This window comes from Sphingobacterium sp. HJSM2_6 (genome assembly GCF_049316305.1).
Lineage (GTDB): Bacteria > Bacteroidota > Bacteroidia > Sphingobacteriales > Sphingobacteriaceae > Sphingobacterium.
This window is the reverse complement of the sequence record NZ_JBMOXB010000001.1, coordinates 57,672-115,342: the sequence shown is the minus strand read 5'-3', so window position 1 is coordinate 115,342 and position 57,671 is coordinate 57,672. Positions and strand designations below refer to the sequence as shown.

Below are 57,671 nucleotides of genomic sequence, written 5' to 3'. Positions count from 1 at the left end.
ATTGGAATGATGATCGCTACAGTTTTTATCTTTCCAATAGCATTATGGGATGGATCCTTAGCGAATTTAGATACCAACCTGCTATTTAAAGCATTGGGAGTTGCTATTTTTTCCAGTGCATTGCCTTTTTCATTGGATATGATTGCTTTAGGTAAATTACCTACCAAAACCTTTAGTATTTTAACCAGTTTACAACCGGCATTTGGCGCTTTTTCGGGATTGATCTTTTTACAAGAATACTTAACAATGACTCAGTGGATATCTGTCTTCTGTGTCGTTTTCGCTAGTATAGGTACCACTATATTTACTAAAAAAGAAACGGTGAACAATTCTTTGTAAATCGAAGCAAAGACCCCATGTAATAGAAAGTTTAATATCGCTTGATTTTACCTAAATTCGTATAATCTTATAACTCATCCATAAACAATATTCATATGGCGAACTCTTATACGTTAGAACCCCAAAGAGTAACTGAATTACTGGGAATATTAGAAAAACGCTTTGAAAAGTTCAGGTCAAGGCATTTAGGCATTAAATGGGAAGATGTTTCCGCTAAGCTAAGTGCTCAACCCAAAATGCTTTGGGTCTTAAATGAATTAGAAGAAACGGAAGGTGAGCCTGATGTAGTTGGCTACCAAAAAGAAACAAACCAATACCTCTTTTTTGACTGCTCTGCTGAAAGTCCTAAAGGAAGAAGAAGCTTTTGTTATGATCAGGCAGCATTAGACTCCAGAAAAGAACATAAGCCCATACATAGTGCGGTGGGCTATGCCGAAGAACTCGGCGTCAAGCTATTGACTGAAGAGCAGTATCAGTATCTTCAGCAATTAGGCGAATTTGATTTGAAAACCTCCAGTTGGCTACAAACGCCAGAATCATTAAGAAAACTAAAAGGGGCCATCTTTGGCGACCGGAGGTACAATCGCGTGTTTATTTACCACAATGGGGTAGAATCTTATTATGCGGGCAGAGGGTTTAGAGTTTGTCTTTTTGTATAATCCTTATTTAGTGACTTTATAGTAAAAACATTTGCTAGAATAGGTTTATGAAGTTGGATTTCTTAAAGTCGATGAACAAAAACCTGGACTTGATATCCTATTTTTTCAAATCTTCGATCTCCAACCTAACCTAGGGTAACATTTTAATCTTTTCATTGATATAGCTATAGAAATAACGAGAGTTTTTATTTTAATAGCAAAGGTTATGAAAAGATTAGTACTAACAATTAGTTTATTAATTCTGTGTTTTATTACGCTAGCACAGGAAAAAGAAATTGGAAGACTCCAGGTCGGTGCATTTGGAGGAGCTTCATTCCCACTATCGACCTACAAAACCAGCGGAGAAGCCAAAACTGGATATTTTGGAGCTGTATTTATGGATAAATACATAAGTTCCAGTAGCTTTGGATTAGGTATAGATGCGCGATTTTTAAATCATAGTCTCCAAAAACACGATTCAATAATATTCGAAAATGGATATATAGCCCATAATTACCAAGGGACTAAGTTCAAAAACTTGGCTATTTCCTTGGGCCCGACGTATAGCTTTCAATCCGGAAAACTAGAACTAGAAGCCTTTTTAAGAGCTGGAGTGTTATGGCAGCAATTTCCAGCATTTGAAACAAGCTTAAATTTGTTGCAGAGTAATAATCAATACACGCAAATTCCCATCAAAAGAACAAGTAATGATTCTACGAATCGAGCTAAAGCCTGGTTAGGATTAGCGGGATTAAGATTAAATTATCCTATAAAATCCAACTTTTCCCTATTTCTTCAAGCCGATTATATGCAGTCCATAGGAACGACATTTGGAAAAAAGACTGCTGTTTATCAACTGGAAGAAAGCATTCCGACAGGATTGCCCATCGACGAACAAACCTTTGTTAAATCTTTTTTAGATCATTATCAAGAAGGTTTAACTTCCAAACAGGCAGCTTATAAAAGTGTTAATGTCGCCCTTGGGGTTAAATATTTCTTTGGCAAAAAACAGAAAAGTACAAGACCTACTGCTTCAGCAGCTCCAGAAATTATTCCAGCTCCAATTACAGAAAAATTAACCTCAAAAAATATACAAATCGTGGTTAAGGATAAATTAACTGGATTGGCATTAAGTGGAGTAACCATAACGGTGCACTCTGATGAATTTAATACCAAAGAAACATCCAATGCCAATGGGGAAATTTCAAGAATAACCCAAGCAAAAGCCGGTACATATAAGATCGTAGGCGAGAAGAACGGAATTAAAACCGAATTAGTAAGCATTAGTCCGGCAGATTTTGTAGGCCCTGAGTCCTTAATTTTTAAAGAAATATTTCACGACGATCCTCGATTTACATTAATAGGAGAAACGGTGGATTGTGAAAAAAATCAACTATTATCAAATATTGCAACCATATTAACTCATGCAGGAGTACAAAGCAATATGACTCAAACTTCCGATCTAGCAGGTAAATTTATTTATCAATTGGCACAGCAATCTGATTATACGATTGTTGCAAATCAAGCCGGTCGATATTCCCAAACCGAATTAATCAGTACAAAAGGATTAGATCGAAGTAAAACCTTATATGTAACGTTAAAGCTTGGCGTATGCGATTTAGTTGAAGGTGCTAATTGGGTGTTAAAAAATATTCATTATGATTTTGATCAATCCAATATTCGTCCCGATGCGGCTTTAATATTAGATAATGTAGTCAATATAATGAATCAAAATCCAAGCTTACGCATCGAGCTTTCTTCCCATACCGACAGTCGTGGAAAAGATGAATATAATCTTCGTTTATCCCAACAGAGAGCCGAATCTGCTGTACAATACTTATTAAGTAAAGGTATTATTAAATCAAGATTAGTAGCGAAAGGCTATGGCGAAACTCGATTACTAAACCATTGTGAAAATAATATTGATTGTTCCGAAGCCAATCATCAAGTCAATAGAAGAACAGAAATAAAGGTGTTAAATTTAGATTAAGGAACTATGGAAATCAAAGAATCTAAGGAAGGGGATGCCAAAGAATTGTTTCCGAAGGAATTCACAATTTTTCAAATCATCAAAGGTTATCTAAAATTTTTATTTAAGATTTGTAAACCTTGATTTTAGAAACATATAGGCAATGAACATGAAGGTCATTGCGAGGATAAACCAATAACTTTTAGGTAGACCTGCACGTTCGTGTAGGTCTATTTCTATATCTGCACCAGTATAAATCATATTTGCCCAATACCAAGGGTTTTGCCCCGATAAATCTTGCTCATTTATATAGGCTCTTTTCGCTTCAGCTAAGGCTTTTATAGGTCTTTTTTCCTTCCCCAAATGATGGTAAAACTTTTCTGTCAATGTGAGCATTACGGCATCATTGGCAAACCAATGGGTAGCAATGACTCCTGGAATTCCTTTGCTTAAAAATGCACGATTTAAACTAGCTAAACCTTCTGAAGGGAGTAATTTACCTGTTGCGGTATTACAGGCAGACAATACAACCAAGGGCGTCTTGATGCCGTAGTAACGCAACTGGTCGGTAGAAATGGGTTGCTGCAAAAGTAGTTTTGCTTCTTGATTATTGTCCAAAACCGTATGCGCTGCAATGTGGATGATTGCAGGTTCACTCCAAGCATACGCCATTTTATTCGATGTTAACTGATCAGCAGGATATTTTGTGCTTTTAAAATGCTTGTTGATTTGTTCCACTTCTTTTCGGACATAAGGTAAATCATTAAATGGTGCGTCATATTGATCGCGATAAAATAAATTAATTCCTATATCCTGGATTTGCGGCTCATTGTTATGCTGAAACGCGACGAAGGAAGGTAAATACTGAATTTGATAGTTTTTTATTAGAAATTCTTTACCTAATGTTAGGGCATCAAAGGGTAATATATGCAATTCATTATCTAGGGATAATTTTAATAATTCTTTTTGATCTAAGTCGGGCAACAACAATTCCCTAAGTTGGTCGGCCTGTTTAAAATATTGAGCTGGATTATTATTGAAATGCTGTGGAGAATCATTAAAATACAGATTTTTAAATTGGCTTATTTGTGTCAATAAATCAGATTGATGACGTTTATAATAGCTGATTTTAGCATTACTCAATTTGAAAATAGAGATATCTTCAGTGCTATGCACATAGTAGGCATAGGCTGTTTCATGAGATTGAAACAGTTGTTTCCGAAATTCTTCATACGTTGGAAGCACCTTCTTTTTAGCATAAAATTGTTCTTCCAATTCAAATTCATCCGTCAAACGTTCAATTTCCTCCTGAGTCTCCTGAATATCTAAGGAATCGCTTAGCCTATCTCGTTGAGCATACAACTGCTGTAATTGTTTAGATACGTTACCTATTGGACTCGCATCTTTTTTCCAAGTTTCACTTCGATGTATCTCATTCCAGAGCAATCTACCTTTAGTCAATTCACAAAACCATAATAGTTTAATCAATTTTTCTTGGTCAAAACTTTCTACTTCTCCTAATTGATTGAAGATGTCATTCATTAAGGTTCTATTCCAAAGATTGGCAAGTAAATGACTGGAGGTACGGGTACTGTTTTGTTGAAATGCAAAATCAGCGATCATCAACTTTTCAAAGTAGTACAATGCGGAGTCAATTTGATCTTTCGCATAAAATAAGCCCAAGTTACGGTAGATATTGATTTTTGTATAATTGGAAATCTCAAGGTCTCGATTATCTTCTATTAATTTCTCAGCCGACTTAAAGTAATGTAAGGCTTGTTTTGAATTCAATTGTTGGCTATAAGTTTCTCCTAAGGTATTGTACAAGCTTGCTTTTTCTCGAATTCTTGAATTTGGAAAATAGTGATCTTGAAGATTAATCGCATCTTTTAGCAGGCTTTGAGCAATTTTATACTCGCTATCTTGCATAAACAAATACGCCTGTTGTTCTAAACTTTTTTTTCTTGCGGATGCTAATGGTTCATCCATTTGCACTTGATGGGTTAAGGTAATAGCTTGCTGATTATAGATTAAGGCAGAATCTAAATGCCCTAAAGCGACGTATGCATCACAAAGGCTATTATTTAGCAAAGCTCTTAAATAAGGTGATTTTACTTCAGTTTTTAGACCTAATATAGCATGTTCTTTCGATTTTAAGAGATTGCCTTGGTGAAAATATAAGATGGCTAAATTATTATAAAATGAAGCTTTGAGATTCGCATTTTCACTACCCTTCAGCGCATTTAGTTGAAGATTTTCGGCTTTTTCATAATCACCCATTATGGTGTAATTATTCGCCAATGGTTTATCAATGTAGGTAAGTCGATCCTCCAGACTGAGCACTTGCTGTTCGTCGTCATAAAGCAGGGCTTTTTCGTAATACTGACTACTCTTCACCATTCGGCTGTGTTCCTGAAAACCGTAGGCCATATTAATTAATATCCATAGGTAGGTTTCTTGTTGACTTTCCTCCAAATGAATAGGGCTTATCGCTTTAAGGAAATGTTCAGGCTGATCCTTAAAACTAGGGTACGATTCATAGGCTAGTTCTCCAATCGAATCCAATAGCGAATTACGAATGCTATCCTTGCCCGTTTCCAACATCTTGGAGGATGGGTTTTGGGTATTGCAAGAATATAAAATAAAGAGTACTACACTAAAAAAAAGGAATTTCAACAAATCTATAATCGCCACATTAAATAAAAATTAAAATTGTTTTTATAGGTCTTGTCGTAATGATATCGAATGCCTAAGGCTGGGCCCAAATAGACTCTACCAATATTTAAATCCAAAAGTGGAGAAAATAGCAAGGCTGATCTTTTCTCTTTTTCCAATGAATTCCTTACTTGATGGGTCATTGTAGCTCCTGAATTTCCTGGGAAATGATAGGTTAGCGTCTGATTATTGCTTGTATTGAGATTGGTTTTTACCATAGCACCAATTCCTGCTGAAATGTAGCGACTTATATTGTATCGGATTTGAATAGGGATTTGCAAGGCAATGAATTTCCGTTGGAATGCGGTATCCATACCTTGAAATTTATAGTAGGGTAGATTTCCCATTCCATCTGGAACTTGTACCTCTCCAATGGCACGATCGAAAAATTGACTACCTTTTTCTGAAAAGGTACTGGCATATAATTCTACTTGCCAATAGGGTTTTCTATAGGGTGCTATTGGCGCTAAGCCTAAACCAATAGTTAACCCATTGGTAAGCTTTCCAATCGCGTCGTCGGAATTTCTGACTGGCGCATTTAAACCAAGAAAAACCAAGGGTGATACTCCAGGCCTAAATCGTGTAACTGCTTTGTTGGTCTTAATAGGTTCATTTTTATCAAAATAAATATTCGTATAGGATGGTAAAGATTTATTTTGAAGTTTCTTATGGGTTTGTAAAGTGAACCTAATAAAGCCTTTACTACTATCCTGATCGGTCAAGATAGGTGATGCAGTGCCGGGTAGGGCAATTCCTTTAAAATTAAATATGATTTTATTTTCTCCTTCCAAATGGTAGGTATAGCAGCCTAAATCTTGAGTGGTTTTACAGGTGTCACAACCAGGATATAAATTCAAAAGCTTAAACGTCTTGGTATTTACTTGTTCTGGAAAAAACATTTCTAATCGGATATTTTTAGCATCTCCTTCACCATCATTCTGAAATTGCACCTTATAGGTCATGGTTTTCTTTTTAAATTGCAATCGATAATCGATGAGTGCAGGTCGAACCGACATTTTATTCGGATCATGAGATTTTATAATGGGAATATCCATTTTATGAACGATAGGATCCATACCTTCTGCGATATAAATTCCAGTTACAGTAACTATTGCATTGGTATCGGCTAACATTTCGGGGGTGATGTCTATATTCAATAATGAAAATTGCGTGTTTTCTTCCTCCGCAGCAATTTCATATTCCGAGACGGTATTATACTCCGCTAATAAGGAATTGAAAAATTTGCTAGCTTCTTGACCATTAAAAGTTAACTCTTCGATTACACCATAATCTGGGCTGCCGCTTTGACTAATTTTGGTACTTTTTACATTGGCCCATAATTTATGGAAATCTTCCTTATTTAGCTGCTCATTTAGTTTTTCTTGAAAATATTGGCTTTGATTTGCTAACACAAAGCCCGTAGGATTAATGGATTTTTCATTCGTTAATATGATGATTTTCCCTTTCTTAGCTTGGGGCTTGACTCCAACCACAATAGACATGTCTTCTCCTGGTAATGCATTGGCATTCTTAAAAAGTTGAAATGTGCCGTTGGATTTGAAAAACTGTTGTTCAAAGCTATTTGGTTTTGCTTTTCCGGAAGCAAGCCTGCTATCTACTTTGACTTTAGTCTTTGGTTTTTTAGGCCTAGGACCATTGTCATAATTATTGACGATGTAGAGGGAGACATCATAATCGCCCGCTTTCTCATAGTGATGTTCTGGAGATTCTACCGTACTGAAATTGCCATCTCCAAAATCCCATAAATACGTGTAATAGGCTTTTCTGCCACCAGGTATAGGTTCTAAGGGCCGAATAATGGCTGTGAATTTGACTGAACTGTCTAAGAAATTTGTTTCAATTCTGGAGGGGAAGGTGTCTCGCTTAATAAGTAAGCTGTCTTGCGCTAATATTTGCTTAATGTTTAAAATAATAATAATGACGATTAAGTATTTACGCATAATTTTAGTAATTGGTGGTTTTTTTGCAGCAAATCTATTAAAATTGCTCTTTATTATTATAAATTTACGAATTACTAACCATATTATGCACGCTGATCAAAAACTAATTGACTTCCTTTTGAATAATAATCATCAGGGAATTTCCTTGATATACAAGCGATTTGCTAAGAAAGTACAGCGAATGATTATTCATAATAATGGTTCGGAAGAAGATGGATTGGATATCTTTCAAGAGTCATTGGTTGATATTTATCATATGGCCAGGGATAAATCTTTTACCTTAAGTACTAGCTTTGAGTCTTTTGTGCTGTTGGTTTGTAAGCGTAAATGGTTAAACCAACTAAAAAAACGTGCATCTAACCAGGTAACAAATGACGAAGAAAGTTTATCTAGAATGGAAGACGATTCGCAATTGCTTTATGAAGCGCATTTGGAACAGGTAGAAAAAGAGAATGTAGTGATGGAAGTGCTTCATACGCTTGGGGAGCGTTGTCAAGAAATTATAAAACGATGTATGGAATCAAAGCATCAGGAAAAAATTGCAGCATCATTGGGGGTTTCCTATGCATACCTGCGAAAAAAGAAAAGTGAATGTATGTCCTCTTTAGGAGAAAGGGTGCGAAATCATCCTTATTTTAAAAATTTAGGCCTATGAAAACCAAAGAAGAATTAATTCAGGATTATATTGATCAAGTAATTAGTCCTGAAGACCAGTTGGAATTTGATCATTTATTGGCATCTGATGAGGATTTCAAAAAAGAATTAGCTTTTCAGTTGGAAATAAGAAATTTACTGAATAGACGTATTCCATCGAATGAAAGTGCTTTAAGAAACACATTAAATGAGCTTTCGGAAGCGTATCGATCAGCAGCACCCAGCCATGTCATTTCATGGAAAAAATGGCTTATACCTGTAGCTATTGCCGCTTGTTTTATACTGATAGGTCGTTGGTTATTTGTGCCAGATGCGCAAGTGTATGATTTGCCAGAAATGCGATCGGAAATTGTGCGAGGTGAGGTGAATACCGAATTAAGTCAATATGAAGAAGCTGTTACAGCCTATAATAAAAAAGATTATGAAACTAGCGCAGCTGTACTTAAGGAATTAGTGAATAAATTCCCTACTACTTTACAATATCACTATTACTTAGGTTTGAGTGAAGTTGGATCTGATGATTTTAAGGGTGCAGTAACGACTTTAAAACCATTGGCGGATGGAACATCTGTATTTGCTACGGATGCGAAATATTATTTAGGTATCGCTTATTTTGAATTGAAGTCTTACGATGAGGCAAAGGCTGTTTTGCAGGAAATACCTAAGGATCATGAATTATTTGCTAAAACGCAGGACATACTTTCGAAAATTGAAAATTGAATTAAAAATTAATTTTGGGATCTTTTTGAAATAGATTTAAATTCAAAGGCTACAGTACTGTAGCCTTTGTCTTTTTTTGAGCGCATCGCATTTTACAATCCTTTATTTTTTGTTTAGTAGAATTTTGAGTAATTCCATGCTATAAAGGCATACCCATGGCATTTGCACGCTCATACTTCGGATCATGTTCGGAAATTTTCAAAGCAGTATCGCTGAAAATCCGATGAATATCCGAGCAAGATCCAAAGGAGAATAGGATTTTGCCCAGGATGGACCAAGGTGTCTTGTACAGCTATTGTCATATACATGCAGCAATATATTTTATAAGAACGTTATGATTATTATTTTCCCTTTGCTCGATACTGACTTACATCTTTACAGGCATGCAGGTCTTCAAGAGCTTTCTTTGTCACTTTGTTAGGCTCCTAGAAATTTGTAGCATCAGCAAGAACGGTTTTTATAAAATTGTTTACGCTCCTGTTCTTCTTTTTTGCCAATTGCTCGATGTAGTCGTGTAGCTCCCAATCAAGACGTAATGACATTGATTTTTTTAAATGAATTGAATTCATAATGCAATCCCTTTAATGATTGAGCATGAAAGTTATCTTTTGTGGATGTATAAGTAGCACTAGGTGCTTAGCTGGATTACACCCTTGATATAAAAAAGCCAAAGGCATTTGGCGACAGCGATGGCGTAACTGTGCGAAAATTAAGATGTGGAATGCATTTAAAACACGGAAATAAATGCAATACGGACCGACTTATTATTGGGAATATGAATAGGATTTATCGGTCTAAAATAGGCAATGAATGATTATTTACAAGATAAATAGTAGAAATGTTTGTTGGAAATTTAATAAACATGCGCCCACAATTTTTAACCTTTGGTATTACGTTTTATTTTGAATATCAAATACATATATTTGATTTCTGGAAAAGGGTAAACATTTTTAGATCAAAATCTGTTTATTGAACGAATATTAAATTAATCATAAATGCTTATCACATTAATTACTATACAATCAATTTTAATATTGATTAGCTTATTGCCATTCATTCAAAATCAACATTGGATATTTAGGGTTGCTGAATTTATGAAGCTTCAAATTTTGCCTTTACAAGTTATCATCGTCATAATTTCTTTTTTTTATCTCCATGAGTATTCCCAGTTATGGTACTTTCAAATAGGACAGCTTTTATTAATAGGCTACCATATTTATATTTTGATGCGATATACGAAATTTTGGAAAACTCCAATTAAGAGACAGTCTAAAAACTCTTCCGAACAGGTAAAAATTATCTCCTGCAATATTTACCAGTATAACAATGAGTATCAGCGTTTTGTAAATTTAATCGAACAGGAAAAGCCAGATATTTTTTTAACTATGGAAAGTAACAACGATTGGGAACAGGCTATGCGTGTTTTAGAGCCGGAATATCCATTTTTTGAGAAAGTAACCTTGGAGAACACTTATGGGATGCATTTTTACACTAAATTAAAGGTCATAAGAAAACAAACCCATTTTTTTGTGGCAGATGATTTACCTAGTATAGAAGTCGAATTAGAAACGAAAGATGGTCAGCGATTTATATTCTTTGCAGCGCATCCACCTCCACCAAGTCCCACAGAGGAGCGTAATTCCAAAGAAAGGGATGGGGATTTACTAAGTATTGCAAAGAAGGTTAGGGACTATAAGTTGCCGGTGTTAGTTACGGGAGATTTTAACAATGTAGCTTGGGCAAAATCATCTATATTATTTAAGAAAACAAGTAGATTAATAGATGCCCGAATAGGGAGGGGGATTCTCTCCACCTTTCATACGAAATATTGGTTTTTTAGAGTCCCATTAGACTTGCTTTTTCACAGTGCTGATATTTTTATTGATAAGCTATTTATATATCCATCTGTAGGTTCTGATCATTTTCCGATTGGTTGTGAATGTCATATAGATCGTCAATCTGATAAGCAGGAGGAATTGGTTAAAAACCTCGAAGGGGGTGAAATGGAAGAGGTAAATGAACTTATTGAAGAAGGCAAAAAGGAAGAAAGTGACAATCGGTAAGTTACATAAAAAGGATAGGTTTACAACTAATTGTTCCTGTGCCTTCTTGCCAAAATGACTTCTTGAAACCTCTTCAGAAAATGAAAATAGATGGATTTAACCGCATTTTTCTAAGTAAAATGGCATAACTAGCAAACATTCCATAATTGTAGAAGTTATGGAATGTTTTTATTTGCTCCTAAATCCAATTGATGCTTATAGGGCATCGATTATAGCTTGTTCCAAACTTGTTGTTGGTCTTTCTATAAGCTGACTTAAATCTTTGCTGTCTGAATATAATTGTCCTTTTTCAATTTCCACATCCGTTTGCGAAAGAAATTCTGCCAATCCTTCCGGAAGGCCAAATTGAATCAACAGGTTCTTATAGTTTTCAGCAGTTAAGTTTTGAAAAGTAATTTTTTGATTCGTTACTTTGGAAATACTGTCTGAGAATTCTTGCATATTAAATGCAATATCTCCAGCTAGTTCATAGATTTTGTTTTCATGGCCTGAAGTCGTTAATACTTTTGCAGCAGCTAGTGCATAATCTTGTCGGGTAGCGGCAGCTATTTTTCCTTCGCCAGATGCGGCAAATACCTTGGAATTGGCAATTATGCTGGAAAGAGAACCTAAGAAATTCTCAGTATACCAACCATTACGCAAAATAGTATAAGTAATTCCTGAAGCTTGAAGTATTTTCTCCGTTTCAAGATGTTCGAAAGCTAATGATAAGCTGCTGGTATCAGCATGTAATAAGCTGGTATAAACAATATGTTTTACACCGGCAAGTTTTGCGGCATCAATAATATTTTTGTGTTGAGCTAAACGTTGACCAATTTCATTGCTGGAAACAATTAATAATTTGTCTATGCCTATTAATGCCTTTGCGAGCATATCTGGCTTACTGTAGTCGAATAGACGACCTTCAATTCCTAAAGATTTTACTTTTTCTAGGTCTCTTGCAAGCGCAACCAAATGGCTAGCTGCGGTTAGGGTAGTTAATTTTTCAATGACTAATTTTCCTAATTGACCTGTTGATCCTGTGATTGCTATTTTCATCGTTTTATGTTTTATTTTTATAACTTTGTATAGTACTAAAAGTATAGTAGGTCTCTTTTAGTAAGTGTAAAGTTACTTGTTTATATTTAATTATCAAGAGCTTACGTTTTGGAAAGGTACTTACTTTTTGGTTAGAAATAGTGAAATGCAATAGGTTATGCTGGTAGAAAAATTTGAAAAATTTCAACAAATAGAGTCCTGTCCCATACGCAACGTCTTGGATCGAATAGGCGATAAGTGGTCCATATTAGTGCTAACTGCCTTAAATGAATACGAGGTATTACGATTTAATGAGCTGTCTAGCTGTTTAGTAAATATTTCCCAAAAAATGCTTTCAGTTACCTTGAAAGCGTTGGAATCTGACGGACTTATTGGTCGGCAAGTTTATCCACAGATCCCTCCCAAAGTGGAATATACATTGACAGAAAGAGGGAAGAGTTTAATGCCGCACATTAGTAATTTAATACAATGGGCAGATTTGAATATGGCAGATATAATCAGTTCTAGAAATCAAGGTCGATCAAGTTAGTTCGACTTTGATGAATTAAGGGTATAATAAATATTTCTTTCTTAGTTTTTTATAAGCTTTTAATCCGGGTTCCCAAGATTTTCGAATTTCCGCTTCACTGACCTTATTTTCTATTTGTTTTTTGAAGTCAGCAACACCGACTAAATAATCGATATTACCAATTTGCCTATGTTGAGATCGGTCGAAAAACTTATCCTTGGGTTCATAATTCGCATACATTTCCTTCAGCCAAGAAATATTTATTTTTTTAGATTGCACCAATGCCTGTACATCTATTTTCTTAAGATCGATCCCATAGCAAAGTTGATCTTGGAATAATGGATCTTCTGCCATGCCTGGTTTGGAAACTGGTGTAAAAGTAAAATCATAAATTCCTTTAAACATAGGTCCTCCCAATATGGTAAAAGGTACATCCGTCCCGCGACCGTAATTTATTGCTATTCCTTCAAAAAGACAGGTAGAGGGATAAAGCAATATACTCTCATCGGTATTTAAATTGGGGGATGGTGGAACAGGTAATCGATACATCATATCATGATGATAATTTGCCACCTTAACAATTGATAAATCGCATTTTTGTTTGGTTTCCATCCATCCTTCTCCATTAATCATTAAAGCAAATTCTCCTAAAGTCAATCCATGGCTTATCGGAACTGGGAATTGTCCAATTCCAGATTTGAGCTTCATATCCAATATAGGGCCGTCGATTAAATAGCCGTTGGGATTAGGGCGATCTAATACTAGCAAGGGTTTATTATGTTCGATCATGGATTCCATGATATCCCGCAAGGTAATGTTATAAGTGTAGAATCTACAACCTACATCTTGAATATCAAATAGCACGATATCTACATCACTTAAATCTTCTTTCGTTGGTTTCTTATGTTTTCCATATAATGAGATGATGGGTATTCCAGTTGCCAGGTCAATTTCATTAGTTACTTCTGTGCCGTTACTTGCATTTCCTCGGAAACCATGTTCTGGGCCAAATACTTTGACGACTTGTACTCCTTTTTTTAGTAAGGTGTCTAATAAATGGGAATTTCCTACTATGGAGGTCTGATTGGCTACCAAAGCTACTCGTTTGTGTTGAAGTTTAGGAAGGTATAGATCAAACTGTTCTGCACCGGTTTTTATTTGATCATTTTGATAATTAATTTGAGCCAAACATAATTGGATACTCCAGCATATCAAACAAGCAATAGATAGGGAAATTTTCATAGGTTTCTGATCTTACCATCTAAGATAGGAAATAATAAAATAAATTAGATTTTAATACAGCTAGCATATGGAAATTAGCTTTTGAAATCATCATGAATTAAACGACAGGCAATAATAATTTTAGGTACAAATAATTGTATATTTAACTATATGGAAGATAAATTCTTAATTGACCAACAAACCTTAAGAGATTTACAACTTCGAGATGTAAATACCAGATCAATTTTCGATTATTTTGACCAAGGAATTACGGAAGGAGCACAACTTTTGATGTTATCTATTTTTTATGAACCTTTAATGGATGTGCAAGCGATAAAGCATAGACAGATGCTCATTAAGAGGTTAGAAAAAGTGGCTCATGTTGAGTTTCCTTTTTACCGAATAATTTTAATGGACTTAGAGAAATATATTCAATCTAGGCATTCAGGTATTAAACGATCTATCGGTATAATGGATATTGTGTATGTTAAATCGCCCATATATTATTATAAAACTCGAAATATTATTGAGTTGTCGGAATTCTTAATCAAATTGCTTTCTTTCTATAAACAAGTGGATGAAAATGATGAATATGAAGACTTAAGAGAGCAAATTGACATCATTGAGATTTGTTTAGCTCAAATATTTAAAAAGATCCCGTACGATACTGAAAAACTAAAGATAAATATTTTCAATGTCGATGATCTGGATCGATTGATACGTTTTGAATTAGGGAAATATATCAAAAAAATTATTCCATTTTTTTACGAAATTGATGCTTATCTAGCGGTTGCCAAAATTGCAAAAGCGAATGCTTATTGTTATCCTGAGGTATTTGAAAAAAATGAAACAGGAAAAGTGAAAATGCAAGGGGTGTACCATATTTACCATAAGAAGCCAGTAAAGAACGATATAGTATTAAATAATGAAAAACGGATCTGGTTTCTTACAGGTGCTAATATGGCTGGTAAATCTTCGATTATCAAATCCATTTCTACAGCTGTTTATTTAACCCATATTGGTTTTCCTGTGCCTGCGGATGCGATTCAGATGGATTTATTAGATGGTTTGTTTACGAGTATTAATTTACAGGATAATTTAGAGCTTGGGTACAGCCATTTTTATGTTGAAGCTATCCGCCTAAAAGAAATAATGGGGCATTTGAAACCACATTCCAATGCCTTAATAATCTTGGATGAATTATTTAAAGGTACAAACCACACGGATGCCTCTAAAGCAATATACGAGGTCATGAAAGAATTAGCCCAAGTAAAAGGCCCTTATTTAATTGTCTCATCTCATATAACAGAACTAGCGGATCAGCTTCAAGAAATTCCTATGGTTGACTTTTATAAAATGGAAATAGGAGCGGATTCAGCAGGTCAACCTGAATTTACGTATAAAATAGTGCCTGGAATAGCTGATGAAAAATTGGGCATGTGGCTTTTGAAAAAAAGTGGTGCTTTTGACGAAATAAATCGATTGAAGGAAGTCAATCCCTCCAATTAAGAAATACTTTGCCAATTTATTTTTTTGTGCTTGTAAGTTGAAATCGCCTTTGATAAGGAGTCGGTTTCTTGAATTAAATTCTTTAAAAAGGACAACTTTTCATTTAAAGTATCTGGACTTAAATTGAACCCTATTTTCGTCATATTGATAGAAAGTCCAAGGATAAGTGCATTAATTCGATAAGCTAAATTTTGAAAATGTGCGATATCGTTGCTTGGTGTTCTTCCTTTACTCGGCTCATTTTCTAATTGGGTCAAGGCATCGTAACATTGAGCGAGTAGGGACTGCGTATATTTACGTTGAAGCCTCAATTCATAATAATTAATATTTTTGGAATGATAACTTGCTTCAATATGTTGTACATAGCTGTTGAATTGATTTATTAATGCTTCGCTATGAAGAGCAACAGGTCTAAAATAATTAATCGGTATAGCTAAACATCCGATTACCGCTAGCAGGGATCCTAATAGGGTGAATATCAATCTGCTGCCTAATAAATCAAGTATTTCTCCTTCATACATAAATTGCCCCAATAAAATGGTAACAGTAATAAAAACGACACAAACTAAATAGTTTGGCTTATTAAATAATAGAAATAAGTATAAAGATGCTGAAGCTATGATAATGAGCACATACGTGTTTTGAATAGTCAATAGAAGGATTAAGCTTAGAATAATGCCAATAATCGAACCAACAATACGCTGATAATTTCTTTTTTGGGTGATTAATAGGGTAGGTCTTGCAACTAAGATAATTGTTAATAAGATCCAGGAGGAAAATCTAAATTCTGGTAAAAAGAAGCCTATGGATGTTCCTAACATTAAAAGAATTGCCATACGTACCGCGTATGAGAAAATTGGGGATTTGAACGTTAGATTTTTCTTTATGGCTTTATAAGTAACCTTGCTGTTAACAAAATCTTTAATATTTTTAGTTTCCACCCAAGATTGATCATTCTGAATCTTTTTGATAGGAATATTTTGCAAAACTTTAGCTATTTGTCTTAATTGGTTTGCTATGGATTGAATGAGTTCTCTTTGTTGGAAATTACCTCGAATACCTTCTAATTCAAGTTGAATCAATAAATTATTAAATTCAGCATACTGGTTTGATTTAGAATTGATTTTAGGTTGGGCAAGCTTTTCAGTTTCAAGGGATAAAATCAGCATCGCTTTTTGAATTAGGCTTAAGGAATTTCCTTTTTTTAAGATTGACCTGATGTCTTCATAGTCATTGTCTATTGCCATCAATAATTCATAAAGTTCTATTAATTGATATAATTTAGTAAGCCAGATTTTAGTAACCAGGTTTTGTTCATTTAGTAAGTTTTTATCTCTTAATATAAATGATCTTACAGCTTCCAATTGATCACTAACGCGAATATGCAAGGTGCTTAATTCTTTGAATGTATTATTTAAAGGCTTATTTTCATCATAACAATCAATTTTTAATACGATCAAATGTGATAATCCTTGAATTCCTGTAGAAACAGCATGTTTTAAGGAGCGATAAGGAAATAAATAACTAAAAATAATACTACATATAAAGAAAAAAACACTTCCTAAAGTTAGCGCTAACGTAAATTGCCATGGGTTTTCCGGCCGCAGGCCAATGGTGAAAGTAGCGACTATCAAACTTAAGTTTCCAATAATGTTATACTTGAATCCAAACAAGGCCATGAAAGTAAATAGGAAACCATATAACCCTACTGCAGGAATAATTGCCCAAAGATTAAAATAATGCAACAAGGAAATGCTTATGGCAGTAATACCAAATAATGGGATGGAAGTAATCGCGGTGTGGAATTTATCCTTTTTGATTCCGGGTAAATCTGTCAGCGAAGCGAGTAATGTGCCTACGGCAAAAGCGATCGCAACATGTGGATTAATTAGCTGGTATACGAGGAACGAGGGTATTAAAATGAGTAAGATATTTCTTAAAGCATCTTGACTAGACTCTGTTTTGAAAAATAATGAAAGCGAATGAATGTTCCTGTTTATCAAATTGATGATATAAATTGTTTTGCCACAAAAATAGGAATAATCCGTCATAGTAAAATATGATATTGTTTTGTATAAAGAATTAAATTAAAAATTTTGTATAATATCAAATTTGTGGTTAATTATTTCGTTAAAACGCTTTAATGACCCATTTTGATAAAATTATGTTTGGTGTGATTTGAACTCAATCCAGTTTGAGTTTAAAAATCGATAAATTATTAATTTAATCAGCTAAAATTGAATGCACCTATCTTAGCAATTTCATTAATCCATATCCATTTTCCTTTGTAATGCGCGAACTAGTTGGAGATGGGATGGAATCTTATAACACGGGCAGATTAAGATAATTTTTAAGGAAATTAAATCACTTGTTTACCATTTTTGATAAATTGAAATAAAATATAATGATATTTTAGTAATGTTTAGTTAATATTTATTAAATATCCATTTCCTAATCTTGCAGCGGTAAACGATTTATTAACTAAACACATTTCAGATGATTTTATTTCGACCTCAGTTTTATCTGATGGTTGCAATCTTGGTAGTTTTAACAAGTTGCGAACAAAAAGAATCGATTGTTGGTAAGGAACATGATCCCAACAAGTCCATTGTTTTAACCTCTTTTTTTCCTAGAGAAGGAGGTGCGCGGGAGAAAATTTTATTAGACGGTGAAAATTTTGGTGTCGATATTTCTAAAATTAAAGTTTTTTTTAATAAAACGCAGGCCACCCTCATTTCTTCCAATGGCGATCGTATTTATGCACTAGTCCCAAGACTTCCCGGGGCAGATCCTAAAATTTCAATTGTAGTAGGCAAAGATAGCATGAGTTATGAGAATACTTTTAATTATCGTACCCAAGCGCAAGTAAGTACGGTAACTGGAAATGGAGTAAAGAGTTTTAAACCAGGAATGTTATCGGAGGCTGAAGTATATGGTAAATATTTAGAATTAGATGCTGAAGGGAATATTTTTATGTCTTGGCGTGATGGTGGAACATTTGGCGTAGCGCGTATTAATGAGTTACAAAATATTGTTACACCATTAATTGAAGCTAATACCGCAACGGATCGAATTTTATTTGCAAATGGATTAACCGTTGACCGTTCCACTGGAATGTTAACAGCTTCGCATGAATCTGTAAAGGAGGTCATGTTCACCTTTGATCCTCGAGAAGCTTGGTATCCTAGGCAAAAGAATATGAAATATTCCAGCTCGGATCTAAATTCTATCGTAGAAGCAGATCGCTATAAAAATTTTATAACCTATTGTCCTTATAACAAGCATCTTTATACTCGGTATCGAGATGGTAAAATTGCAAAGATTAATCCAGAGACCTTACAAGCAACCATTGTGCATCAAGGACCTATCGGATCGCAATATGGTCAAGCTATTAATCCGGCAAAACCATGGTTATTGTATATCACGCTTCATTCCAATGCATCACCAATCGAGTATAGGCAAGGCATTTCAGTGCTAGATTTGCGAGATCCTAATGGTTCAGGAGGTTTCAAAAGATTAAACGCTCCTGGAGGAAGTAGCTTTAGAGATGGTCCATTGGCAGATGCACTCTTTAATTATCCTAAGGATATCAAATTTGATAATAGTGGGAACATGTTTGTTGCCGACTATGGAAATCATTGTATTCGGATGGTATCGGCAGATGATATGGTGACTACCGTAGCAGGACAGCCCGGAAAGTCAGGTTATAAGGATGGAGGTCCCGTTGAATCCTTATTTAATCAACCTTGGGGAGTTGCCGTTAATGAGCAAGGCGACATTTATATCGCCGATTGGAACAACGCTCGAATCAGAAAACTAGTTATTGAATAATCACCTTTATAATGAAATTTAAACTCTTAGTATTTTCCTTTCTATGTTGCTTTTTACTAAGTACCAGCTATGGGCAGGAAATAAAACAATTTATTATTGCTGGGAACGTGCTTGGTCCAGATCAGAAACCTCTTGCTAATGTTTCCATATATGTTAAAGACAAAGCAAACATTGGCACTTCCAGTGATAAAGACGGTAAGTTTAGTATTAAAGTAGCATATGGCGATAAAATAGTCTTTAGTTTTGTAGGTTACCAGATTTTTGAACATTTAGTGGTAGAAGAAACCAATGATTTGACGATAAATCTATTAGAAAATAATGCACAAATAGATGAAGTGATTGTTGTTGGTTTAGGAAGTGTGCAAAGGAAGATAAGTTCAGTAGGCGCAATAACGACAGTGGATGCGAAAGATTTGCAATCTCCAGCGCCTTCCATAAGCAATTTATTAGGAGGGAGAGCTGCAGGGGTGATATCTTTGCAAACAAGTGGTGAGCCAGGTCAAAACATTGCCGATTTCTGGGTTCGTGGAATTGGTACTTTTGGCTCTAATAATAAAGCTTTGGTATTGATCGATGGATTGGAAGGAGATTTAAATACCATTGATCCGGCAGATATCGAGAGTTTCTCCATTTTAAAAGATGCCTCGGCAACGGCAGTTTATGGTGTTCGTGGAGCAAATGGCGTGGTCTTAGTAACGACAAAACGTGGTTTGGTTGACCGCATTCAAATTACGGCGAGAGCAAATACTACCTTATCCTACTTAAATAGATTGCCAAAGTATTTAGAAGCTTATGATTACGCCTTATTAGCTAACGAGGCAAATATCATACGTGGTAATTCGCCGATCTATAATGAAACAGAAATGGGAATTATTCGGGATGGTTTGGATCCAGATTTATTTCCAAATGTAAATTGGCAAGAGGAAATATTAAACCAAAATTTTTGGAAAAGTAGCTATTATTTGAGTGGAAGAGGAGGTAGCGAAGTAGCTCGATATTTTTTGAGCCTTGGTACGAAAGATGAAGCTGCAGCTTATAAGGTAGATAAAAAGAGCATATACAGTTCGAACGTAGGATTTAAAACATACAATTATAGAATAAACCTGGATATTAACCTTACAAAATCTACAAAAGTGTTTTTAGGTTCGGATGGTTTTTTATCTAAGTTGGATCAACCAGGCATTGCAAATACGGATTATATTTGGGGCGCGCAATCCAGGTTGACACCTTTATCCATTCCTACCCAATATTCAAATGGATTATTACCTGGCCGGGGGAGTGAAGACCGTTCATCTCCTTACGTTATGATTAATAGAACCGGTAAAGCGTCCGATCAAGTATATCAAGGGAAGTCTACCTTAGCCTTAAATCAAGATTTATCAACATTTATTGAAGGATTGAAATTCAGAGTTCAAGGTGCTTTTGACATTAAAAGTTATTTTGATGAAAAGAGATTCATTCAACCGGCATTGTACAATGCATTAGGCAGAGCGGCCAATGGATCTTTGATTATGTTTCGCTCTGTGGAGGAAAAAAAAGCAATCTATGAACGTAACACCAGGCAGTATAGAAAGTATTTCTTAGAATCTGCATTAAATTATGACCGCAAATTTGCGGAAGATCATAGAACATCTGCTTTAATTTATTATTACATCAGTGATGAAAAGGATAGTAAAGATTCTAAAAGTAATTTAGAAGCAATACCACTTCGGTATCAAGGTGTTTCCAGTCGCTTTACATATGGTTATAAGGATACTTATTTGTTGGATGCCAATTTTGGATATACAGGTTCAGAAAATTTTCAACCTGGCAGGCAATATGGTTTTTTCCCTTCCATAGCTTTAGGTTGGGTGCCTACAGGGTATAAATTCCTTCAACAGGCGGCACCTTGGTTAAATTATGCAAAAATAAGAGCATCCTATGGTACCGTTGGGAATGACCGTATTTCGGATTATCGTTTTCCATACCTAACTAAAGTAAACCAAAACAATAACGTTGATATTTGGGGTATTACAGGGATTGAGACTATCAATGAAACAAGGATAGGTGCAGATAATCTAGCATGGGAACGAGCAATAAAATTTAATGTTGGCTTTGAAGGTCGATTGTTCAATGATAAATTGGACTTTGTATTGGATTATTTCCATGATCAGCGGAATGGGATCTTTCAACAACGTGTTCAAGTTCCTGAGTTTGTTGGGGCGGTATCCAATCCTTTTGCGAATGTTGGGCGTATGGAAAGTTCAGGAATGGATGGTAATATCAGTTATAAAACAACTATTGCTAGCGACTTGGGCTTTACTTTCCGAGGTAATTTTACGTATTCAAAAAATAAAGTTCAAAATTGGGAGCAGGCCTATTTAGAATACCCATACTTGGAATATAATGGATTTCCATTGAATTCTATCCGTGGATTCCAATCTTTAGGTTTATTCCGTAATGTGGATGATATTAACTATAGCCCTAAACAAACATTTGGAGAAGTGCTGCCTGGTGACATTAAATATAAGGATGTGAATGGAGATGGGATGATTAATAAATTGGATATGGTACCCCTGACCCATAGTAATTATCCCTTATTAATGTATGGGTTCGGCGGAGAAATAGCTTATAAAAACTTCAGTTTGGGGATTTTGTTTAAGGGGACAGGAAAAACTGCTTACTTCAATGTAGGTCAAAAAACAAAAGTTAAAGATGTGGAAAAAGTAAATGGCACAGGATTTATGCCATTTTTTGAAGGGCCTTTAGGAAACGTATTGACTCTTGCAGCTGATCCCGCAAATCGATGGATCCCTAAGGATTATGCCATAGCACATGGAATTGATGAGTCTTTAGCAGAAAATCCAAATGCTATGTTTCCCCGATTACAATATGGTAGCAACAGCAATAATAGTCAATTGTCTGATTTTTGGCAAGGAGATTCCAGGTACTTACGGCTACAGGAGATTACCCTAAATTACCACCTCAGTAAAAACCTATTGAAAAGAATTGGCGTGTCTTCCTTAGATCTTCAATTGGTTGGTAATAACCTATATATCTGGGATAAGGTAAAGATTTATGATCCTGAACAAGCGGTATGGAATGGTAGAAAATACCCTATTCCTTCTACATATTCTTTCCAAGTATACCTTAATTTTTAATTAAAGAAAAGATTGATAAGATGAAATACTATGCAATAATCATACGAATAATTCAGATTATGGTTCTAATTCCCATTTTCTATTTTACAAGTTCCTGTAAAGACTATTTAAATATCGATAATTATTTTGATGATGAATTTAATATAGATTCTGCGTTCAGTAATGCTAGGAATATGGAGGCATATATGTGGGGAGCAGCAGCCATGTTTCCTGATGAATCCAATACAATTCGTTTAGGATTTACGCCAGGACCAATGGCTACAGATGAAGCTTTGAACGGCTTAACTGGAGGTGGATCTAGCAATGTGTATTACGGGATGGATTTTGCAACAGGGCGTATTTCACCTGTATTTTATGGAGATGGTAGCCCTAATATGAATCAATGGAATAAGTTTTATAAGATCATTAGGAAGACCAATTTGGTTCTCAATAATTTGGATCGCCCACAGGATCTAACAAGTATAGACCGTCAAAAAATAGAAGGCTTTACCCGGTTTATTCGAGCTTATGCTTATTATAATTTACTGATAGATTATGGCCCTCCGATTTTGGTAGGGAATGAGGTTATCAATACAAATGAAACCATAGCCTATTACGATCGCGCTAGATCCACGTATGATGAAGCGGTAGCATATATTTGTACAGAATTTGAACAGGCGGCTCAATTTATGTCGGAGGATGTAGGCATCTTAGATTTTGGTAAACCAACTCGAGGAGCAGCCCTGGCATTAGTTGCTCGGTTACGGTTAATACATGCCAGTCCATTGTTTAATGGGGGACAAGTTGCCAAAACGTATTATTCGTCTTGGAAGCGAAAAACAGATGATCAACATTATGTTTCTCAACATTATGATGAAAAAAGATGGGCAATCGCCGCTGCAGCAGCTAAGCGTGTAATGGATATGGGTAGGTATAAATTGTATACCGTAGAATCAGATTTAAAAACAAAGCGCTTACCAACAGGAGTAACTGTTGATCCAAATTATTATGGAAGTTATCCAAGTGGGGCCATGGGAATTGATCATTTAAAATCGTATTCAAATATTTTTACGGGGGAATCGGTAGCAGCCATTAATCCAGAAATAATTTGGGGAAGAAACACAAAATATATTAATGAGTATTTAAACAAGGGATCATTTCCTCCATCATTAGGTGGATGGGGTCGGTTTTGTGTGACTCAAAAAGTTGTAGATGCCTATTTGATGGATGATGGTAGAACCAAGGATGAAGCGAAAGTAGATGGATACTATTCAGAAACTGGTTTCACTACCCAGCCCCGCAACTTTTCAGATTATCCTTTAAATGCTGGAGTTTATAATATGTATGCAAATCGGGAGATGCGGTTTTATGCTTCAATAGGTTTTAATGAAGCTGTATGGCCAGCCTTGTCTAGTGGCTCGGTAAAAAATTACACCGCTAAATATTATTACCAAGATGCTGATGGACGTGGGGGGGTCACGGCTACATCCCCGAATTATCCAATCACAGGCTATGTCATTAAAAAGTATAATCATCCTTTGGATGCCTTTCAAGGTACGGGAGCTCGGCAAATGAATAAGGCATATGTTATTATCCGATATGCGGAAATACTGTTATCCTATGCCGAAGCGCTTAATAATTTGACTGGATCTCATACGGTTCAGTTGAATGAAAAGTCATATACCATTAGTCGAGATTTAGAAGAAATCAAGAACTCTTTCAACAGTATCCGTTATCGAGCGGGATTACCAGGGTTATCAGCGAGTCAATTGGCCGACCCTGGCATCGTACAAAAACAAATAGAAAGAGAGCGAATGATTGAATTTTTATGGGAAAACAGAAGGTTTTACGACGTCCGCCGTTGGGGGATTTATGAAGAAACGGAGCGAGAGCCTATCCGTGGTATGAATCCAGATGGAGCGACTAAGGAAGCGTATTATCAACGGGTAATTCCAGGTACATCCTCGTTTTTAACAAGGGAAGTCAATCGAAAATTGATTTGGATGCCAATTCCAAGAGATGAATTGAGGAGATTGCCATCGTTAGATCAAAATCCCGGTTATTAATCAAACACTATTAGAAATATTATGAACATTCGTTTAATAAACCTACTGGCCATCGCTATGATGTGTAGTTCATGCAAGGATGGCGAAATTTTTGAGAAAGAGATGTATAAAAATGTGGTAGCATTAATCAGTAGTGAATATCATAACACTTTTCAAGAAGTAGTTCCACTGACTGGCTCAGAGGTTACTGGATATCTGGCGGCCTCTTCTGGAGGGACACATGCTACCAATAAAGATTTAGTGATTGAATTGGAGGAAAGTAAAGAGCCATTTGATAAATACAATTGGGCATTGTTTGATGCGGACGAAAGCCTCTATGCTAAATTACTTTCTAAAGACAAGTATGAAATTTCAGATTATTCCATTACGATAAAAGCAGGCGAACGGATTGGACGCACCGTTGTAAAAATTCGTCCAGAGGGTTTATCTCCAGATTCAACCTACTTTATTGCTTTGAAAGCGAAAGGTTCTGATGCTTTGGAAATAAATGAAAAGAAAAATACCATTCTATACCAAGTGCTTATCGCGAATGATTATGCTTCGCAAAATAAGAATGATTTTTATACCATGGCTGGTCTTTCCAACAATATGGTGGTGGCGGGAAATAAAAGATTTTTTCCGCTTTCAAAAAATACAGTTCGAACGATAGCTGGTACTGAAACTTTCGAAAATTCCTTGAAACATATTGAAAATACGTCCATCATCATTGAAGTCAATGCGGATAATTCTTTAACGATTAAACCTTACAAGAATTTAGAGATGAAACAAGTAAATGGAAATCCTAGGTATACGAATCATTATTATCTTGAGGAAGCTTTTGGTAGGAAATTTCATGTATTTTCATTGTCTTACGAATACAGCATTGCTAAGGTAACCCACTACATGGAAGAAGAATTAAGATTAGAAATAATTAATTGATCGTTATAAACTAAGAAAAGGATTAGGGGCCTATCGTTTGGATATGCCCCTTATTTTTTTAGAAAGCTACTTCAGATAATTCTTTGTTTATCAAGGCGCCTACTAAGTTTCCAGAAGCGACCGCATTTGCTACAGATCGCATAGGGCTTGAATTATCACCACATGCATAAACGCCTTTCACCGTAGTCATTTGGAATTGATCGACTTTTAAATAGCCAAGTTCATTGCATTCACAACCTAATTGATTTATAATAGAACTGGATTGTTCGAAGGGTAACCTTGCGTACAAGACCTCGAGTGAGATGGATGTATTATCGGAGAAAATAACTGCTTTCAAGACCCCGTTTTCTTGTGTTATTTCTTGAACTTTTTTCTCGATGATCTCAATGCCTTTAGACGATAGTTTTTGGGTTTGTTCGCTAGAAAAATTGGATGGACCGTTGGTTAGAATTCGCAAATCTTTGCTTAAGTTATATACTAACTGGGTAATATGGAAGGCTACTTCTCCATTCATTAGGATTCCCGTTTTTTGGTTCTTAGCTTCATAGCCATGACAATATGGACAATGAACTACCGAAATGCCCCAACAATTGCTGAAACCAGGAATGTCGGGCATTAAATCTTTAATTCCTGTCGCTAACACGACTTTGCTTGCCGTAAAAGTTTTAGTTGATTTTGTTTTAATGATAAAGTGCTTATCCATACTTTGCACCGCTATTGCTTCATCGTTGAGGAATTGAATAGAATCGTAAGCGAGCACTTGTTTTTTTGCTTTTTCAGCGATTAGCGATGGCTTTTCACCATCCTGAGTTATAAAATTATGAGAGTGAGGGGTCTGTTTATTGCAAGGTTGGCCATGGTCTATTATTAAGACTCTTCTTAGGCATCTTCCTAGGGACATTGCCGCCGATAAGCCGGCATAACTACCACCAATAATGATGACATCAAAAATAGTATTTTCTTCGTTCATATCTTTTTATTTAAAGCTTATTTTAAAGGTTTGATGTTAAAATTTATTTAATTATTTCGGCCGTTTTTCAGTTTTTAAAAGCTAGTGTATAATCTATTTCTCATTGTTCTATCTTTTGAATATCCACACCTAAATCCAGTATATTTTCTCATTATAATCAAAACATCAACAATAACTTCCATACAATACATCGTTCGTAATAAGTACCTAGGAAATAGTTGAAATTTTTAAGTTAAGGCTAGTCCTTTTAATTGCTATCGAAGTTATTCCGGAATTAAAGCTTCCATTTCAATTTCAATCATTATTTGTGGCAAGCCTAATTCTTTTACACCAATCCAACTGCCTGTAGGGAATTGTTTTTTATAGATTTGACTACGGTAATGCGCATTTTTTTGTAAATCTAGCATGCTAGTGGTGTAAATATTTTCTAAGTAAACATCATCAAAGGTACAGCCATAATGCGTTAAAATTTTGGAAAGACTAGCATAGCAATTTTCCATTTGTGCTAAATAATCACCTGTTCCCAAGGGTTTGCCTTGATCATCCATGCTGATTACTCCACCTATTTTTACGGTATTACCCACTTTAACGGCTTGTGTGTATCCATACATTTTTTCTAGTTGGGGTCTTAAATAAAAATAGCTTGGTTTTTGCGATTGTTCAATAGTATCTTGTGATTTTCCAATACCTTCATGATTACCGTTCTTGCAGCTGTTTAAGCTTAAAACAAGTGCTAATGTAAATAAATTACTTAATGTTATAATTGTTGTTTTCATGATTTAAAATTTATGTTTATACAAACATAAACATTAATATTATTATCGCGACAATATCGCAATAAATTAATGCGATTTTTTTGCATTAACTTTGCAGTTGATTGAATTTCGTATGAAAAGAAGAAATACTGCAAGCAAGGATGCCGTTTTAGACTTATTAATAAAAAATAGAAAAGCGATGAGTCATATTGCAATTGAGCAAGGTTTGGCTATTGAAATGGATAGGGCGACTATATATAGGATTTTAAACCGATTCTGCGACGATGGACTAGTTCATCGAATAGTTGCAGAAGATGGAAAGCAATATTTTGCGGTATGCATGAAATGTGATGAAAATAGTTTTACTGATAATCATTTTCATTTTCGATGTAAAACATGTCAAACCATAGAGTGTTTAATGGAAGCCGTACATTTTTCAGTGCCGACAGGTTATGAGGTGGAAAGTGTGAATTGTGTATTAACTGGAGTATGTAGGGATTGCGTTGGAAGTTAACCGACGCGTAAACCCATGATACTCAAACTTCTTTCTATGCCATCTAAATTGGCAATGTTTGGTAATAATGCCCATTCTTCGAATTGGAATTTCTTAAATAAGTTGATGCTGGGGGTATTGTGTGCAAAGATAAAACCTAATAATGTCTTGATGCCCATTTTTGGAGCTTCGGCTATACAATGCTGAAGGATGTATTTACCCAAACCTTGAGATCTGTAATTTGGATCTAAATAAATGCTTATCTCCGCCGTTCCTTGATAGGCTGGTCTTCCATAAAAGGATTGAAAACTAACCCATCCTACAATTTCTTGTTGTTCATTCTCTAGCATCCAAATGGGTCTTGTTGCCGAGTTATGATTGTCAAACCACGGTTTTTTACTTTCGACTGTGACTAATTCTGTATCTGCAGTTACTAATCGAGAAGCTATAGTGCTATTATAGATTTCAGTGATTCTTGGTAAATCAGCGATTAGAGCATCTCTAAATGTATACATGATTTTTGGGGTCGTTAAGTTCATCTTTTGTGCTGAATGTCTAGCACATCAAAGATAATAATACTTGGTTTTTAAATAGAAATTTACTGCATTTGTAAGTTGATTTCTTAAATAGGAGTGGGGATTATTCAATGCGTTTACTTGATTATTAGGTTAATAATGGTTAATTTTAAAACTAAACCTAGGCTAATTCAAGAATATTCTTAAACCTACCTCTTGAAAAAGGCCATTTATAGATCAACCAAAATTATAATATGATGCAAGACAACCATTTTTCAGGAGAGTCCAGGAGGAAATTTTTACAAAAATTAGGCCTTGGGGTTACCGCCGTAAGTTTAGGACAGATGGGCTGTAGTACGGGTAAAAACACGGTCTCTAACGCGGTAAGCAATCAAATTGACTTGACTTCCATTGCTGGATTTGAAAAAATCAGTACCGACCCTAGCACCTCTATTGGCTGGGTTCCTATTTCAGATCGAAAAATCAAAGTAGGATTGGTGGGGCATGGCGTATGTAAATTTGCCGTCTCCTTCGGATTTCAAGACCATCCTAATATTGAAGTTGTTGCGGTAAGTGATTTGTTTCCTGACCGTTTAAAAGAAATGGCAGAAGCAGCTAGATGTAACAAGACTTATGCCTCCTTAGAGGAAATGTTGAAAAATGATAAAGACATTGAGGCCGTCTTTTTAGCGACGGATGCTCCTAATCATGCAAAGCATGCGATTATGGCTTTGGAGCGAGGATTGCATGTGGCCTGCGCAGTGCCAGCAGTTTGGGCGACCACAGATGAAGCGGATAAACTTTATGAAGTTTGGAAAAAAAGTGGTAAAAAATATATGCTTTTTGAAACATCGGCATTCCATGAAGATGTTCACATCATGCGTGAACTTTATAAACGAGATTATTTTGGACGAATTATTTATGCGGAAGGAGAGTATTATCACTTTTTTGAAACGCCACTAGCAAGCCACAATAATTGGCGGAATGGGCTTATTCCACAGTGGTATCCAACTCATTCTAATGGGTATTATTTATGTGTAACAGGTCAGCGTTTTCTAGAAGTATCTTGTGTCGGTACTCCGAGTAAATTAGAACAATTTCAGCCCCAAAATAATCCTTATAAAAATTCATTTGGTACGGAGATCGCTACTTTCAAAACCAGTGAACAAGGTACTGCAAGAATGATTGTAAGTTGGGATACCCCAGGATTTGGCGCAGAGGCTGGTCGTATTAGGGGTGAAAAAGGTTCATACTATAACAATCGATTTGAAGGTTTAGCTAAAGATATTCCAAGTATAAAAAGACCACCATTACCGCCTAGCGTTCAAGGGGGACATCACGGAGGATCACATGGTCATTTGACCAATGAATTTGTGAAATCCATTTTAGAAGATCGACCACCATTAATTGATATGCCACTTGCCTTAAACTTAACAGTTTCAGGGATTGTAGCCCATCAATCTGCCTTAAAAGGCGGAGAGTGGTTGAAAATTCCGCAGTATGCTTAATTAGTTCGATTTAATTATAGCTAAGATATTCACCTATATTAACACAAGTAATTATAGGTGAATGTCTTATGTTATTTTACTAGCTTTCGTATGGAAGATCAGTCACGCAACCAATGGATGCAGAAGTTACATTTTGAGCATATTTATAGAGCACACCGCTTGTGATACGCGGATGTGGGGCGATCCACTGCTTCAATCGTTCTTGGAGTTGAGCCTCTTCCAAATTGATTTCTACGAGGTTATTTTTTATATCAATTGTTAGGGTATCTCCTTGTTGAATGATGGCAATGGGACCACCTTCAAAAGCTTCTGGAGAGATATGGCCGACCACAAAACCATGCGTACCCCCAGAAAAACGACCATCGGTAATTAAGGCAACATCATTACCTAATCCAGCACCCATAATAGCAGCTGTTGGTTTCAGCATTTCGGGCATTCCTGGTCCTCCTTTCGGACCCACATAGCGAATGACTAAAACATCTCCAGCGTGTATTTTGCCTTCTTCAATAGCTTCTACAGCACTGTCTTCATTTTCAAAAACTTTTGCTTTGCCTGTGAAAAACTCGCCTTCTTTGCCTGTGATTTTTGCTACAGCTCCTTTGGGCGCTATATTTCCATAGAGAATTTGTATGTGTCCAGTTGATTTTATGGGTTTTTGAACCGGTACAAGAATGTTAAATTTATTGTCCCAAGGAGTAATATGTTCCAGATTTTCTGCAATTGTTTTTCCGGTAACTGTTAAGCAATCACCATCCAATAGCTTTTCTTCTAATAAGATTTTTAAAATGGCAGGCGTTCCACCACATTCGTGAACATCTTCCATCAGGTATTTACCGCTTGGTTTAAGATCGGCTATATAAGGAGTATGATTGCTAATCTGTTGAATGTCATCTAGGCTAAGTTTCAGGTCGAAAGCACGAGCTATAGCGAGGTAATGCAATACCGCATTGGTAGATCCACCAAGAGCCATGACTACGGTTAGAGCATTTCGTAAAGAAGCCGCTGTTACGATATCTCGCGGTTTTAAATCTATTTCTAACAGGTGTTTGATCGCATGTGCAGCCTGTTTACACTCCTCTTTTTTATCTTGACTTATCGCAGGATAGGAGGAACTGTATGGAAGGGATATGCCTAAAGCTTCTAACGAAGAAGACATGGTATTTGCGGTATACATTCCACCACAAGCACCTGCACCAGGACAGGCATTTTTTATGATTTGATTTAATTCATTTTCGTCAATTTGACCAGCTAATTTGGACCCATAAGCTTCAAATGTGGTCAATACGTTAAGCTTGTTGCCTTTGTATTTTCCAGAATGGATGCTTCCTCCATAGACCATTAAACTTGGACGGTTTAATCGGCCCATAGCAATAGCTGCACCAGGCATGTTTTTATCACATCCCATAATGGAAATCAGACCATCATACCATTGAGCGCCCATGACCATCTCGATACTATCTGCAATTAAGTCTCTTGATGGTAAGGAAAAATTCATCCCTTGGGTTCCCATGCTAATCGCATCACTTACACCGATGGTGTTGAACGTCATGGGATTTAAGTCTATGCTGGGCAATTCATTGGCTACAATAGCCGCTAAATCATTTAGATGCATATTGCAGGGGTTGCCTGAATAGCCTGCACTAGCGATTCCAATTTGAGGGTTTTTCAGCGTGATTTCTGTCAAACCAACAGCATGGAGCATTGCTTTAGATCCTGGTTGGGAATCATTTTCAGTAATCTTCCTACTGAATTTATTTAATACGGTTTTCATTTAGATTTGATTAATACGGTTGTTAATTGGGGATTTCCGTTCCACCAAAATCATTGGATATATATGCAGCCTCGACCAATTGCATAGTCTCGTACGCTTTAATTATGTTGGTGTCATGTATTGCATGTGGGTTTTCTATGGCACACATCAAATCGGCCATGCTGGCAATAAAGGCATCGGGATACCAATGGCCTGGAACTGCTGCTGTGATCCATTTTTGAGGTTCAGCATCCTGAAGATAATACTCAAAATGATCAGGTTCGCCGGTAGGAAAGTTGATGTTTTTACCTAGGGTAGCTTTAATTGCGCCTTTTGTACCTTCAAATTTCACAAATGAATCTTGGTTTTTAAGTCCAAAATCATGTCCATGATTGGTATTCACGAATGCTCTTATAGGCATTTGGTAATCAAAAATGATAATGGATCTCGTTGAAGATAATTGCATTTGTTTAGGGTGTTGAACTGTTTTGGCATATACTTTTTTAGGCATTCCTAAAAAATATTTGATGATATCCATATAGTGGATGCTATGGTATAGCATTTCCATACGAGGAATTCCAAATAAGAATTCCCAAATTTCCCAGGGATGATATATATTCATTCGAATCTCTATGTCATGCAATTCACCAATAAGACCTTCGTCTATCATTCGTTTTGCAGCTATCAGGGATGGAATAAATTTCATTTGAAAATTGACACTGGCCCGAATATCTTTTTCTTTTACAATCCGCAGAATATCTTTGGCCTCTTGGAGTGTTTCACCTAGCGGTTTTTGAATCATGACATTGGAGTGATTGGGCAATTGATTGAGAATAGAGGCGATTTGAGAAGCAGGTACAGCGATATCGAAAACAGCCTGTTCAGGAGCTTCAGCGACCATAGTTTCCAAAAGATTGTAACTTTTAGGAATTTGAAATAATTCTTTTAATCGAAGAGATTTTTCTTCGTTTAAATCAAAAATACCATTCACTTTCCAATTTGCTTTTCGGTATGCAGGTAAATGAGCCTCTTCAATAATACTGCCGGCACCAATGATATATATGGGTGGAGGATTTTGGGGAATTTGAAAGTCGGTTGAAATTAATACATCATTCATTTTTTAAGATTCTAATTGGTAAAAATCTAAGGCATTTTGATAAAAAATTTGCTGTAGTTCTGAACTGTTTAGATGATCACAGAGTTCAAAGGCACAGGATAACCAAGTTTGGTATGTTGCTCCTAAAGTTACTACAGGCCAATCACTACCAAAGGCTATTCGATTTGTCCCGAACATTTCCAAGAGGTAGTCAACATAGGGTTTCAAATCTTCCGCTTTCCAATTGATGAGATCAGATTCGGTAATTAATCCAGATAATTTACAATAAACATTTGGATTGCTGCTTAGGGCTTTGATTTGGGATTTCCAATTATTGATTTCTTTGAACTTTATTGGAGGTTTTCCAGCATGATCTAAAATAAATTTCTGATGAGGAAATTTATCGACTAATTGTATCGCAGCATTTAGTTGATGAGCTTTAATGCCTAAATCAAAAGTCAAATTAAATTCGGCAAGTAATGGGAAGTTATCCATAAACGCTGTATTTCCATACAGCGTAATAGGCTCTTCTTCCAACCTTCGAATACCCTTAATTAGGGTGTTTTCTGTTAATTTCTCTAATAAAGATTTGGCGTCTTTTTCCTCTAGTGGGAAATATGGGATAATGGCAACAATTCTAGGGTCTAATGCTGCTAGTTCTTGTATATATTCAATTTCTTTTACATATAATTCTGGCAAACACTCGGCTTGAATAAAAATTAATTTATCGATTTGTACCTGTTTTGTTTCCTTGTAAAATTCGTTTAATTCAAAAGATTTGTTTAGTTCTGGAACAGTTATTAACCATGGATAGTGCAAGGAATTTACGTTCCAAAAATGAATATGGGCATCAATCAATTTAAAATTTTCTAATAATGGTTTATTGGTTGAAATCATAAGTTAAAATTATAAAGAATTATAAGAGGTTTTTGGTATTGATTTTACATAAATCTATACGAAATTGATTTATGTAAGGCAATTTGATAATTTTAAAGTATATTCATGCATACAAAACTGAATTTGTATTTCAGGTACACCTATTTAAAATAACCATGTATGAAACCCATTTATGCTAAACCTCCTATAGGTAATAGAACTGCCTTTCAAATTAGGAAAGATTATTTGGATGTTTTAGATACCAAATGGCACTACCATGCGGAATATGAATTGACATGTATCAAATACCCCTCCGGGAAAAGAATTGCTGGGAAAAGTATTTCATTATTTGAAGAATTAGATTTAGTATTTTTTGGACCTAATCTTCCTCATGCTTGGTCTTCAGAGTCTGCAATTGGGGAATCAAAAGCAATTGAATGTACAACTGTACCACATCCTTATGCGATTGTTGTACATTTTAGTAAATCCTGTTTTGGCGATTCTTTTTTTAGCATTCCAGAAATGACATCTATTTTAGGGGTATTGGAATTGAGTAATCGAGGGGTCTTAATTCAAGGAGCTTCCAGGAAAAAAATTGTAGACTTGATGGAAGAAATGCTGGATTGTTCAGATGCATTCCGTGTGATCAATCTATTGAAAATTTTAGATGAAATATCGAAATCGCAGGACGTTTCTTTATTGTCTTCAGCTGGATATTGGACCAATATCAACGATCATGATACGATCAGAATGAGTTCGATTTATGAGTTTATCATGAACAATTTTAAAAATGAAATAGATCTAGAAGAAATATCTTCCAAAGCACATATGACTCCATCGGCATTTTGTCGATACTTTAAAGCGAGGACAAAAAAAACCATGATAGAATTTATTAATGAACTACGTGTAAATTATGCCTGTCAATTGTTGGAGGAAAACACCAGAAGCATTACGCAAATATGTTTTGAAGCAGGATTTAACAATACCTCAAATTTTAATAGACGGTTCAAATTTATTAAAGGAATTACCCCACAACAATACAAATCAAACATTCAACATATTTTCCAAAAAAATAAAGTTTAAATTGTTAAAAAAATAGTCCATTCTAAACCAATAGTATATTTATGAAATCCACTTTCCCATATCTTTTATATTTCTTTTTAGGTTGTTTAAGTATAGTTAATAGTCATGCACAAGAAGTCGTTCCAGTTTATATTGGAGAAGTTCCCAATTCGAAGAAATCTGATTTAGCAGAATTCAAAAAACCTGATGATCTGGTGGGTGAGCTTACGCTGCAAGTTAAGGAGCCAAAAATGCTGATATTTAAACCGCAGGCTGCAAAAAACAATCATACTGCAATCATTATTTGCCCTGGTGGAGGATACCATGTCTTATTGACGGAACGGGAAGGTTCGGCGGTGGCAAAAAAATTAGCGGAGGAAGGATATACAGCCTTAGTTTTGCATTACCGATTGCCAAATGAGCAATATACCGTCAATCAGTCAATTGCACCCTTGCAAGATATTCAAATGGCTATTAAAAGGACAAGGGAACTTGCAAAATCTGGAAAAATTAATAGCAGTAGGGTAGGTGTGATGGGTTTTTCAGCAGGTGGTCATTTAGCATTAATGGGGGCTGTACATGATCAACATCCAGCGATTGAAAATCAAGAGCAGACTAGCTTGAAAGTTGATTTTGCTATTTTAGTCAATCCAGTGGCTAGTTTTGAAACAGGGATTGGGCATGAAGGGTCTAAAAAGAATCTATTAGGGAAATTTGAAAGTGAAGAAACTATTGCATTTTTCTCGGGAGAGAAGCAAATCAATGCGGCAACTGCTCCCATGTTTTTAGTCCATGCTTTGGATGATGTAGTTGTTCCAGTAGAAAATTCATTACGAGTTTTCGATCAATTAAGAATTCATAAAGTGCCGGTAGAATTACATGTTTACAGCAAAGGAGAGCATGGTTTTTTAACTGCTCCAAGTTTTGATGAATGGTTCAATCGCTGTTTAAATTGGCTACAATCCATGCACTATAATCAGCAAACCATTTAATTTTCAAAAGTTAGCCTAGATATCTTTTTTAACAATTTTTTCCTGCAGTAGGTTGGGTACGAATTCCCTATGCCATTCCGTTAAGTTTCCGTCTTCAAATCGAAAATGATAATGTTCATTTTCATAATAAGGGTAATTTCGATAGGAAATAACTTCTACGATTTTACCATTTTCCTTCTTTTTTTTGGATATGGTATACTTTGGTCCAAGTATGGAAGTAACTACTGCTTTTTTCATTCCAAGATTGATAATTTCTAAGTCGGTTGATTTTATGTTCGATACTTTTATCGCAGAACAAGAATGAATTAGTAAAACAGATAACAAACTGAGAATGATGAAGGGGATATTTTTCATAATGTAAACAAATTGATCGAATTTTAGACTTATGATGCCTATCAATGGTTTAGTCACATAACCTTCTTTTAAACAAGCACTTTGTATTTTCCAATAATAATAGTTATTTAATTGAGTGTTTGTTTATTTTTATTTTTTTATCGCATTTTATTGCTAATGGATTAAACTATTTTCTTTTATTTTGGTCTTTTATTAAAATTCAGTATTTATTTCACCAGGTGTTTAGGCCATTGAAATTAAAGATTATCATGAGAAAAGTAATTAATTATTGCCTGCTGCTAGGCGTATCCCTGACTCTAACTATTCAAGCCCTTGCAAAGAGTTCAATCATTCAGGTAGATACCAGTCATCAACAACTTTTAGAAAATGAAGCATTTTTTTACCGAGTTGCTTCAAACCAATTATTAAGCTCTGTATATGAGGATATATTGGGTAATCAACTAGGTAATACATTTCAATGGTTACAAATTTTCGCAGAGGATCAGCTATTAAATTTCTCACCAAACGATTATTGGATTCTTGATAATAATCCTTCAGGAGGTTTCGAATTATACGATGAAGAATTTAATTACATATCTGTTGCACCTGATTTAAAAGGGAATTTTTCGTTCATCAGCAGTAAAGGAAATTGGGTAAAATCGCGAAGCAATAATTTTAATAAAACTTATTTTAGTACCGATCAAGGTAAAGAATATACTATGACCTTTAAATTTAGTTTTGGAGGTAAAAAAGTGATAAAAGATGAAAAAGGTTATGAAATAACCTTGAATTCGAAACTAAATGGTAATACTGAAATAGCTGATAATGAAGGTCGCAAGCTGTTGGTTAAATTTGATCGTTCTGGTGTTTATCGGCTATTAGAGGGCAAAAAAATAAAGATGTCATTAATGATACAAAGCCTACAGCACTATCGTTTATCCAATGAGTCAGGTGAATTATTAAACCTCGTAAAGAGAGGTAGGTATAATGATATATATATGAAATTGAGTAATGGTCAAGAAATTTTAATAGAAAATAGATTTGTTAAACCAATACCCATTCAGGTTCAAGAAGACAAGAAAGAAGCTGAAAAGAAGGAAGTAGAAAAGAAGTAAATTCAATAAACAGGTATAAAAAAAATAGGTTAAAGATTGCTAAATCTTTAACCTATTTTTTTATATTAATCTTCGAAATCAGACCAATTGAAATTGGGATTTTCAGGATCTTTTTTAACTTTTTTTCTTTGGGCATAAAGCTTCTTTACTATATCGGGATGAGCATTTGCGATATTTACTTGCTCTCCAATATCCGTAGCTAAGTCATAGAGTTCCAAGACTTCCTTTTTATCCTTTTCTTTAAATCGGATTAATTTCCAATTTTCCATAGTAATAGCTTCTTTCAAAACACCTTTCTCATTGAATTGCCAATAAAGTTCCTGATGCTTATTTTGTTGATTACCTTTTTTAATTGTTTCTAAAAAAGAAATTCCATCAATATTTTTGGGAGTATTCGCATTCGCAATCGCTGTGAATGTGGGCAGAATATCCCAAAATGCCCAAGCCTCGTCTACCTGATTAATCGTGTTTTTATTTCCAGGAACTTTAACAATGAGTGGAACACGAATTCCGCCTTCATACAAATCTCGTTTTATGCCTCTCAATGGTCCCCAACTATTAAAAAATGCAGGATCTGCGCCACCTTCTTGATGGGGGCCATTATCGCTACTAAAGAAAATATAGGTATCGTCTTCTAAACCTAATGTTTCAATTAAAAGCACAATTTTGCCGATATCATCATCTAATTTTTTGACCATAGCCGCAAATGCGGCATGAGGTTGCGCTTGATCATCATAATTTCCTTTTTTCGAGAAATATTCTTCTTCGCCGAATACACTAGAGCCATCTTTATGTTGAAATTCTTTAAGAAGATCATTGGGAACAATCAATTCTGCATGTGGCAATGTAAAAGGCAAGTAAAGAAAGAAAGGTTGATCTTTATGCTCTTTTATGAAAGCAATAGATTTATTTAAAATTAAATCTTGAGTATATTCTTGATTGCTCACATTCACCACTTGCGTAATACCGTTTCTAATTTCATATAAGCTATCGGTATAATAATCATGCGCATGTGATTGGTCCAAATACCCATAAAATTGATCAAAACCTTTAAGATGAGGTGCACCTTTAGATTCAACATCCCCTAAACCCCATTTACCGAACATGCCAGTTGTATAGCCAGATTTCTTCAGAATTTCTGATAGGGTTAAATCCTCAGGCCTCAATGCCCCTTTACCATCTTTAGCTTTGGAATTGCCCCGTATATATGCTGTTCCCATATGCTTACCCGTCATTAGGGCACATCGAGATGGAGCACAAACCGTATTCCCAGAATAAAATCTCGTGAATTTTATTCCTTGATTGGTTAATCGATCTAAATTTGGTGTTTTAAGTACTGAGTTTGGATTAAATGCACTAATGTTTCCATAACCTAAATCATCTGCTAGGATAAATATGAGATTAGGTTTTCTAGCAGGCTCTTGTTGGGCAGCAAGTTGGTGCCCATGAAACAGCATGACCAAAAGAAAAAAGCCTAAGAATTTAATGTTTTCCTTGATTATTTTGTTTTTATTACTTTCCATAATTAGGGTTTTGAGTTAAATTGTTATTAAATTGAATAGCTATAGATGGAATAGGCCATACATAGTCTCGATCTTTTTGGAAGGCTCTTGAATCTATTCGATTCCCATTAATATGATGCACATCACCGTTTAATAGTTCATGGGCTATATTCCACCTTCGGATATCGAAATAGTATAAACCTTCACCTGCAAACTCTATTCTACGTTCATGCCTAATTTCCTTTCTTAATTGTTCTTTTGTTAAAGACCTATTGTATTTTGGCATGCCTGCACGAACTCTAATGGCATCTAAGGCATCGAAGATTTCTGCAGACGGTCCACTGAATTCATTTTGTGCTTCAGCAAAAGATAATAGTACATCGGCATAGCGAAGAACTATATAATTCAGTTCTGAGGTGCCACTGGTTTGCACTGAAATAGGTTTTTCTAAATCTTTATAGATTGTATATTTCTTTAGACCAGCACCCGTACTGGGGTATTGGTTAGCAGCGACAGTTGCTCCTTTGAAGGTAGTCCCAGGAAGAATGACCGTAGCTTGCAATCGAGGATCTCTGTTGGCATAAGGTTTTTGAGGGTCATAGACCGAAGACAGGTGGATGGCTTGTCCATCCGTTGCGTAATAATCATTTATTAAATCAGGTAAAGGGGAGGAGCCTAGCTGTTGATCTAAAGAGACATCTAATGAATGCGTAAATTCAGGATAGGCATATTGAATATCAAATATGACTTCTTTATTTCCTTCATTTTCTAAATAGAATAATGCTCTGTAATCATTAAATAACTCGTATGTTTTGGAATTAATAATGGTCTTTGCTGTTTCAGCAGCCTCTTGCCATTGAGAGGCATAAAGTAATACCCTAGTTTTAAAAGCTAATACTGCACCCTGTGTTGCCCTCCCTTTTTCAGAACCGGAATAACTATTTGCTAAAGCACCTGCTGAAGCTTCATCTAAGTCTTTAATAATTTGCACATAAATTTCATCAGCAGAATTTCTATTCAAATTACCTTGAGTTTCTAAATTGGGAGGATCTAAAATTAATGGAGCACCTTGATATAAATTCCATAAGGGGAAATAATATAAGGCTCTTAAAAACTTGGCTTCTGCTTTTATCCGATCCTTTATTTTTTGATCAAAATCTATGTCGTCGGTATTTGCTAAGATATTATTTACACGTCCTATGCCTTCGTAGCTTTGATTCCATGTGGAATTAAAACGACCAGTATTTGCATCATGCAGGCCTCTAGAGATAAGATTTATGTCGTTATTGTATTGATAGGTGTTTGGAGTTAATGCGTCCAAATACACCATGTTTCCTGCAGAATAGAACGAATTCCCATTACTTAAAACGGAATAGGCTCCAACCAATGCGGCTTCAACTTTCTGCTGGCTATTCCAATAGGTTTCTTGCGTGAACCGATCGGTAGGAACGATATCCAAATAGGAATCGCAAGAAGAGCAAAAAATAATACTGCTTAATAAAATGATAGTTCTTTTCATGATTATTTTCTATAAGGATAAGTTTATACCTGCGGAAACTGTTTTGGTATTTGGATACTCAATCAAATCCGCTCTTGTAAGATTTCGTTCTGGATCAGAAAATTTAAAGTCAGTAAAGGTTAACAGATTTTGAGCATTGACAAAAACCGTTAAGCCTTTAATCCCGAAAGGGTCCAAAGTGTTTTTGTTTACTTGATAACTTAACTGAATATTTTTCATCCTTAAATAGGAGGCATTTCTAATCCAAAAGCTAGAAGTTTGAAAATTTAATGGATAGCCATTGGAGGTCGTTAAACGAGGTAACGATGCATTTGGATTTTCAGGAGTCCAAGCATCTGTTAGCCATTCTTTGGTTACACCAGCTCCATTTTTAAATGGAAAAGCTAAGTTCCCCGTCAAATAGGTATCTACCTTTCCTACTCCTTGAAATATAGCTGATAAATCAAAGTTTTTATACCCAAACCCTACATTAAATCCATAGGTCAATTTTGGTAAGCTATTTCCAATAATGGTTCGGTCATTATTATCAATTCTATCATTGCCATCAAGGTCTGCGTAGCGCAAATCCCCAGGTTTTGTACCTGCAGATTGAAAGGCACTGGAAGCTATTTCTTCCTCATTTTGGAAAATACCAAGTGTTTGAAGGCCATAAAATGAATTAATGGAATTTCCTTCTTGGATGATGGTATTTCCAGCATAATAAACTTGCTTTTTGATATCGATTACTTCATTTGCAATCCATGAGCCATTCGCTTGAATGGAAAGGAGTAGATCACCCAGCTTATCTTTATAACCAACAATTAATTCCACACCTTTATTATTGACCGTTCCAATATTTTTATAGGGCCCTGTTAGATTTCCGACTTGACTAGGAATGGTGATTTGTCTTAAAATATTGGAGGTAGTTTTAGTAAACCAATCGAATTCCAAGGATAATTTATTCGTTAAAAAAGCAGACTCCAATCCGATATTCGTAATCGTCGTTGTTTCCCAAGTGATATTAGGATCTGCAATTTGTTTTACAGCCGCACCTGAGACTAAATTGCCATTGAAGGAATAATTTTCCCCTAGACCAAAGGAGTTGACAAAGCTGAAATTTGGAATAGATTGATTTCCTAACCTTCCATAAGAAGCCCGAATTTTGAGGTTTGAAATCGCAGGAATTTCCTTAAAGAATTCTTCTTCACTAATTCGATATCCAGCAGAAACCGAGGGAAAGAAACCCCATCGCTTGCCCTTCGCGAATTTTGAGGAACCATCGTATCTGAAATTACTTTCTATTAAATACTTGTTCTGATAAGCATAATTTATACGACCAAAATAGGAAAGTAGCTTATTGATAGTTGAAGTTCCAGTAACTTGAGGAGATGTACTTCCAGCATTTAATTCGGTTAATTCATTACTTAAATAACCTTGATTGTATGCCGAGAAATTTCCATGATCAAATTTTTCCCAACTAAACCCAGCCAAAATATTAATATCATGAGTCGCAGATGTTTTAACCCAATTTAGGGTGTGAAAATTCGTTAAGTTTAACCTGTTGTTACTAATTTGCCGAATACCGCGAACGGGGGTATTTCCGATAGGGGTTATAGCTCCTGTTTTGGGATTAGTCAAGTTGATTGAGGGATAAACGTATTTTTCTAAGCCATAATTGAGATTTGCACCTAGGGTTGTTTTATAAGTGATGTTAAGGGGTAATTTAAATTCTAAAAACAAATTGGCCAAGGGGCCAAGGCTGTTATTTTTCCGAAAACCCTCCTTCGATAAGGCAACTGTATTTCTAAAAAAGTTGTGTCCTGGAACACGAATCCATTGATCAGCATAAGTGCCGTCTTGTGCATAGGGAACTTGGAAAGGCAAGGCCCTATAAGTTAAACCGAGTATGCCACCTTCTCCATTACCTTCATCCGCAGTATAGGCACTTTCCTTATTAAGGCCATAATTTCCTAATAGCGAGGCACCAATCTTCAAGTAATTTCTAATTTCACTTTGTATATTGGAATTAATCGAATATCGTTCTCCTGAAGTTTCCATTAATATACCTTGTTGGTTTAAGTAGCCTAACGAAACCGCATAGGTTGTTTTCTCCGAACCACCAGAAAAGCGGAGGTTATGATCTTGGATCGGGGCATTCCGAAACATCACTTTCATCCAATCCGTGTTTGCATAAATGTAATCGTCTTGATTCGTTCTAAATTCATCGATTAGGGCATCTGTATACTCTTTGGCTTTCCCTTCATTGACTAAGGCTTGGTTTCTTCCGATCATATAATCTACCGTATTGGTTACTACATCAGGAAACTGCGTGGCCGATTGCGACCCAAAATATGCGGAATAATCTACCGATGAAATGCCTTTCACGCCTTTTTTAGTTGTAACTAATATGACTCCATTAGCGGCCCTATTTCCATATATGGAAGCTGAAGCAGCATCTTTTAATACGGAGATAGATTCGATGTCATTTGGGTTTATTTTATTCAAGTCATATTCGATTCCGTCGACCAAGACCAAAGGGTTATTATCGTTTAACGTTCCAAGGCCGCGAATTCGAATACTTGCTCCATCAGCTCCTGGTCTACCTTTCGTCTGATTGCTGTAGACACCTGGTAAATTTTGCAATGCTTGCGTAGAACTGGTAATGGGTCTGTTGGCTAATGTTATTCCGTCCAAGCTTGCAACAGAACCTGTAAGATTTGCCCTTTTTTGTTGGCCATAGCCTACAACAACCACCTCTTCTAAATCTGAAGCGATCTCCTCAAGTTCGATCGTTATGGGAGAGGTCTCCACGACCAAATCCTTGGATTGATAACCTACAAATGAAATGGTAATTGCAAAAGGTAGTTTTTGACCGGTCACGAATTGGAAATTTCCATCACGATCAGTTTTAACGGCATGTGTAACTGCTTTTAATTGAATGGTCGCTCCTTCAATCGGATATTTCGATTTGGAATCTATAATTTTTCCTCGAAGCGAGGCGTTTATAATGGGTTCTGTTTGTTGCGCTGCAAGTGGAAGATACTGAATTAAAAACAGCACAATAAGGGTAGAGTATGCCCATACTCTATAATTTTTCATATATTTATTGAGTTTAATGTGAAACATTTAGGAAGGTGCCAACGCCAATTGAGAACTTTCCTGATGTATTAAGCTTAGGGAAGTTTATCTTCCCTATTTTTTTATCCGATTAGCAGATCGGTATTATTGAAATGATCTTTGCATTCGCATTCGATAGTGCAAGCAGTATAGGCTTAATAAATCCAGATTTTGTTGGTAATCATTGTTTTTCTTTGTAATCCTGTTAATCATAGAATTTGGATAGTTTGATTATTTTTTTTCAAATATAGTATAATTTTAATAAAGTCTACTAGATTTATAGAGTATTTTAATATTTATTGTATTTCTTTGTTTTTTAATACATTAGGAAGGTTTTTTTTTGATGGGTGTGCAATCTTTAAGGGTTTTAATTCTTAACAAATTGCCTGTTTTTTTCGGATGAATAGAATGCTATACCTGGAATTATGCCATATTATACAAAAACTTTTCAGCTCCATTACCTATATTTTCGTAAACCTAGAAAATATAGCTTATCACCAACTTTATAAAAAAAATATTATATTTAGCGTGTAACCAACTATATTTCATGCTCCCCAGAGTTTTCAAATTTTTATTAGTACCTACCTATATCTATATTTTTATAGCCTGTATGATTATTCCCTCGATGGCTGTTGCCAGTAGAGAGCAGGATAGCTTAATAAAAGTTCTCAAAGAAGAATTGAATAATAAGGCCAAATACGATAATCTAAAAGAATCAAACATTGAAAAATTACGAATAGATTTAATAAAAATTCCAAAAACTAATCTTGCTAGTAGGTATCTGATCCAATCCCAATTATTAGATGAATATATTTCTTATCAAAGAGATTCGGCATTGGTCATAGGGGATCGATTAATTAAGCTTGCAGAGCAATTAAGGGATCAACGAAAAATCAATTCAGCAAGACTTAGAATGTCAACCATCTTGATTTCATCCGGAATATTTAAGGAAGCCGACGAATGTCTTTCCCTGATTGATATTACCAATGAACTTCAAGACCATAAATTTGAATATTATCACCTACAGACCTGGTTAAATTGGGCTATGAAAACTTCGATAAATGATCAATTATATGCTCCAGAATATAGTCATAAAGAAGCGATCTTTCGAGATTCCGCATTACGATATGCAAACCCACAATTGTATGAGGTAGAACTGATAGGTATGTTTCCAGATGCTGAAAGGTCGGCTAGTTCGAAAAATTACCAGAAATACATCCAATTTTTAAACGCATATTATCAGGAGTCCCCTCATAAAGCAGCACGGATAGCATATATGTATAGTGATTTGTATACAGATGAAAGACGCACGAATTTACTCCTATTAGCAGCTATTTATGACGTTAGAACTGCAACCAAAGAAACCCCAGCAATAATAAAAATTGGAGAACAATTATTTCAAAATGGAGATGTAAACAACGCTTTTTTCTTTTTGAATCAGGCGATGGATAATGCGAAATTCTATGGTTCTAAGCTTCATAAAATTGAAATTACATCCATACTTCCTCAGGTAACAGTCCAAAAAATGCTGCAATCCGAGCGAAAAATTATGTGGACAGTTGTCATATCCATAATCCTGTTATTTATTCTTGGTTGGATATTTTATAGTAGGATAAAATTAAAGGCATTAAACCAAAAGATTTCCGTCCAAAATGTGCAGTTACAAAACACTTTAGTAGCATTAGAAAAAAGCCAAGGAGAAAACGCTTGGATATTGAAAGTGTTAGCCCACGATCTACGAGGTGCCATTGCAGGTTCTATGAGTGTCAATGCGGTATTGGTTCAAAATGAAAATTTAAGCGATGATGAGCGCATGATGATCCGTTTATTAGACACCTCAAATCATGATGCATTAGAAACGATAAGTGATTTGTTGAACCTGAATTCGGATAAATATCAGTTAAACAAATCGAATGTTCAATTAGATGAATTAGTAAAGGAAACAGCCAAGTTATTTCAATTTAAAGCAGATGAAAAACAGCTGCAATTTATTCTCCAAACTGATCCAGTAAGTATTGCCTTAAATCGAGAAAAAATGAGACGGGTTTTACATAATTTGATTAGTAATGCCATTAAATTCAGTGCTCCATATAGTCATATCACGCTTGCGGTCATTGACTTGAACAAACAATTTGTTCTGATAAAAATTGCCGATAAAGGCATTGGAATTCCAGCAGCTTTTAAAGCTTCCATATTCGAACTAGATCCACAAAATAGAAGAGAGGGAACTTCTGGAGAACAATCTTTTGGATTGGGATTATACATTTGCAAACAAATCATAGCAGAACATCAAGGGAAAATTTGGGTAGAAAATAATGAAGGAAATGGAACCATATTCCTCATTGAATTACCCAAGTAAGCGTTATTTATGGATGTTTCATAGGCAAGAAACTACGGATACAGCTCATTTGGCAAAATAAATTCATTAAGATAATTAAATAAAAAAATATTTAATTATCTTACTTATTGGATGTTAAAATGTTATGTTTTAGTATCCTTTTTTCAATGATAAACCAATAAACTTTAAATTCATGTATAAAACATTTACAATTTTACGTTTTATTCTATTCAGCTTTATCAGCATCCAATTTATTGGATGTACTACGGAAAAAGCGATTGTTCCTGAATTATCTGGGGAGCACACCTTAAGCAAATTTTTGTTAAAAAAGGAGGCCCATGCGCATCTATGGTTTGATATAGAGACGGAGATCATTGGAGATACCATATTTGCACGCACCATGAAAGATACCTATGTGGGAGCTTTAATTCCAGAATTTGAACATACGGGGGTCAAGGTGCTCGTCAATCAAGTCGAACAAAAAAGTAAAGTTAATACGGTCGATTTTTCCAAACCCATTAAGTATGAGGTGGTCGCAGAAAATGGTGAAAGTAAAAGCTATACCGTCAAATTTATAGACACTGGATTGCCTGCTGTATATTTATTTACCGATGGAAAACCTATTGTCAACAAGGAAGATTATGTCACAGGTCAATTAAAAATAACTCGTGGGTTTGAAGGTAAGGTATTGTATGAAGGTGTAACTGAAGTAAAAGGTCGAGGTAATTCTACCTGGGGTATGCCTAAAAAACCGTATCGTATAAAACTTGATAAAAAGGCGGAATTATTAGGAATGCCTTCCGATAAAAGCTGGGCTTTGATGGCCAATTATGGAGATCAATCTTTATTGAGAAATGATATTGCTTTTGAAGTAAGTAGGCGTGTAGGGGTAGCATATTCGCCTCGCCAAAAATATGTAGAATTCTTTTTAAATGGCGAGTACCAAGGTAATTATACCCTGACAGAACATATCAAAGAGGGCAGTCATCGGGTTCCTATCGATGAAGAAAATGGTGGTTACATCTTGGAACAAGATGGTTATGCCTTTCAAGAACCGGTACATTTTGTTACAGCAAAGAATATTCCTATCACGGTAAAGTTTCCGGATGAAGATGAAATCACTAGCACACAGTATGATTATATAAAAGATCATTTTGCAACATTTGAAAATAGTTTATTTCAAATTGGCGATCAAGTTAATACCGATTATCAAGATTATTTCGATTTAACAAGTTTTGTAAATTATTACCTAGCCAATGAGATTTGCGGTAATACTGATATGTTTTGGAGTATGCGTATGTATAAAAAAAGCAATGCAGATCCTAAAATATATGTTGGTCCAGTATGGGACTTTGACCTTGGCTTTAATAATGATCGTCGCTTAAATGATTATCAAGAAAAACTCATGCTGGAACATGCGCATAACCCAAGAGCTTGGATTGACGTATTAAAGGATGATCCAGCATTTAAAAAATTAGTTAGAAGTCGTTGGATTGAAGTAAAAGCAGGATTACAAAACCTTCCACAATACATCGACCAACAAGCGAAATTAATATCCTACAGTCAACCCTATAACTTTAAAAAATGGGATGTACTAGGAGAAAATATCAATCAAAGTTGGTTTACCCATGACACCCATCAAGGCTATGTGGATTTTGTTAGAAATTTTATCGCAAAAAGAATTCAATGGCTAGATACTGTCATACAAGGACCAAAGTTTGATTAAAATGGAGATTAGCCAGTGTAGTTGATTTATTGACTAGCTGGCTATCAATTCTAGGTAGATTTTCATTGCTTGGGCATATCGGGTTGCCGTGTTAATTTGCAGGTAGTATTACCTGCTATGCAGTGTGCTTCAACGCTCTAATAGCTTAACTGTTCCATGATGTAATGTTCGAATCTACGGGTAATGCTAAAGGATGTGGAATTGATTGTTAACTCAGCATTTGAGGGGATAGGCACCTGTTCTTGATCCATAGGAGTAAAGGGAAAACTGGACTAAGTGATCACTGCAGAAAGAACATTTTAATCCCATGTATTAAATTTGCGTACTTACAGCCCAATAATTACCTGCGCAATCATCAAAAGATCCTCTTGTATAGTGATCTCCCTCCTTATGAATAGGTTTTTCTATTTCTTGGCAGCCAAGGTTGATGGCTTTTTCAAATGTCTTAATCAGATCCTAAAAATAATAGTGAAGGATACTTATTTGGGCTGGATAATTTTCAATACTATCACTTTTCATCAAGACTGAATCGTCCAATAGCAATTCAATATGTGCAATTTTGCCATCTTCACGTTCAAACTTTCTCAGAATTTTAGCTTCAAAAATCATTTCTATTTGTTGAGCTAATGGATGAGATTCGTCTACAATTCAATAGGGAGTTAAGGAATTATCGTTTTATGGTTTATATGCGTTCAAGATCGGATAAATTAATTGATCATTGAAACAACTAAAACCAATAAAAGTTTAATTGGGCAGATTAAAAAATAGGCAGGCGTATTGGCAAAAATGACCAGAAATGGTTTTCTACTTCCTCCATTATTTACAAGGTTAGCATTGGGTAAAACAGGTTTCCCATCAAAAATTATCATTAATCAGAACAGATGGCACCTTTTTTTTATGGGATGTACAGGATTAAATATAATAAGGATGAACCCATGCAAATATCATGTACTTGATTGAAATAATAATACGTTCTCCGTTCCTACAGGTAGAAGAACACGCCGATGGATTTGGATTGTAGAAAAACCAGCATCGTTCCGATCGAAGATTCTTGACCATTTCTAGGGTATTATGCTGTTTTGTATAATCTACTTAGTTTGAATAAATTGCTGTTAATTTATTGATATATTAGCTTATAAAACAAGGCAAAAATGAATCTGCAGCGAATTCTATTAAACATCGCATTTCTACTGTTTTCTATGCCATTTGCTATCGGCCAGCAGGTAGAAATTATGGAACAAATACCTATTTCAGAGAAATCTACTGAAAAGAATTTTGAATTATTAACGAAATCATTTCCTATTTCCCAGCAACAAAAGATTGGCACTTTAAGAGGAACTTTTCCTCATGCAGAAAATCAACAAATCATTAAGTTATTCAATTTGTTTTGGAAAAATGCCAATAAACTTGGCGCCAATTCATTTGTTGTGGAGGATATTCAAATAGTGAACGATTCTACAGCCATTCGGATCAATCTTTATCAACTTAGCGAGGAGGATTTGAAGAGCAATGAAGGCTTATATCCTCATAATATGGTATATATGATTGGTGAATTGACAAATGATCAAGAAGGTAAAAATTTTAGGTTTAATGAAGTTAAAGTTAATTTAAAACCGATGAGCTATATCGCTTATCAAAATGAGGTCGGGAAGGAGGCAACGGTAGGTGTAGGTGGGTTATTAGGAGCGAAGACTTGGATAAGAGGTAAAGAAGGACGACCACCAATCTTTTATTCTTTAAGCGGTTTTGGGGTAGGCCCCGGTATAGCGACTCCAATCAGTCTAAGTTTTAATACGGGTCGGCTTAATCCAGTTTTGCAAAATTTCGGACAGTTTTTGTTACTGTTACTCAACGAGCAAAAATTATAAGAATGAAATTTATGCCTGTAAAATAAGGGTATGAAATCATAAGTTCATAAAAGTCAAGCATATAAGTTGTTTTTTACAGGGTAAATATTTAAATTTAGGTAGTAAAATCTAACCTATGAATCTAACTATTAACCTAATTAAATGCAGTCGATTCAGCATTTTTCACTGCTTTTGCTATTTGTTTTTATTCCATAGTCTTCACGTTTCGGCACAACAGCAAACACCAGATGCTAGAGCAAGAGAAACGGAGAAAAAAATGACTGATGATGAACGGTTTTCCCTGATCATAAGTGTTATTGGTAGGGTTCCAGGTATTGGAATTGAAAAGGATCCACGAATTCCTGAAGGGGTTGCGATGAGTGCCGGTTATACGGCAGGCATACCTCGATTACAAATTCCAGCATTACAAAGCAGTGATGCCAGTATGGGGGTTACGAATCCAGGCTATCGCCCCGATGATCAGGGAGCTACAGCAATGCCTGCATCGATTTTAACGGGAGCAAGCTTTAATCCTAAACTAGCTTATACACAGGGGGAAGCCTTGGCATTAGAAGCAAGGGTTCGCGGATTTAATATATTGCTTGCAGGTGGAATCAATCTCATTCGGGATGCTCGAAATGGAAGAAACTATGAATATTATTCTGAAGATCCTTATGCTACCGCTTTATTCGGCGCAAATGCAGTCAATGGGATTCAAAAACAAAAAGTAATTTCCACCTTAAAACATTATACCCTAAATAGTAATGAAACCAATCGTCATTGGCTTGATGCCATTATTGATCCGGTGGCACATCGTGAATCTGACTTACTGGCATTCCAAATTGCGATAGAGCAATCCTCTCCAGGATCTATTATGAGCGGATACAATAAAGTTAATGGTGTTTATGCTGGCGGAAGTAATTATTTATTAAATGATATTCTCAAAGACACATGGAACTATAAAGGATGGGTGATGTCCGATTGGGGAGCTGTACCAAGCTGGGATTTCGCACTTAAAGGGCTTGATCAAGAGTCCGGTATTCAATTAGATATAATGCAGTGGGGTGCAGAAGCATTTACCGATTCCTTAAAAACAGCCTACAAAGCTGGTAAATTTCCCAAAAAGCGACTTTCGGAAATGGTTGTTCGAATTTTGCGTTCCATGTATGCTGTTGGGGTTGACGATTGGCATGACCGTGTTGCTGTTGATGTTAAAAAACATCATCAAATAGCACTCGACGTGGCACGTCAAGGAATTGTACTACTAAAAAATGAGGCAATACTCCCTTTGGATTCGCAAAAACCGTTAAAAATTGCTGTGATCGGTGGCTTTGCGCATAAAGGGGTGATATGTGGTACAGGTTCAGGGGCGGTATTACCCATTGGAGGCTTTGTATCACAAATTAATATTGGCGGTCCAGGTGTATTAAGTAATGGAAGAACGCTATTTCTATTACCGAGTTCACCAATGGAAGAATTGAAAAAACTTATGCCCAATGCAAGCATTGATTTTGACCCCGGTTACACCATTGCGGAAGCTAAATTGGCAGCAAAAAATGCGGACCTCGTCCTGGTGTTTGCTGTGCGTGTAGAAGGTGAAGGCTATGACCTGACGGATTTAGCATTACCATGGGGACAAGATGCTTTAATTAGTGAAATTAGTGAAACCAATGCCAATACTATTGTCGTTCTTGAAACGGGGAATGCCTCATCCATGCCTTGGCGAAACAAGGTTAAAGCAATAGTGCAGGCCTGGTACCCTGGACAAGCCGGAGGCACAGCTATTGCAGAAATTTTAACAGGCAAAATAGATCCTTCAGGAAAACTTCCCATTACCTTTCCTTTAAGTCTAGACCAAACACCAAGGCCAGAACTTGCTGGTTTAGGAACTCCTTGGGGCACCCCTACAACCATAAATTATCATGAAGGTGCTGATGTTGGGTATAGGTGGTATGCAAAAAAGAACCTTGAACCGATGTATTCTTTCGGACATGGTTTAAGTTATACCCAATTTTCATACAGTGATTTAAAAGTAGAAGGTGGAAATAGTGTAAAAGCAAGTTTTAAGGTTACAAATACCGGCAAAACCAGAGGTGCTGATGTGCCACAAGTATACTTAACGAATGCTTCAGGCGAAATCAAAAGACACCTACTTGGTTTTGAACGTGTAGAGCTTAATCCTGGTGAGCAGCAAGTGATAACCATTACCGCTGATCCTCGATTGCTGGCGAATTTTAATGATAAAATACAACAATGGACCATAAAAGGTGGCAATTATCAAATCGCACTAGGCCGATCAGCGCAAGATTTAGTTTTAACAAATAATGTTAAATTGACCGCTCGTAAATTTGGAAATTAAACAATTGAAATCGAGTCTTATGCAATAAGCTTTAGTCTTAAAAAAGGTATATATTCACTTAAGCAAAGGGGTAAATCAACAGTATGTTCAATTTACCACTTTGAAAGTATGAAATAGTACTTTTTTTGCAAGAAAGTAAATGCGATAATATAAATACGATACCTACTTAAAAACTATCGTTTTTTATGTTTATTGTTGCATTGCCCTTCGATTACCCGATATATTGGAGGCTACTTTTATTTTCGTTAAGCACTTCATTAATCAGTTTATAGAAGTGTTTTTGCCAGTTTTCCAAGATGTTTTAAATGGAGGGAAATTTCTTTATCCCAGGATAAAGCGAAACATAATCGCATACAATGTTGATATTGATGTTGTAATGAAAACATTCTTCCAGGAGCTATACTGATACTATTTTTCATAGCATAGTTATAGAGTTTGATGGTATCCATCTGTTTAGGAAATTCAATCCATAAAGTGAGTCCTCCTTGTGGTCGACTAACTTTGGTGCCTTCGGGAAAATCATTAGCAATGATTTGTACATAATTGTGGTAATTTTCTTTTAACGTCTTGCGTAATTTACGCAGGTGTTGATCATAACGTCCAGACATTAAAAAATTTCCTACCGCTTCATGAATAATAGTTGAAGAAGATAAAGTATGTACTAATTTTAATTTTAAAATTTGCTCCTTATATTTTCCTGGCGATATCCAACCCACACGGTAACCTGGAGCTAATGTTTTTGAAATAGAACTGCACCATAAAACGTTTCCATCCAGATCAAAAGATTTGCAACATTTTGGTCGGACTTCCCCAAAATGAAGATCCCCATAGGTATCATCTTCAATCAGCGGGATGTGATGTGTCGATAACAAGGATACCACTTCTTTTTTATTAGCATCAGGCATGCAGTAACCAATAGGTGTATTGTAATTGGGTACCAACAAGCAGATGTCTATTTTTGGTATGACGTTTTTTAAGGCTTCGAGGTCTATTCCAGTTTCTGGATGTGTGGAAATTTCTAGCACCTTTAATCCTAAGCTAAGCGCCAATTGCAATATGCCGGGATAACAAGGACTTTCAAGCCCAATCGTGTAGCCTGGTTTTGTTAATGCCATTAAACAAAGTGCGATAGCGTGCATACATCCATGCGTGGTTATCAAATCATTTTCGTTCAAATTACCGCCCCAACCCAAAGATCGAGCAGCAATCATTCTTCTCAATTTAGAATTTCCCGCTATGGATTCATAGGTCGTTCCTCCTTCGCCTAAAGTACGAGTGGCTAGGACAATTTCTTTCTTTAGTTTCGCTATGGGTAACAAATTTCCAGCGGGTACTCCAAATGAAAATAGCGTTAAGTCTTTCCTTCCCATGGAGCTATAAACCTTGTCAATGATTTCGTTTGGTTCAATATGCTCTGCGATTGCTAAAGGCCTGCTAGACTCTGGCAATGGTAGTTTATGGGGATTTTGTGGACTCACATAATAACCCGATTGGGCTTTAGCATGTACTAATGATAAAGATTCGAGCTCTAGATAAATTCTTTTAGCCGTGTTGATGCTAATGCCGTTTTCGAGACTAAGGCTTCTGATGGAAGGGAGTTTATCTCCTGGTTTAAATACAGCAGCCTTTATTTTCTCTGAAATATTATCCGCTAATTCAACATATAAAAATTTTTTTTTCATCCAATTTATAAACTGTGTCCATACAAATATAAAAAACTGTAACTGTATTCATTGATTGTGATTATGGAACTTTGAACTATCTTAACATAAACAAATGGATAGATCAAAAGAAAATGAACTACAAGGTTGGATAAATGGATTTATTGGCGTTGTCATATTTAGCGGATCATTACCTGCAACTAAAGTTGCAGTTTTAGAATTAGAGCCTATTTTTATTTCCGTGTTTAGAGCTTCAGTTGCAGGCTTTTTGGCATTATTTGCGGTTATTTTGTTAAAGGTCGAACGGCCATCAAAAAATCAATTAGGGTCTTTACTTATTATCGTTTGTGCTGTTATTATTGGTTTTCCCTTACTAAGTGCTCTCGCGTTACAATATATTTCATCAGCTCATTCTATCCTATACATAGGTGTACTGCCCATTGCGGCGACTGTATTTGGTATTCTGCGTGGAGCGGATGCGCCAAAACCTATATTTTGGTTATTTTCAAGTTTAGGAGCAGTTTTGGTCATTGCGTATGCCGTTTTCTATGGCGAATCCTCATCGTTAAAAGGCGATTTTCTGATGTTTCTTTCAGTCCTTGTTTGTGGTTTAGGTTATGCAGAAGGTACAAAATTAACCAAGCAAATGGGAGGTTGGCAAGTCATTTCTTGGGCGCTTATTTTGGCTTTACCAGTCATGCTTGTTTGCACTTATAATTATTTCCCGCTAAATTTTAAGCACATAAGTATTAATGCAGGAATAAGCCTGGGCTATGTCTCTATTTTCAGTATGTTTATAGGGTTTATATTTTGGTATAAAGGTTTGGCTCAAGGTGGAATCGCTTTTGTCGGTCAATTGCAATTACTGCAACCATTTTTTGGGTTAATATTATCGGCACTTTTATTACAAGAAAAAGTAAACTCATCCATGATATTTGTAATAATTGGAGTGATTTTATGTGTTATGGGAACTAAAAAATTTGCCAAATAGAAAATTCATACCGTGTATTAGCTTGAAGTATATGAACATTGCCTTAGTTAGTTATAGAAAAGAAGAAAAATTTTCACAGGTTGCGACCGTTGATGAGGATGATGATCTGCTTGCGTATTTAATTGCAAATGGAATCAATATTGAAATTGCCATTTGGAATGATCAGAATATTGAATGGACTCAGTTTGATTTGCTCATTATAAAATCGCCATGGGATTATCATAATCACCTGAATAAATTTCTCCAATGGTTGGACGAGATGCAAGCGGCTGGAATTAAAGTTTTGAATACAGTTGATGTAATCAAATGGAATAGCAATAAAAAATACCTTAAAGAAATAACGGAATTTGGACTTCCTGTTATTGCTAGTGAATACTTGTTGAAGGGTTCACTAGTTGATGAACAATTATTTGATCTTTTCAATACACATAAACTAGTAATCAAGCCCTGTGTGAGTGCTGGGGCGCAAAACACGGTGTTAATTGATAAAAAAGACTTTGCAGAAAATACACTTAGGCTGAATCAATTATTAAAAAACGAAGATTTTATAGTGCAACCTTTTGTTAAAGAAATCCAAGAAGGTGAATGGTCTTTCCTTTTCTTTAATGGAAACTATAGTCATTGTGTTTTAAAAACCCCAAAATTAGATGATTTTCGAGTGCAACATGACCATGGTGGACAAGTAAGTTATCCAGAAGCAAATAGGGAATATATGGAGCAGGCTAAAATGTATTTAAACATTTTGCCTGAAATACCATTGTATGCCAGAGTAGACGGGGTTATCATTCAAAATCATTTTCACTTAATGGAATTGGAACTTATTGAACCTTATCTATTTTTTAATGGAAATAAGAGTTTGTTGAACAATTATTACCAGGCACTATTAGCAAAACTAAATGCCTCAAGGTAATTGAAGAAGGTGCTAAATGATTTAACAATTAAAATAAAATTAAATCGAACTTCCGCTTCCCCCGACAACTTTCAATCCATCGACAAACTTTTTCCAAAATCGAATATAGCGGTAATGGGCTTCAAATGATTCACCGTTGTATCTTCCTTTTAAATTTATTTTCAAGGTAATTACGGCTAAATCATCGATAATATTCAATTGCTCAACAGTTGAATGAAGGTCCTCTATTTTCAGATTTCCACTGCGGTAGGTTGCTAAGTCCATTTCTTTACTGATGGTCTCCCCACTCGGAATTATAAAAAGCAAATCCTCGTGTAAAAGTTTATCAAGCTTATCAACATGACCTATTTTCATGGCCTCATAAAGTTGATGTTCATGATTTAAAATCTCGGTTTTTGTGATCATAGCTAAAGTTTATTAATAAGTAAGTGTCAACAGAATTATTAGATTTTTTGCAAAATACAAAATTCAATCTTTATTGTTTCTTCCATCTATATTAATCGGATCTTATTCGCTATTTTTCGGCTGATATCCAATGAAGATCCGATGAAGATCCGAAGGAGATCCAATGCTGATAAGTAATACCGTATACTGTCTTATACAGAAATAGGTTAACCTATATGCTGATTTACTCAAGTTGCTATTTCATGTTTGATTATTTCATCGTATGGATATCGACCTCTTTTGTAAGTTTAAGCCAATTTATGTTCCTACATACCAAAATTTTTCGCTACGCTGGAGTGCGTGAACCATATGGATGTTTTTTAATCCCCTTCTTACAGCCATGCACTGCAATAGGATTTAGGAATTTGCAGGTGAAATGACTTCCTAAATGAGTTTTAAATTTGAATTGTTATAAAAACTTGCTTCTTTACTTTATGTTAATTTAGGTCAATAACTGCTTAATTGGAAGATGAAATATAACTCAGGTGTATATTTTAAGCAACAAGCCTTTGCACATTGAAAAATAATAAAATCCGACCCAATCTAAGCTTGATTAGGGTTAATTAAATCGTGAAATCTTTTCGGTTTACATTAATGATGTTGCCTATGTTTTACTTATAGTTTAACTTATTTGTAATTTTATGTAAAATTTACTTATTTAGGTGTTCTAAAATTTACCCAATACAACATGTTTTTGCTGTCGCCGGATTACGAAAAAGAACTGCTTCTTCAACTGAAAGAAGGCGATTGCCATGCATTCGAAAAAATATATTTACATTATTTCACCTTACTGTACACTCAGGCTTATCATAAAATTGGAGATAGTGAATTAGCAAAAGATATCGTTCAAGATATTTTTACCAATATATGGAAGAATAGAAGTTCCCTAAATATTCAAAAAAGCCTATCATCATATTTATTTATCAGTGTTCGAAATCATATTTTAGATCGAATTGCCAAAGCTAAAAATGAAGAAAAATATTTGGATTCTTTAAGTTCATTTTTAGCTTCAGAAGAAACTACTGCAGACGGCAGGCTTCGGGAGAAAATGCTTAATGAAGAAATTGAAAAGCTGTTAGCTGGATTCTCTCCCAGAATCCGGGAGATTTTTGAATTGAGTAGGAGGGGATTTCTTAGCCATAAAGAAATAGCTGGCCGATTAAATATTTCTGAACAAACCGTTAGAGGGTATATCAAGGAAGCCCTACGGATACTTAAGTTCAAACTTGAATCTATTTTGTTTCTATTTTAAATATTACCCAAAAGTTTCTCAATTTAATTAACAAAATAAGCGTTCTATCTAGGGCTTGTTTCTTGAAAATTATTTTTTTTTCAATTTATCCCCCCTATACCTATAGGTTTCACGTCTTTAATCTAAATGGACAAATTTTATGAAGGATCCACATCAACAGGAAGCACAGAATCTATTAAGGCGTTATGAAGAGGGCACTTGTTCGGAGGAAGAACTTGTACTATTGGAGCAGTGGTACAATAATCTAAACTTATCAAAGAGTGAACTGTCGGAAAAGGAGATGATAGCTGATTTAGTTGATTTGTTGAATAGATTGAATCAGATTTCCAATCGAACATCCTATTTTCCATTCAAGAAGCTCATAAGTGCTGCCGCATTACTTTTTTGTGTATGTGTGATTGGATTTGTCTGGAAAAATCAACTCAAAAAACAAGAGATAGAAAAGAGTAAACTTTTGGCGGAAAGCATAAATCCAGGATCTAGTCAAGCGATTTTAACCTTGGAAGATGGAAAAGAATATGTGCTGGATAAAAAAGAAAGTGAAATTATTAATTACGGAGATAGAATAACCTATAGGAATGGTAAAGCTATTTATCAAAATGAAAAAGTCCAGCTAGTTACTTTACGTACACCAAAGGCTGGACAATATCAGACAACCTTACCTGATGGCACAAAAGTTTGGCTTAATGCGGCTTCATCAATCTCCTATCCGACAAGGTTTGAAGATCATATCCGTAAAATTTCGGTCAAGGGGGAAGTGTATTTAGAAGTTATAAAAAATCCTGAAAAGCCATTTATCGTTTTACTACCTAATCAAAGGATTGAGGTTTTAGGTACAAAATTTAATATCAGTTCCTATGAAAATGAAGATATAGTAGCGACTACTCTGGTTGAAGGTAGCCTACGCATTACAGAAAATAAAACAAAAAAGCAGGTCTTGCTGAAGCCAGGTGAACAAGCTTTGGTAGCGAATGATTCGAAAATTGCTGTAAAACGTATTGCTGCAGAAGATTATACACAGTGGAAAGATGGAATTTATTTAATCAATAACGAGACTCTTGATCAATTCGGTAAAAAAATTGAACGTTGGTATCATGTGGAAGTGGAAATGGGAGATTTTAAAGCGATCCGCTTATCTGCAATTATGCGAAGAAATATCCAATTATCCGAAATTTTATCGGCTATAACCATGAAAACACACGTGAAGTTTATAATAAAAGGAAGGAGGATAGTTGCTATAAAATAAATTAATACTATTTATAAAGTTTGCGAGTAAATTAAGGCTGTCCAGG

The 57,671-nt window shown here is 35.5% G+C and carries 43 protein-coding genes (1 of these 43 only partly in view); 25 read left to right on the top strand and 18 right to left on the bottom strand.

What is annotated here, in order from left to right:
* The 3 genes from ACFRAE_RS00475 to ACFRAE_RS00465 all read left to right on the top strand — a co-directional run.
* A protein-coding gene (locus ACFRAE_RS00475) for an EamA family transporter (RefSeq protein ID WP_422795146.1) crosses the window boundary here: on the top strand, positions 1 to 339 show its end. Its footprint begins 519 nt before the window's first position; the window shows 339 of its 858 coding nt (coding positions 520-858); its start codon lies beyond the left edge, outside the window; the stop codon is at positions 337 to 339.
* A 95-nt stretch (positions 340 to 434) separates the two neighbouring features.
* Positions 435 to 998, top strand: a complete 564-nt coding sequence (locus ACFRAE_RS00470; protein WP_422795145.1) for a DUF4256 domain-containing protein — start codon at positions 435 to 437, stop codon at positions 996 to 998.
* Between the two features lie 205 nt (positions 999 to 1,203).
* Complete coding sequence (locus ACFRAE_RS00465; protein ID WP_422795144.1) at positions 1,204 to 2,967, top strand: OmpA family protein; 1,764 nt, start codon at positions 1,204 to 1,206, stop codon at positions 2,965 to 2,967.
* 99 nt (positions 2,968 to 3,066) lie between these two features.
* On the opposite strand, the gene ACFRAE_RS00460 is transcribed toward ACFRAE_RS00465, so the two are convergent.
* On the bottom strand, positions 3,067 to 5,550 hold the full coding sequence (locus tag ACFRAE_RS00460; protein WP_422795143.1) for a CHAT domain-containing protein: 2,484 nt from the start codon (positions 5,548 to 5,550) through the stop codon (positions 3,067 to 3,069).
* Positions 5,551 to 5,627: 77 nt separating this feature from the next.
* A complete protein-coding gene (locus ACFRAE_RS00455; protein WP_422795142.1) occupies positions 5,628 to 7,622 on the bottom strand; it encodes a PKD domain-containing protein in 1,995 nt (664 codons plus the stop codon).
* On the opposite strand from ACFRAE_RS00455, the gene ACFRAE_RS00450 reads away from it, so the two are divergent.
* Together ACFRAE_RS00450 and ACFRAE_RS00445 are read left to right on the top strand one after the other, a co-directional pair.
* The gene (locus ACFRAE_RS00450) at positions 7,582 to 8,277 is read left to right on the top strand and encodes an RNA polymerase sigma factor (RefSeq protein ID WP_422795141.1); all 696 of its coding nucleotides are present in this window, start codon (positions 7,582 to 7,584) and stop codon (positions 8,275 to 8,277) included. The two genes, ACFRAE_RS00455 and ACFRAE_RS00450, sit on opposite strands and share 41 nt — an antisense overlap.
* Positions 8,274 to 8,996: a tetratricopeptide repeat protein gene (locus ACFRAE_RS00445; protein ID WP_422795140.1), complete on the top strand. Its 723-nt coding sequence runs from the start codon at positions 8,274 to 8,276 to the stop codon at positions 8,994 to 8,996. Before ACFRAE_RS00450 ends, ACFRAE_RS00445 begins: the two co-directional genes overlap by 4 nt.
* Before the next feature lie 425 nt (positions 8,997 to 9,421).
* Here the strand turns inward: ACFRAE_RS00445 and ACFRAE_RS00440 are convergent, their stop codons facing one another.
* A complete protein-coding gene (locus tag ACFRAE_RS00440; protein WP_422795139.1) occupies positions 9,422 to 9,565 on the bottom strand; it encodes a toxin-antitoxin system HicB family antitoxin in 144 nt (47 codons plus the stop codon).
* Between the two features lie 426 nt (positions 9,566 to 9,991).
* Between ACFRAE_RS00440 and ACFRAE_RS00435 the strand changes: the two genes are divergently transcribed.
* Positions 9,992 to 11,059, top strand: coding sequence for an endonuclease/exonuclease/phosphatase family protein (locus ACFRAE_RS00435; RefSeq protein WP_422795138.1), 1,068 nt, complete (start codon positions 9,992 to 9,994; stop codon positions 11,057 to 11,059).
* A gap of 195 nt (positions 11,060 to 11,254) precedes the next feature.
* Here ACFRAE_RS00435 and ACFRAE_RS00430 read toward each other — a convergent pair whose 3' ends face one another.
* Positions 11,255 to 12,097, bottom strand: a complete 843-nt coding sequence (locus ACFRAE_RS00430) for an SDR family oxidoreductase (RefSeq protein ID WP_422795137.1) — start codon at positions 12,095 to 12,097, stop codon at positions 11,255 to 11,257.
* A 157-nt stretch (positions 12,098 to 12,254) separates the two neighbouring features.
* On the opposite strand from ACFRAE_RS00430, the gene ACFRAE_RS00425 reads away from it, so the two are divergent.
* On the top strand, positions 12,255 to 12,626 hold the full coding sequence (locus ACFRAE_RS00425; protein ID WP_422795136.1) for a winged helix-turn-helix transcriptional regulator: 372 nt from the start codon (positions 12,255 to 12,257) through the stop codon (positions 12,624 to 12,626).
* Between the two features lie 15 nt (positions 12,627 to 12,641).
* Here the strand turns inward: ACFRAE_RS00425 and ACFRAE_RS00420 are convergent, their stop codons facing one another.
* A complete protein-coding gene (locus ACFRAE_RS00420) occupies positions 12,642 to 13,847 on the bottom strand; it encodes an exo-beta-N-acetylmuramidase NamZ family protein (RefSeq protein WP_422795135.1) in 1,206 nt (401 codons plus the stop codon).
* 150 nt (positions 13,848 to 13,997) lie between these two features.
* Between ACFRAE_RS00420 and ACFRAE_RS00415 the strand changes: the two genes are divergently transcribed.
* A complete protein-coding gene (locus ACFRAE_RS00415) occupies positions 13,998 to 15,335 on the top strand; it encodes a MutS-related protein (protein ID WP_422795134.1) in 1,338 nt (445 codons plus the stop codon).
* Here the strand turns inward: ACFRAE_RS00415 and ACFRAE_RS00410 are convergent.
* Positions 15,332 to 17,386 (bottom strand): FUSC family membrane protein, encoded by a 2,055-nt coding sequence (locus ACFRAE_RS00410; protein ID WP_422795133.1) that lies wholly within the window; start codon positions 17,384 to 17,386, stop codon positions 15,332 to 15,334. The two genes, ACFRAE_RS00415 and ACFRAE_RS00410, sit on opposite strands and share 4 nt — an antisense overlap.
* Before the next feature lie 445 nt (positions 17,387 to 17,831).
* Between ACFRAE_RS00410 and ACFRAE_RS00405 the strand changes: the two genes are divergently transcribed.
* From ACFRAE_RS00405 to ACFRAE_RS00390, 4 genes are read left to right on the top strand one after another with little or no spacing between them, the layout of a single operon-like run.
* The gene (locus tag ACFRAE_RS00405) at positions 17,832 to 19,166 is read left to right on the top strand and encodes an IPT/TIG domain-containing protein (RefSeq protein WP_422795132.1); all 1,335 of its coding nucleotides are present in this window, start codon (positions 17,832 to 17,834) and stop codon (positions 19,164 to 19,166) included.
* Positions 19,167 to 19,177: 11 nt separating this feature from the next.
* Positions 19,178 to 22,306 carry a SusC/RagA family TonB-linked outer membrane protein gene (locus ACFRAE_RS00400; protein WP_422795131.1) on the top strand — a complete coding sequence of 1,043 codons (3,129 nt, stop codon included), beginning with the start codon at positions 19,178 to 19,180 and terminating at the stop codon, positions 22,304 to 22,306.
* 20 nt (positions 22,307 to 22,326) lie between these two features.
* Positions 22,327 to 24,351: a RagB/SusD family nutrient uptake outer membrane protein gene (locus ACFRAE_RS00395; protein ID WP_422795130.1), complete on the top strand. Its 2,025-nt coding sequence runs from the start codon at positions 22,327 to 22,329 to the stop codon at positions 24,349 to 24,351.
* Between the two features lie 21 nt (positions 24,352 to 24,372).
* Positions 24,373 to 25,269, top strand: coding sequence for a BT_3044 domain-containing protein (locus tag ACFRAE_RS00390; RefSeq protein ID WP_422795129.1), 897 nt, complete (start codon positions 24,373 to 24,375; stop codon positions 25,267 to 25,269).
* Between the two features lie 58 nt (positions 25,270 to 25,327).
* Here ACFRAE_RS00390 and ACFRAE_RS00385 read toward each other — a convergent pair whose 3' ends face one another.
* Together ACFRAE_RS00385 and ACFRAE_RS00380 are read right to left on the bottom strand one after the other, a co-directional pair.
* Positions 25,328 to 26,239, bottom strand: a complete 912-nt coding sequence (locus ACFRAE_RS00385; protein ID WP_422795128.1) for an NAD(P)/FAD-dependent oxidoreductase — start codon at positions 26,237 to 26,239, stop codon at positions 25,328 to 25,330.
* Between the two features lie 263 nt (positions 26,240 to 26,502).
* The gene (locus ACFRAE_RS00380) at positions 26,503 to 27,015 is read right to left on the bottom strand and encodes a RidA family protein (RefSeq protein ID WP_422795127.1); all 513 of its coding nucleotides are present in this window, start codon (positions 27,013 to 27,015) and stop codon (positions 26,503 to 26,505) included.
* A 112-nt stretch (positions 27,016 to 27,127) separates the two neighbouring features.
* Here ACFRAE_RS00380 and ACFRAE_RS00375 point away from each other — a divergent pair, with 112 nt between their 5' ends.
* Positions 27,128 to 27,508 (top strand): Fur family transcriptional regulator, encoded by a 381-nt coding sequence (locus tag ACFRAE_RS00375; RefSeq protein ID WP_422795126.1) that lies wholly within the window; start codon positions 27,128 to 27,130, stop codon positions 27,506 to 27,508.
* Here the strand turns inward: ACFRAE_RS00375 and ACFRAE_RS00370 are convergent.
* Entirely contained in the window at positions 27,505 to 28,026 is a 522-nt protein-coding gene (locus tag ACFRAE_RS00370) for a GNAT family N-acetyltransferase (protein WP_422795125.1), read from the bottom strand. The genes ACFRAE_RS00375 and ACFRAE_RS00370 overlap by 4 nt on opposite strands.
* 230 nt (positions 28,027 to 28,256) lie before the next feature.
* Between ACFRAE_RS00370 and ACFRAE_RS00365 the strand changes: the two genes are divergently transcribed.
* On the top strand, positions 28,257 to 29,510 hold the full coding sequence (locus tag ACFRAE_RS00365) for a Gfo/Idh/MocA family protein (RefSeq protein ID WP_422795124.1): 1,254 nt from the start codon (positions 28,257 to 28,259) through the stop codon (positions 29,508 to 29,510).
* Between the two features lie 79 nt (positions 29,511 to 29,589).
* Here the strand turns inward: ACFRAE_RS00365 and ilvD are convergent, their stop codons facing one another.
* Genes ilvD through ACFRAE_RS00350 form a run of 3 tightly spaced genes read right to left on the bottom strand, consistent with a single transcriptional unit; the run spans position 29,590 to position 33,253 of the window.
* Positions 29,590 to 31,281 carry a dihydroxy-acid dehydratase gene (ilvD, locus tag ACFRAE_RS00360; protein WP_422795123.1) on the bottom strand — a complete coding sequence of 564 codons (1,692 nt, stop codon included), beginning with the start codon at positions 31,279 to 31,281 and terminating at the stop codon, positions 29,590 to 29,592.
* A gap of 22 nt (positions 31,282 to 31,303) precedes the next feature.
* Positions 31,304 to 32,377 carry a Gfo/Idh/MocA family protein gene (locus ACFRAE_RS00355; protein WP_422795122.1) on the bottom strand — a complete coding sequence of 358 codons (1,074 nt, stop codon included), beginning with the start codon at positions 32,375 to 32,377 and terminating at the stop codon, positions 31,304 to 31,306.
* Between the two features lie 3 nt (positions 32,378 to 32,380).
* Complete coding sequence (locus tag ACFRAE_RS00350; protein ID WP_422795121.1) at positions 32,381 to 33,253, bottom strand: amidohydrolase family protein; 873 nt, start codon at positions 33,251 to 33,253, stop codon at positions 32,381 to 32,383.
* A 159-nt stretch (positions 33,254 to 33,412) separates the two neighbouring features.
* On the opposite strand from ACFRAE_RS00350, the gene ACFRAE_RS00345 reads away from it, so the two are divergent.
* Both ACFRAE_RS00345 and ACFRAE_RS00340 read left to right on the top strand, forming a co-directional pair.
* Complete coding sequence (locus ACFRAE_RS00345) at positions 33,413 to 34,315, top strand: AraC family transcriptional regulator (protein WP_422795120.1); 903 nt, start codon at positions 33,413 to 33,415, stop codon at positions 34,313 to 34,315.
* A gap of 41 nt (positions 34,316 to 34,356) precedes the next feature.
* Complete coding sequence (locus tag ACFRAE_RS00340) at positions 34,357 to 35,286, top strand: alpha/beta hydrolase (RefSeq protein ID WP_422795119.1); 930 nt, start codon at positions 34,357 to 34,359, stop codon at positions 35,284 to 35,286.
* 15 nt (positions 35,287 to 35,301) lie between these two features.
* On the opposite strand, the gene ACFRAE_RS00335 is transcribed toward ACFRAE_RS00340, so the two are convergent.
* Positions 35,302 to 35,640 (bottom strand): hypothetical protein, encoded by a 339-nt coding sequence (locus tag ACFRAE_RS00335; protein ID WP_422795118.1) that lies wholly within the window; start codon positions 35,638 to 35,640, stop codon positions 35,302 to 35,304.
* Positions 35,641 to 35,888: 248 nt separating this feature from the next.
* Between ACFRAE_RS00335 and ACFRAE_RS00330 the strand changes: the two genes are divergently transcribed.
* A complete protein-coding gene (locus ACFRAE_RS00330) occupies positions 35,889 to 36,734 on the top strand; it encodes a hypothetical protein (protein WP_422795117.1) in 846 nt (281 codons plus the stop codon).
* 65 nt (positions 36,735 to 36,799) lie between these two features.
* Here ACFRAE_RS00330 and ACFRAE_RS00325 read toward each other — a convergent pair whose 3' ends face one another.
* From ACFRAE_RS00325 to ACFRAE_RS00315, 3 genes are read right to left on the bottom strand one after another with little or no spacing between them, the layout of a single operon-like run.
* Positions 36,800 to 38,257 carry an arylsulfatase gene (locus ACFRAE_RS00325; protein WP_422795116.1) on the bottom strand — a complete coding sequence of 486 codons (1,458 nt, stop codon included), beginning with the start codon at positions 38,255 to 38,257 and terminating at the stop codon, positions 36,800 to 36,802.
* Positions 38,247 to 39,755: a RagB/SusD family nutrient uptake outer membrane protein gene (locus ACFRAE_RS00320; protein ID WP_422795115.1), complete on the bottom strand. Its 1,509-nt coding sequence runs from the start codon at positions 39,753 to 39,755 to the stop codon at positions 38,247 to 38,249. Before ACFRAE_RS00320 ends, ACFRAE_RS00325 begins: the two co-directional genes overlap by 11 nt.
* A gap of 9 nt (positions 39,756 to 39,764) precedes the next feature.
* Positions 39,765 to 42,833 carry a SusC/RagA family TonB-linked outer membrane protein gene (locus ACFRAE_RS00315; protein ID WP_422795114.1) on the bottom strand — a complete coding sequence of 1,023 codons (3,069 nt, stop codon included), beginning with the start codon at positions 42,831 to 42,833 and terminating at the stop codon, positions 39,765 to 39,767.
* A 628-nt stretch (positions 42,834 to 43,461) separates the two neighbouring features.
* On the opposite strand from ACFRAE_RS00315, the gene ACFRAE_RS00310 reads away from it, so the two are divergent.
* The 4 genes from ACFRAE_RS00310 (at position 43,462) to ACFRAE_RS00295 (ending at position 51,121) form a co-directional block, all read left to right on the top strand.
* Positions 43,462 to 45,210: an ATP-binding protein gene (locus ACFRAE_RS00310; protein WP_422795113.1), complete on the top strand. Its 1,749-nt coding sequence runs from the start codon at positions 43,462 to 43,464 to the stop codon at positions 45,208 to 45,210.
* 172 nt (positions 45,211 to 45,382) lie between these two features.
* Complete coding sequence (locus ACFRAE_RS00305) at positions 45,383 to 46,915, top strand: CotH kinase family protein (protein WP_422795112.1); 1,533 nt, start codon at positions 45,383 to 45,385, stop codon at positions 46,913 to 46,915.
* 1,151 nt (positions 46,916 to 48,066) lie between these two features.
* The gene (locus tag ACFRAE_RS00300; RefSeq protein ID WP_422795111.1) at positions 48,067 to 48,783 is read left to right on the top strand and encodes a hypothetical protein; all 717 of its coding nucleotides are present in this window, start codon (positions 48,067 to 48,069) and stop codon (positions 48,781 to 48,783) included.
* A 115-nt stretch (positions 48,784 to 48,898) separates the two neighbouring features.
* On the top strand, positions 48,899 to 51,121 hold the full coding sequence (locus tag ACFRAE_RS00295) for a beta-glucosidase family protein (RefSeq protein ID WP_422795110.1): 2,223 nt from the start codon (positions 48,899 to 48,901) through the stop codon (positions 51,119 to 51,121).
* A 266-nt stretch (positions 51,122 to 51,387) separates the two neighbouring features.
* Here the strand turns inward: ACFRAE_RS00295 and ACFRAE_RS00290 are convergent, their stop codons facing one another.
* The gene (locus ACFRAE_RS00290; protein ID WP_422795109.1) at positions 51,388 to 52,803 is read right to left on the bottom strand and encodes a PLP-dependent aminotransferase family protein; all 1,416 of its coding nucleotides are present in this window, start codon (positions 52,801 to 52,803) and stop codon (positions 51,388 to 51,390) included.
* Positions 52,804 to 52,897: 94 nt separating this feature from the next.
* Here ACFRAE_RS00290 and ACFRAE_RS00285 point away from each other — a divergent pair, with 94 nt between their 5' ends.
* A complete protein-coding gene (locus ACFRAE_RS00285; RefSeq protein WP_422795108.1) occupies positions 52,898 to 53,773 on the top strand; it encodes a DMT family transporter in 876 nt (291 codons plus the stop codon).
* A gap of 31 nt (positions 53,774 to 53,804) precedes the next feature.
* Complete coding sequence (locus tag ACFRAE_RS00280) at positions 53,805 to 54,683, top strand: ATP-grasp domain-containing protein (protein WP_422795107.1); 879 nt, start codon at positions 53,805 to 53,807, stop codon at positions 54,681 to 54,683.
* A 39-nt stretch (positions 54,684 to 54,722) separates the two neighbouring features.
* Here the strand turns inward: ACFRAE_RS00280 and ACFRAE_RS00275 are convergent, their stop codons facing one another.
* Positions 54,723 to 55,088: a nuclear transport factor 2 family protein gene (locus tag ACFRAE_RS00275; RefSeq protein ID WP_422795106.1), complete on the bottom strand. Its 366-nt coding sequence runs from the start codon at positions 55,086 to 55,088 to the stop codon at positions 54,723 to 54,725.
* 727 nt (positions 55,089 to 55,815) lie between these two features.
* Between ACFRAE_RS00275 and ACFRAE_RS00270 the strand changes: the two genes are divergently transcribed.
* Complete coding sequence (locus ACFRAE_RS00270; RefSeq protein ID WP_422795105.1) at positions 55,816 to 56,379, top strand: RNA polymerase sigma factor; 564 nt, start codon at positions 55,816 to 55,818, stop codon at positions 56,377 to 56,379.
* Positions 56,380 to 56,518: 139 nt separating this feature from the next.
* On the top strand, positions 56,519 to 57,625 hold the full coding sequence (locus ACFRAE_RS00265; protein WP_422795104.1) for a FecR family protein: 1,107 nt from the start codon (positions 56,519 to 56,521) through the stop codon (positions 57,623 to 57,625).
* The last annotated feature ends 46 nt before the right edge of the window (positions 57,626 to 57,671 follow it).

Bases quoted from the DNA above. Each gene is read 5' to 3' on its own strand.
- ACFRAE_RS00305 (WP_422795112.1), top strand. From the start codon at position 45,383: ATGTATAAAACATTTACAATTTTACGTTTTATTCTATTCAGCTTTATC.
- ACFRAE_RS00395 (WP_422795130.1), top strand. From the start codon at position 22,327: ATGAAATACTATGCAATAATCATACGAATAATTCAGATTATGGTTCTA.
- ACFRAE_RS00440 (WP_422795139.1), bottom strand. From the start codon at position 9,565: ATGAATTCAATTCATTTAAAAAAATCAATGTCATTACGTCTTGATTGG.
- ACFRAE_RS00310 (WP_422795113.1), top strand. From the start codon at position 43,462: ATGATTATTCCCTCGATGGCTGTTGCCAGTAGAGAGCAGGATAGCTTA.
- ACFRAE_RS00430 (WP_422795137.1), bottom strand. From the start codon at position 12,097: ATGAAAATAGCAATCACAGGATCAACAGGTCAATTAGGAAAATTAGTC.
- ACFRAE_RS00390 (WP_422795129.1), top strand. From the start codon at position 24,373: ATGAACATTCGTTTAATAAACCTACTGGCCATCGCTATGATGTGTAGT.
- ACFRAE_RS00275 (WP_422795106.1), bottom strand. From the start codon at position 55,088: ATGATCACAAAAACCGAGATTTTAAATCATGAACATCAACTTTATGAG.
- ACFRAE_RS00450 (WP_422795141.1), top strand. From the start codon at position 7,582: ATGTTTAAAATAATAATAATGACGATTAAGTATTTACGCATAATTTTA.
- ACFRAE_RS00320 (WP_422795115.1), bottom strand. From the start codon at position 39,755: ATGAAAAGAACTATCATTTTATTAAGCAGTATTATTTTTTGCTCTTCT.
- ACFRAE_RS00285 (WP_422795108.1), top strand. From the start codon at position 52,898: ATGGATAGATCAAAAGAAAATGAACTACAAGGTTGGATAAATGGATTT.
- ACFRAE_RS00330 (WP_422795117.1), top strand. From the start codon at position 35,889: ATGAGAAAAGTAATTAATTATTGCCTGCTGCTAGGCGTATCCCTGACT.
- ACFRAE_RS00400 (WP_422795131.1), top strand. From the start codon at position 19,178: ATGAAATTTAAACTCTTAGTATTTTCCTTTCTATGTTGCTTTTTACTA.
- ACFRAE_RS00380 (WP_422795127.1), bottom strand. From the start codon at position 27,015: ATGAAAACAACAATTATAACATTAAGTAATTTATTTACATTAGCACTT.
- ACFRAE_RS00295 (WP_422795110.1), top strand. From the start codon at position 48,899: ATGAATCTAACTATTAACCTAATTAAATGCAGTCGATTCAGCATTTTT.
- ACFRAE_RS00365 (WP_422795124.1), top strand. From the start codon at position 28,257: ATGATGCAAGACAACCATTTTTCAGGAGAGTCCAGGAGGAAATTTTTA.
- ACFRAE_RS00385 (WP_422795128.1), bottom strand. From the start codon at position 26,239: ATGAACGAAGAAAATACTATTTTTGATGTCATCATTATTGGTGGTAGT.
- ACFRAE_RS00265 (WP_422795104.1), top strand. From the start codon at position 56,519: ATGAAGGATCCACATCAACAGGAAGCACAGAATCTATTAAGGCGTTAT.
- ACFRAE_RS00435 (WP_422795138.1), top strand. From the start codon at position 9,992: ATGCTTATCACATTAATTACTATACAATCAATTTTAATATTGATTAGC.
- ACFRAE_RS00405 (WP_422795132.1), top strand. From the start codon at position 17,832: ATGATTTTATTTCGACCTCAGTTTTATCTGATGGTTGCAATCTTGGTA.
- ACFRAE_RS00315 (WP_422795114.1), bottom strand. From the start codon at position 42,833: ATGAAAAATTATAGAGTATGGGCATACTCTACCCTTATTGTGCTGTTT.
- ACFRAE_RS00470 (WP_422795145.1), top strand. From the start codon at position 435: ATGGCGAACTCTTATACGTTAGAACCCCAAAGAGTAACTGAATTACTG.
- ACFRAE_RS00410 (WP_422795133.1), bottom strand. From the start codon at position 17,386: ATGACGGATTATTCCTATTTTTGTGGCAAAACAATTTATATCATCAAT.
- ACFRAE_RS00460 (WP_422795143.1), bottom strand. From the start codon at position 5,550: ATGTTGGAAACGGGCAAGGATAGCATTCGTAATTCGCTATTGGATTCG.
- ACFRAE_RS00415 (WP_422795134.1), top strand. From the start codon at position 13,998: ATGGAAGATAAATTCTTAATTGACCAACAAACCTTAAGAGATTTACAA.
- ACFRAE_RS00445 (WP_422795140.1), top strand. From the start codon at position 8,274: ATGAAAACCAAAGAAGAATTAATTCAGGATTATATTGATCAAGTAATT.
- ACFRAE_RS00465 (WP_422795144.1), top strand. From the start codon at position 1,204: ATGAAAAGATTAGTACTAACAATTAGTTTATTAATTCTGTGTTTTATT.
- ACFRAE_RS00355 (WP_422795122.1), bottom strand. From the start codon at position 32,377: ATGAATGATGTATTAATTTCAACCGACTTTCAAATTCCCCAAAATCCT.
- ACFRAE_RS00290 (WP_422795109.1), bottom strand. From the start codon at position 52,803: ATGAAAAAAAAATTTTTATATGTTGAATTAGCGGATAATATTTCAGAG.
- ACFRAE_RS00270 (WP_422795105.1), top strand. From the start codon at position 55,816: ATGTTTTTGCTGTCGCCGGATTACGAAAAAGAACTGCTTCTTCAACTG.
- ACFRAE_RS00375 (WP_422795126.1), top strand. From the start codon at position 27,128: ATGAAAAGAAGAAATACTGCAAGCAAGGATGCCGTTTTAGACTTATTA.
- ACFRAE_RS00345 (WP_422795120.1), top strand. From the start codon at position 33,413: ATGAAACCCATTTATGCTAAACCTCCTATAGGTAATAGAACTGCCTTT.
- ACFRAE_RS00425 (WP_422795136.1), top strand. From the start codon at position 12,255: ATGCTGGTAGAAAAATTTGAAAAATTTCAACAAATAGAGTCCTGTCCC.
- ACFRAE_RS00325 (WP_422795116.1), bottom strand. From the start codon at position 38,257: ATGGAAAGTAATAAAAACAAAATAATCAAGGAAAACATTAAATTCTTA.
- ACFRAE_RS00280 (WP_422795107.1), top strand. From the start codon at position 53,805: ATGAACATTGCCTTAGTTAGTTATAGAAAAGAAGAAAAATTTTCACAG.
- ACFRAE_RS00420 (WP_422795135.1), bottom strand. From the start codon at position 13,847: ATGAAAATTTCCCTATCTATTGCTTGTTTGATATGCTGGAGTATCCAA.
- ACFRAE_RS00335 (WP_422795118.1), bottom strand. From the start codon at position 35,640: ATGAAAAATATCCCCTTCATCATTCTCAGTTTGTTATCTGTTTTACTA.
- ACFRAE_RS00300 (WP_422795111.1), top strand. From the start codon at position 48,067: ATGAATCTGCAGCGAATTCTATTAAACATCGCATTTCTACTGTTTTCT.
- ilvD (WP_422795123.1), bottom strand. From the start codon at position 31,281: ATGAAAACCGTATTAAATAAATTCAGTAGGAAGATTACTGAAAATGAT.
- ACFRAE_RS00340 (WP_422795119.1), top strand. From the start codon at position 34,357: ATGAAATCCACTTTCCCATATCTTTTATATTTCTTTTTAGGTTGTTTA.
- ACFRAE_RS00350 (WP_422795121.1), bottom strand. From the start codon at position 33,253: ATGATTTCAACCAATAAACCATTATTAGAAAATTTTAAATTGATTGAT.
- ACFRAE_RS00455 (WP_422795142.1), bottom strand. From the start codon at position 7,622: ATGCGTAAATACTTAATCGTCATTATTATTATTTTAAACATTAAGCAA.
- ACFRAE_RS00370 (WP_422795125.1), bottom strand. From the start codon at position 28,026: ATGAACTTAACGACCCCAAAAATCATGTATACATTTAGAGATGCTCTA.